This window comes from Streptomyces sparsogenes (assembly GCF_001704635.1).
Taxonomy (GTDB): domain Bacteria; phylum Actinomycetota; class Actinomycetes; order Streptomycetales; family Streptomycetaceae; genus Streptomyces; species Streptomyces sparsogenes.
Window position 1 is genome coordinate 1 of record NZ_MAXF01000087.1, and the last position, 46380, is coordinate 46380.

40 protein-coding genes, 1 tRNA gene and 2 pseudogenes are annotated in these 46380 nt (G+C 71.7%); 17 read left to right on the forward strand and 26 right to left on the reverse strand.

Annotated features, from left to right (window positions below; genetic code table 11):
* The 5 genes from BBH68_RS17310 to BBH68_RS17330 form a co-directional block, all read right to left on the reverse strand.
* Positions 1-211 (reverse strand): helix-turn-helix domain-containing protein (locus tag BBH68_RS17310; protein WP_245738092.1); only part of this gene is annotated, 211 nt, incomplete at its 3' end.
* 160 nt (positions 212-371) lie between these two features.
* Positions 372-2282: a TerD family protein gene (locus BBH68_RS17315; RefSeq protein WP_065963411.1), complete on the reverse strand. Its 1911-nt coding sequence runs from the start codon at positions 2280-2282 to the stop codon at positions 372-374.
* A 524-nt stretch (positions 2283-2806) separates the two neighbouring features.
* Positions 2807-3184, reverse strand: a complete 378-nt coding sequence (locus tag BBH68_RS17320) for a hypothetical protein (protein ID WP_065963473.1) — start codon at positions 3182-3184, stop codon at positions 2807-2809.
* Between the two features lie 106 nt (positions 3185-3290).
* Positions 3291-3363: transfer RNA gene (locus BBH68_RS17325), tRNA-Arg, on the reverse strand.
* 488 nt (positions 3364-3851) lie between these two features.
* Entirely contained in the window at positions 3852-5312 is a 1461-nt protein-coding gene (locus BBH68_RS17330) for an MFS transporter (RefSeq protein WP_079151038.1), read from the reverse strand.
* 78 nt (positions 5313-5390) lie between these two features.
* Here BBH68_RS17330 and BBH68_RS17335 point away from each other — a divergent pair, with 78 nt between their 5' ends.
* The 4 genes from BBH68_RS17335 to BBH68_RS41970 all read left to right on the forward strand — a co-directional run bounded on the left by BBH68_RS17335 (position 5391) and on the right by BBH68_RS41970 (position 8675).
* On the forward strand, positions 5391-6014 hold the full coding sequence (locus tag BBH68_RS17335) for a TetR/AcrR family transcriptional regulator (RefSeq protein ID WP_065963414.1): 624 nt from the start codon (positions 5391-5393) through the stop codon (positions 6012-6014).
* Between the two features lie 113 nt (positions 6015-6127).
* Positions 6128-7144: a cytochrome P450 gene (locus BBH68_RS17340; protein WP_079151045.1), complete on the forward strand. Its 1017-nt coding sequence runs from the start codon at positions 6128-6130 to the stop codon at positions 7142-7144.
* A 159-nt stretch (positions 7145-7303) separates the two neighbouring features.
* Entirely contained in the window at positions 7304-7822 is a 519-nt protein-coding gene (locus BBH68_RS17345; RefSeq protein ID WP_065963416.1) for a SigE family RNA polymerase sigma factor, read from the forward strand.
* Entirely contained in the window at positions 7815-8675 is an 861-nt protein-coding gene (locus tag BBH68_RS41970) for a hypothetical protein (protein ID WP_158080307.1), read from the forward strand. Before BBH68_RS17345 ends, BBH68_RS41970 begins: the two co-directional genes overlap by 8 nt.
* A gap of 17 nt (positions 8676-8692) precedes the next feature.
* Here BBH68_RS41970 and BBH68_RS17355 read toward each other — a convergent pair whose 3' ends face one another.
* The 8 genes and pseudogenes from BBH68_RS17355 to BBH68_RS41975 form a co-directional block, all read right to left on the reverse strand.
* Positions 8693-10477 carry an IucA/IucC family protein gene (locus BBH68_RS17355; protein WP_065963421.1) on the reverse strand — a complete coding sequence of 595 codons (1785 nt, stop codon included), beginning with the start codon at positions 10475-10477 and terminating at the stop codon, positions 8693-8695.
* A 110-nt stretch (positions 10478-10587) separates the two neighbouring features.
* Positions 10588-11169, reverse strand: a pseudogene (locus BBH68_RS17360) (GNAT family N-acetyltransferase); the annotation flags it as partial.
* Positions 11166-12473 carry a lysine N(6)-hydroxylase/L-ornithine N(5)-oxygenase family protein gene (locus BBH68_RS17365; RefSeq protein WP_104531329.1) on the reverse strand — a complete coding sequence of 436 codons (1308 nt, stop codon included), beginning with the start codon at positions 12471-12473 and terminating at the stop codon, positions 11166-11168. The pseudogene BBH68_RS17360 and the gene BBH68_RS17365, both read right to left, overlap by 4 nt.
* Positions 12474-12527: 54 nt before the next feature.
* Complete coding sequence (locus BBH68_RS17370) at positions 12528-14147, reverse strand: pyridoxal phosphate-dependent decarboxylase family protein (protein ID WP_065963425.1); 1620 nt, start codon at positions 14145-14147, stop codon at positions 12528-12530.
* Positions 14148-14449: 302 nt separating this feature from the next.
* Entirely contained in the window at positions 14450-15517 is a 1068-nt protein-coding gene (locus BBH68_RS43175) for a siderophore-interacting protein (RefSeq protein ID WP_079151041.1), read from the reverse strand.
* A 48-nt stretch (positions 15518-15565) separates the two neighbouring features.
* Positions 15566-16600, reverse strand: coding sequence for an ABC transporter substrate-binding protein (locus tag BBH68_RS17385; RefSeq protein WP_065963426.1), 1035 nt, complete (start codon positions 16598-16600; stop codon positions 15566-15568).
* 184 nt (positions 16601-16784) lie between these two features.
* A complete protein-coding gene (locus BBH68_RS17390; protein WP_065963428.1) occupies positions 16785-17060 on the reverse strand; it encodes a DUF4190 domain-containing protein in 276 nt (91 codons plus the stop codon).
* Between the two features lie 3 nt (positions 17061-17063).
* Positions 17064-17219, reverse strand: coding sequence for a hypothetical protein (locus BBH68_RS41975; protein ID WP_170066573.1), 156 nt, complete (start codon positions 17217-17219; stop codon positions 17064-17066).
* Between the two features lie 205 nt (positions 17220-17424).
* On the opposite strand from BBH68_RS41975, the gene BBH68_RS17395 reads away from it, so the two are divergent.
* Positions 17425-18066, forward strand: a complete 642-nt coding sequence (locus tag BBH68_RS17395; RefSeq protein WP_065963430.1) for a TetR family transcriptional regulator — start codon at positions 17425-17427, stop codon at positions 18064-18066.
* Here BBH68_RS17395 and BBH68_RS17400 read toward each other — a convergent pair.
* On the reverse strand, positions 18032-19399 hold the full coding sequence (locus tag BBH68_RS17400) for a M6 family metalloprotease domain-containing protein (RefSeq protein ID WP_065963432.1): 1368 nt from the start codon (positions 19397-19399) through the stop codon (positions 18032-18034). The genes BBH68_RS17395 and BBH68_RS17400 overlap by 35 nt on opposite strands.
* Before the next feature lie 264 nt (positions 19400-19663).
* On the opposite strand from BBH68_RS17400, the gene BBH68_RS17405 reads away from it, so the two are divergent.
* Complete coding sequence (locus BBH68_RS17405; RefSeq protein ID WP_065963434.1) at positions 19664-20332, forward strand: TetR/AcrR family transcriptional regulator; 669 nt, start codon at positions 19664-19666, stop codon at positions 20330-20332.
* Positions 20333-20588: 256 nt separating this feature from the next.
* Positions 20589-22097, forward strand: a complete 1509-nt coding sequence (locus BBH68_RS17410; protein ID WP_065963435.1) for an MFS transporter — start codon at positions 20589-20591, stop codon at positions 22095-22097.
* Positions 22098-22323: 226 nt separating this feature from the next.
* On the opposite strand, the gene BBH68_RS17415 is transcribed toward BBH68_RS17410, so the two are convergent.
* Positions 22324-22833, reverse strand: a complete 510-nt coding sequence (locus tag BBH68_RS17415) for a MarR family winged helix-turn-helix transcriptional regulator (protein ID WP_425428819.1) — start codon at positions 22831-22833, stop codon at positions 22324-22326.
* Positions 22834-22934: 101 nt separating this feature from the next.
* Between BBH68_RS17415 and BBH68_RS17420 the strand changes: the two genes are divergently transcribed.
* Positions 22935-23732 carry a dioxygenase family protein gene (locus BBH68_RS17420; protein WP_065963439.1) on the forward strand — a complete coding sequence of 266 codons (798 nt, stop codon included), beginning with the start codon at positions 22935-22937 and terminating at the stop codon, positions 23730-23732.
* Positions 23733-23770: 38 nt separating this feature from the next.
* On the opposite strand, the gene BBH68_RS17425 is transcribed toward BBH68_RS17420, so the two are convergent.
* Together BBH68_RS17425 and BBH68_RS17430 are read right to left on the reverse strand one after the other, a co-directional pair.
* Entirely contained in the window at positions 23771-24898 is a 1128-nt protein-coding gene (locus tag BBH68_RS17425; protein ID WP_065963442.1) for a questin oxidase family protein, read from the reverse strand.
* 146 nt (positions 24899-25044) lie between these two features.
* On the reverse strand, positions 25045-25485 hold the full coding sequence (locus BBH68_RS17430; RefSeq protein ID WP_065963443.1) for a hypothetical protein: 441 nt from the start codon (positions 25483-25485) through the stop codon (positions 25045-25047).
* A gap of 496 nt (positions 25486-25981) precedes the next feature.
* Between BBH68_RS17430 and BBH68_RS17435 the strand changes: the two genes are divergently transcribed.
* Positions 25982-26983 carry a sigma-70 family RNA polymerase sigma factor gene (locus tag BBH68_RS17435; RefSeq protein ID WP_065963446.1) on the forward strand — a complete coding sequence of 334 codons (1002 nt, stop codon included), beginning with the start codon at positions 25982-25984 and terminating at the stop codon, positions 26981-26983.
* A gap of 202 nt (positions 26984-27185) precedes the next feature.
* Here BBH68_RS17435 and BBH68_RS17440 read toward each other — a convergent pair whose 3' ends face one another.
* The gene (locus BBH68_RS17440) at positions 27186-27923 is read right to left on the reverse strand and encodes an SDR family NAD(P)-dependent oxidoreductase (RefSeq protein ID WP_065963449.1); all 738 of its coding nucleotides are present in this window, start codon (positions 27921-27923) and stop codon (positions 27186-27188) included.
* 303 nt (positions 27924-28226) lie between these two features.
* Here BBH68_RS17440 and BBH68_RS17445 point away from each other — a divergent pair, with 303 nt between their 5' ends.
* From BBH68_RS17445 to BBH68_RS17455, 3 genes and pseudogenes are all read left to right on the forward strand, one after another.
* Positions 28227-28988 carry a DeoR/GlpR family DNA-binding transcription regulator gene (locus tag BBH68_RS17445; protein ID WP_065963450.1) on the forward strand — a complete coding sequence of 254 codons (762 nt, stop codon included), beginning with the start codon at positions 28227-28229 and terminating at the stop codon, positions 28986-28988.
* Positions 28985-29929: a 1-phosphofructokinase gene (pfkB, locus tag BBH68_RS17450; RefSeq protein WP_065963452.1), complete on the forward strand. Its 945-nt coding sequence runs from the start codon at positions 28985-28987 to the stop codon at positions 29927-29929. The genes BBH68_RS17445 and pfkB overlap by 4 nt, the downstream gene beginning before the upstream one ends.
* An 85-nt stretch (positions 29930-30014) precedes the next feature.
* Positions 30015-32214: pseudogene (locus tag BBH68_RS17455) on the forward strand (PTS fructose transporter subunit IIABC).
* A gap of 140 nt (positions 32215-32354) precedes the next feature.
* Here BBH68_RS17455 and BBH68_RS17460 read toward each other — a convergent pair.
* Positions 32355-33434 (reverse strand): FAD-dependent oxidoreductase, encoded by a 1080-nt coding sequence (locus tag BBH68_RS17460; RefSeq protein WP_065963453.1) that lies wholly within the window; start codon positions 33432-33434, stop codon positions 32355-32357.
* A gap of 96 nt (positions 33435-33530) precedes the next feature.
* Complete coding sequence (locus tag BBH68_RS17465) at positions 33531-34667, reverse strand: P1 family peptidase (RefSeq protein ID WP_065963455.1); 1137 nt, start codon at positions 34665-34667, stop codon at positions 33531-33533.
* Between the two features lie 204 nt (positions 34668-34871).
* Here BBH68_RS17465 and BBH68_RS17470 point away from each other — a divergent pair, with 204 nt between their 5' ends.
* On the forward strand, positions 34872-35414 hold the full coding sequence (locus BBH68_RS17470; protein WP_245738093.1) for an AMP-binding protein: 543 nt from the start codon (positions 34872-34874) through the stop codon (positions 35412-35414).
* A 3-nt stretch (positions 35415-35417) separates the two neighbouring features.
* The gene (locus tag BBH68_RS17475; protein WP_065963457.1) at positions 35418-35606 is read left to right on the forward strand and encodes a hypothetical protein; all 189 of its coding nucleotides are present in this window, start codon (positions 35418-35420) and stop codon (positions 35604-35606) included.
* A gap of 79 nt (positions 35607-35685) precedes the next feature.
* Here BBH68_RS17475 and mscL read toward each other — a convergent pair whose 3' ends face one another.
* The 5 genes from mscL to BBH68_RS17500 form a co-directional block, all read right to left on the reverse strand.
* Positions 35686-36162, reverse strand: a complete 477-nt coding sequence (mscL, locus tag BBH68_RS17480) for a large conductance mechanosensitive channel protein MscL (RefSeq protein WP_076970825.1) — start codon at positions 36160-36162, stop codon at positions 35686-35688.
* Between the two features lie 57 nt (positions 36163-36219).
* Positions 36220-36792 (reverse strand): RcpC/CpaB family pilus assembly protein, encoded by a 573-nt coding sequence (locus BBH68_RS17485; RefSeq protein ID WP_170066574.1) that lies wholly within the window; start codon positions 36790-36792, stop codon positions 36220-36222.
* A gap of 363 nt (positions 36793-37155) precedes the next feature.
* A complete protein-coding gene (locus BBH68_RS17490) occupies positions 37156-38004 on the reverse strand; it encodes an S-methyl-5'-thioadenosine phosphorylase (RefSeq protein ID WP_065963461.1) in 849 nt (282 codons plus the stop codon).
* 121 nt (positions 38005-38125) lie between these two features.
* The gene (locus BBH68_RS39445; RefSeq protein WP_076970824.1) at positions 38126-38467 is read right to left on the reverse strand and encodes an FmdB family zinc ribbon protein; all 342 of its coding nucleotides are present in this window, start codon (positions 38465-38467) and stop codon (positions 38126-38128) included.
* A 167-nt stretch (positions 38468-38634) separates the two neighbouring features.
* Positions 38635-40143: a potassium/proton antiporter gene (locus BBH68_RS17500; RefSeq protein ID WP_065963465.1), complete on the reverse strand. Its 1509-nt coding sequence runs from the start codon at positions 40141-40143 to the stop codon at positions 38635-38637.
* 231 nt (positions 40144-40374) lie between these two features.
* Here BBH68_RS17500 and BBH68_RS17505 point away from each other — a divergent pair, with 231 nt between their 5' ends.
* Complete coding sequence (locus tag BBH68_RS17505) at positions 40375-43116, forward strand: penicillin acylase family protein (RefSeq protein WP_065963467.1); 2742 nt, start codon at positions 40375-40377, stop codon at positions 43114-43116.
* A gap of 201 nt (positions 43117-43317) precedes the next feature.
* Here BBH68_RS17505 and BBH68_RS17510 read toward each other — a convergent pair whose 3' ends face one another.
* Entirely contained in the window at positions 43318-43911 is a 594-nt protein-coding gene (locus tag BBH68_RS17510; protein WP_281182484.1) for a 5-formyltetrahydrofolate cyclo-ligase, read from the reverse strand.
* 84 nt (positions 43912-43995) lie between these two features.
* Here BBH68_RS17510 and galU point away from each other — a divergent pair, with 84 nt between their 5' ends.
* Both galU and glp read left to right on the forward strand, forming a co-directional pair.
* Entirely contained in the window at positions 43996-44898 is a 903-nt protein-coding gene (galU, locus tag BBH68_RS17515) for a UTP--glucose-1-phosphate uridylyltransferase GalU (RefSeq protein WP_065963471.1), read from the forward strand.
* 4 nt (positions 44899-44902) lie between these two features.
* On the forward strand, positions 44903-46285 hold the full coding sequence (gene glp / locus BBH68_RS17520) for a molybdotransferase-like divisome protein Glp (protein WP_174589038.1): 1383 nt from the start codon (positions 44903-44905) through the stop codon (positions 46283-46285).
* Positions 46286-46380 lie beyond the last annotated feature (95 nt).

Genomic DNA, 46380 nt, shown 5'->3' on the forward strand with positions numbered 1-46380 from the left:
CCACCGCGTTGATCGGTGGAGCCGCCTTGTTGCTGCCGGACGCGTTGCGTCCGTATCGCCAGCGCTTTCCGGTCCGCCGGTTGATCCCGACGATCCGGCACGCTTCCGTGTTGCTCACGCCCTGCTGCATGAGCCGGAAGTATGCCTCCCGCTCACGCACGAGCTTCCTGGGTCCCTGCGGTTGCCGGTCCTCGCGGATCTCGAAGTCCATGCCACCCCTTGAGCTGGGGTGTTGCAACAACCACTAGAACCCAAGACCGGTCCGGGGCCTTGCGCTTGTCGTCCCCGGCAGAATTCGAACCTGCGACACCCGCACCGCGCCGCCGGGCCTGATCCAGGGACGGAAGGACCTCCGCATTCGGCACCGTCGTTCAGCCGGCGATGTCGACCCCATATCCGCGTGCGAGGGCGTCGAGGCCGTGGTCGTAGCCCTGGCCGACGGCACGTAGACGCCAGAGCGGACCCCTGCGATAGATCTCCACGAGCAGCATCGTGCGTTCGGTGGTGGCGGCGTCCAGGGTGGCCCGGGCGAGAGGTGCCCCGCTGCTGCCGGGGGCCGCACCGATCTGGATCGCGCCGACAGTCCCGAAGGTGGTGGCGCCGTCGATGGCCGCAGCGACGACGATCTTCCGCGTCGCGGGTGGCAGGGATGCCAGGTCGAGGGCGATGGTCTGTTCGGCAGGGCCACCGATCAACAGGCGCGCCGTTCCAGCGGGGCTCTCCGGGGCTCCGTAGAAGATGAAGTCCTCGTCGTGGGCGACCTGTTCGTCCTCGTCGAGGAGGAAGGCGACCACATCGATCTCGCAGTCGGCCTGCGGGGCCCAGCCAGCGGTGACGTACCACTCGGGTGCCGGTCCACCGTTCGGCATGGGCAGGTCGATGACGCCGCCTCTCGGCATCACGTGCGGCTCCTGAGGCCGGAGAACCACCGCGTTCTGGTCCCCCATTGGGGCCGGAGAGGCGAGCCAGTGCAGGTCGTGCACAGGGAGTTGAAGGGCGGTGATGCGCCTCATGCGCCGGTCGCCTTCTGCTCCTGGCAGGAGCACGACGTCAGTGACGCTGGCGGAAAGGTTGATCGCCGCGGACCCGCCCAGCTGGACGACGCGGATACGGGCTGCCGCGGCATCGGCATGGACGCCACCGAGCACCAGTACCCGACGTCCCGCGAGGGGCTTGTCCAAGGTGTCGACCAAGTGCTCCGATTGGCGCGGAGCGGGGACTGGCACGCAGGGGGAGGCCGTGGGGAGGGCAGATGCTTCCGGGGCGGGTACGACAGAAGTCGTAGTGGACACCGGCTCCACGGGCCTGATCTGTTCTGCTTCTGGCTCAGTCACCGGGGCGACCCTGACGGCTGTCGCCTCATGTGCTGTCCCCGGCCGTACGTCGGCCAGCAGCCGCAGGAAGGTCTGCTCGTCGACGACCGGCACGCCTTCAGCAAGTGCGCGTCGGGCCTTTGTCGAGTCGGCCGCCGGTTCGTTGGTGACCAGCACGCTGGTGTGCCGGCTGACGGAAGTCATCATGTTCAGCCCGGCGGCAACCGCCCGCCCGACCAGCTCCGCACGGGCGTAGGCGGTCTCACCGGTGATCGCGACCTTCATCCCTTGCTGGAGCGGCCCGCCGGGAGTCAGACGTCCCGGATTGCGGTAGGCACAGGGAGTCTTCGGTGGCTTCGGCGTGAATTGGGATTCTGCCCGCGGTGGGCAGGCCACCAGCGGCAAGGGCAGATCGAGCCGAGCTGCCTCACGCAGGGACGCACGCAGGACCCCGGCAAGTACCCGGGTGTCGTCCAGTGCATCGTGAGCGCGCTGTTGGGAGACGCCGTAGTGGGCGGCGAGGGTGCCGAGCTTCATGTCGTCGGTGGGCGGATCCACCTGGCGGTTCAAAGCCAGGGTGCACAGCCGCTGCGACACCGGCAGCCACATCCGCGCACGAGCGAACTCGTAGGCGAGGAAGTCGTAGTCGAATTGGGCATTGTGGGCTACCAGGACGCGGTCCTGGAGCATCGCCCCGAGCCGCCCGGCCACTTGGCCGAAGGTGGGTGCACCCTGCAGCCGCTCGACGGTGAGCCCATGCACCTCCACAGGCCCCGGATCACACCCCGGATTGAGCAGCGTCGAGAACTCCCCGGTCTGCTCACCGTCCGGACCGATCGTGATCACTGCAACGGACAGCACCCGGTCCCGCCGGGCTACGAGTCCCGAGGTCTCCACATCGACCAGGGCCCAATCGTAGGCGTAATCGCCCATGGCGGGAACGTCCAAGAAGGGAGAGACGAGACTCATGACGCCAAGGATGATCCGATATGCGACCCTCCTTCAATCTACATGGCGATTTTCGCTCGTTCGAAAGGCCGTGATGAGGCGGTCGTGGTACGCCGACCGCAGAACCGGCGGTTTCGCAAGCGCCGTCGGGGATGCAGCGCCAGTTCCTGGAACGGGTGTACCGGCTGACCCGCGAGTCGCTCCTCCGTCCGCTTGGAACGTCTCCTCGGTCCAGCACTCGCACCACTAAGTCCTGCTGCGTGGGCTTCATGAGCATGTGTGGCCTCCCAATCGGGCGTCCGCGTAAAGCTTCGGCGGTGACCGTGTGGCCTTGGTCGCTGTCGTGGACGATGACTCGGTAAGCGATGACGCTGACCATGCCCAGGCCTCGGCCGCGCTCGGCGTCTTGGTCCTGCTGCTCGACCTTCGGGGCCGTCCCCCGCCCCGCCGTCGTCCGTGACCTTTACCGGGACCACCTGAGCGGAGACCACTACGGCCAGGCGGAAGCTGCCGTACTCCTGGCCGCTGCAACGATGGCCGATGTCTCAGCGATCGACGGCCCAGTGCGCGTCCTCGGGCCAGGATCCCGCGCGGACAATGTGCTCCACGAGTCTGAACGCCTCACCGATGGGCACGGTGTCGTGGTCCAGGTACTCGTCGTGCTGCCCGCTGGACAGAACGAACCCCTTGCTTGATCCCTCGCCTCCTGGGTCCACGGCATGTTCGCCGGGATCGCCCTCTGCGTCGAGCAGCATCACCATCGCTCGCTCGGTGTTCGTGACGAAGGCCACCGATCGACCGGACGTACCGGTCAGCCACGTCTCAGGCAGACCCGTACGGACCCTCGCTCGAAGCGCCCCCAGTACCGCCTCGGACGGCACAGGGTCGGCGCTGCCGTCATCGATCACCCAGCGTTCAGCCATGAGCACGACGATCCCATGGACGAATCCAGGAGACAGTCCCTAGTCGTCTGAGACGGCGAAGGGCCAGCCTGGGAGGAGACCCCTCCTGAGCTGGCCCTTTTCTTTGTGCCCCCGGCAGGATTCGAACCTGCGACACCCGCTTTAGGAGAGCGGTGCTCTATCCCCTGAGCTACGGAGGCGGGGGCTTGTAGAAAACCTTGTCGAAAACCCGAAACCCGATCTTCGGCTTGGCTGAACAAACCCGCTTGGCCAGACGGCCGTGCTCTGATCGCTGGCAGTGCCGAGCGACGGAGCGCGGGGAGATCCCGGCTGACCTCCACACAGGGTAGCGGATGTGCCCACTGCGGTTCGCTCTCGTGGTTACGATTCCCTGGGGCGGCCGCTTGACGTGCAGCTTTGCGAGGCGTGAGACCGTCGAGCCAACGAGCAGGAGCAGGAGCCTCGACTCCGGGGAGGGGTGAATTATCCGTTCCGGGGGTAAGGGCGGCTTTCGTCCAATGGCTGGCGTAGTCGCGAGCGCGCTGACCGCCGAGTGCCTCACGGTCCGGTCGGAAAGATCGTTTGCAGCGGGGCCGACTCAACCGCATCCCCATCCGACGACCGTGTCCTCGGGCGCGCTGGTGGGGCAGAGTCGTGACGAGGTGGTGGTTGCTGTCTGTGGGGATGGTCAGTGCCTTGCCTGGCCTTCCGATGCGGCTGCTGCTGGATCGGCTTTGCGTGGAGCGGGCAGCGCGCAGGCCATGATGGCTACGGCCGTGCACACGACTGCGGTCGCCGTGAACACTGATCGGTACGACGATGTCGGGGTGTCGTGAGCGGTGGCAAGGGTGACGAGTGCGGCGAGTCCGAAGGCTCCGCCTAACTGGCGGGTGGTGTTCATCAGTCCGGAGGCCGCTCCGGCCTCCTGTTCGCTGACGCCCGAGGTGACGGTGGTGGTGATCGGGGTGATGAGCAGGCCCATGGCGGCGGACATGACGATCGCGGGACCGAGCAGGCCGTCCACGTAGCCGCTGTCAACGCTGATGCGGCTCTGCCAGAGGAAGCCGACCGCACCGAGCAGGGCGCTGAACACGATCAGGGAGCGGGCGCCGGTGTGCCGCATGACGGCGGGGGCGAGGCGGGCGGCCGCGATGCCGATGAGGGTGTGCGGGAGGAAGCCGATGCCGGTGGCGAGCGCCCCGTAGTGGAGGACGTCCTGCATGTACAGCGACAGGAAGTACCACATGGGGATGAAGCACGCTCCGGCCAGCAGCATCGTCGCGTTGCCGGCCCAGATCGCCCGCAGCCTCACCAGAGAGGGTGGCATCAGCGGGGCCGCCGCATACCGCGCCTCCGTGACCGCGAACGCGGTCAGCGTCACGATGCCGACGGCCAGGCCCGTCAGAGTGGTCGGTCCGCTCCAGCCGTGTGGCCCGGCCTGGTTGACGCCGTAGACCAGTGCGGTGACGCCCAGCGTCGCCAGCACCGCGCCGGGGGCGTCCAGTCGTCCGGATGCCGTGCGGGGAGGATCGGCGGGGAGCAGCCGTACGGCCGAGAGTACGGCCGCGACGCCGATCGGCACATTGATCAGAAGAATCCACCGCCAGGACAGAGCGTCGGTGAGCACGCCGCCGATCAGGTTGCCCGCCGCGCCGCCGGCCGAACTGACCGCGGTCCAGATCGCGAGCGCCCGGGTGCGGCCGTGCCCTTCGGCGAACGTGATCGTCAGGATCGTCAGCGTGGCCGGGGCCAGGACCGCGGCTCCCAGGCCCTGCACAGCGCGCATGGCGATCAGCAGGCCGGGGCCGGTGGCGAGCCCGCCCACCAGGCTGGAGGAGGAGAACAGCAGCAGTCCCCACAGGAACACCCGCCGACGCCCGTACAGGTCCGCGAGACGGCCGCCGAGGAGCAGGAAGCCCGCGAAGACCAGGGCATAGCTGCCGACGACCCACTGCAGCCCCGCGGCATCGAAGCCGAGCGCGTCCTGGATGGACGGCAGTGCGACATTCACCACCGACACGTCGAGGACCACCATGAACTGAGCCGCGCACGCCAGCCACAGGAGAGCCGACTGACGGCGCGCCGGCGCTGTCGACTGCTCCTCGGGGGCCTCTGAAGTGTCGGCGGCCCTGGCTTCGCGGTGTCCCATGTCTCTTCCCCATCGTCGAGGTCAGCCTTTACCGTACAGCGGTACTATAAAAACTGGTCGAACGGGAAGGGGGCAACCGTGCCGAAACGCGTTGACCATGCCCAACGTCGAGCCCACATCGCTGACGCCCTGGTGCGGGTGGCCGCGCGCGACGGACTGCACGCGGTGACCATGCGTGCCGTCGCCGCCGAGGCAGGCATGTCCCTCAACCTGGTCCAGTACTACTTCGATACCAAGGCCCAGTTGGTGCATTCCGCACTGCTCCACCTCGAACACCAGAGTCATGAGCGGTGGGCAGCGCGGCTGGAGAGCCTGAACGATCCGGAAACCGCGCGAGCCTGCCTTGAGGCGTTCGTCGCCGAAGCAGTGCCGACCGACGAAGCGAGCCGTGCCTTCCGCCTGGTGTGGACTTCCTACGCCGTGCTCGCGATGACCGATCCGGAACTCGCCGAGCAGCCTTTCATCGAGGGCCCGAACCGGCTCGAACGCCAGCTCACCGAAGTCCTGGCCAGGGCTCAGAAGGCAGGAAGGATCGCGGCACATCTGGATGTCTCCATCGAGGCCACGCGCTTGCTGAGCCTCAGCCACGGCGTCGGGACCAGCGTGCTGGTCGGACAGCGATCCGCGACACAGGCCTTGGAGGTGATGCATTACCACCTCGCCCGCTTGTTCAGCGATCCCACTCCGCTCGAAGCCCCATAGCCGTCGGCGACCGGCGCTCACTGATCAGCTTTCGGCCCGCGGGACGCGAGCCGCTGCCTCGCGGGATGAGGCAGCACAGCCAACCGCATCGCATGACGGACAGGAGGAGCTCGGTGACCATCAACGCACAGCAGCCGCGGGACTTTCCCTTCGCGCCTCCCCCTCAGCTCCACCTGGAACCACTCTTCGCGGTCTTACGCGAAAGAGAACCGATCAGCCGTGTCCGCCTCCCGTACGGCGGGGAGGCGTGGTTGGTCACCCGCTATGAGGACATCAAAGAGGTACTCGGTGGCCCCTGCTTCAGCCGGGCTGCCACTCAGCACGCCGAGACGCCCCGGATGCAGCCGGCTCCGGCCGGTGAAGGGGTGCTGATGTCGCTGGACCCACCCGACCATACGCGCTTGCGCAGGACAGTCGCCGGAGTCTTCACCAAGCGCCGGGTGAAGGACCTGCGGCCTTCCGTGGAGCGAATCGCGCAGGGACTGCTGGATGCGATGGAAGTCTCGGGTCCACCGGCCGATCTGGTCGCGTCATACGCGCTGCCCCTGCCCATCACCGTGATCTGCGATCTGCTGGGCGTGCCCGAGGACGGTCGGGACCGGCTACGAGAGTGGTCCGACGCCTTGCTGTCGACTACGGCATGCACTCCTGCCGAGACGGCGGCGGCCGCACAGGCTATGGCCGACTACTTCGCCGCCCTGGTCGAACAGCGTCGGCACAAGCCGACCGACGACTTGCTGGGGGCACTGGTCAAGATCTGCGGCCGGAAGGAGGGGCAGCTCAGCGAGGAGGAGGTGGTCTGCCTCACCCGTGATCTGCTCATCGCTGGTCACGAAACCACGGCGAGCCAGATCGCCAACTGCGTCTACGTTCTGCTCCACCACCCACAGGAGACGGGTCGGTTACGCGCGGACCCTCAGATGATGGCGTGCGCAGTGGAAGAACTGCTGCGGTTCATCCCACTGGGGTCGGGCGGCTTCCGCTCCAGAGTCGCCACCGCGGAGGTGCAGTTGTGCGGGGTGCGGATTCAGCCCGGAGAGACTGTGTTCGCACCGACGGTGGCGGCCAACCGGGACCCGGAACGGAGGCGCGACGCTCTGCACTCGCAGGGCGCACCGGCGTCAGTGTAGCGGTTGGGCCGTCGGGGGTGCAGGGCGCTGGGGGTGGGGGTGGGGGTTGGCCGCCGGTTGGGGGATATCGGGGATGAGGCAACCCGGAACCGGCGGGATGGCGTTCACCATGTGTGAAAGAGGTAGCTCGGACAGGGGCACGATGGCGAGGACACGACAGTGACGGGCGTGGCGCCCGGCTTCGAGGAGTTCGTCGCCGCGCGTGGGCCTCGGCTGTTGCGGGTCGCTTGGCTGCTGACCGGGGATGCTCATCTGGCCGAGGATCTGCTGCAGACGGTGCTGGCGAAGGTGTGGCCGAAGTGGCGGCGGATCGCGGCGGAGAATCCGGAGGCGTATGTCCGCAAGGCGCTGGTCAATACGCATGCGTCGTGGTGGCGGCGGCGCTGGCGGGGGGAGGTGCCGCACGACGAGGTGCCGGATACGCGGGTCGTGCCGGATCCGTTCGAGGGGGTGGATCTGGAGCAGTCCCTGGCGGCGGTGGTGCGTGGGCTGCCGGTGCGGCAGCGGGCGGTGGTGGTGCTGCGGTATTTCGAGGACCTGAGCGTGGAGGACACCGCCGAGGTGCTGGGGTGCAGCACGGGCACGGTGAAGAGCCAGGCGTCCAAGGCGCTGCGCACCTTGCAGGGGCTGCTGCCCGCCGCCGAGATGGTGGCGGACGGTGGTGAGCGTCGTGGGTGAGTCGTCCGGTCAGGGGGACGGGGGCGGCAGTCCGTCCGGGGAGGGGGCGGAGGCATTGCGGGAGGGGGAGGTGCGGGCGCTGCTGGAGCGGGGGGTGCCCCGGCTGGCCGCTCCCGCGCAGCGGATGCGGCGGGTCCGGCAGATGGTGGTACGGCGGCGGAGGAGGCGGGTGGTCGGGGTGGTCGGGGCCGCCGGGGTGGCCGGGGGCGTGGCGGCGGTCGTCACGCTGGCCGTGCTGGGGCATGTGCCGGGCAGGGGGCCGGGGGGTTCCGGGGCGACGGCGACGTATCAGGCGTCCGCCGTGTCGTCGCCCGCCGCTACCGGTCCCACCGCCACTGGTCCCACCGGCACTGGTCCCGCCGCTACCGGTCCCGCCGCCACTGGTCCCGCCGCCACCGGCCCCGCCTTCCGCTATCCCGGGCTGGACGGTCTGACCGTCCGGCTGCCCAGCGGCTGGAGCGGCCGTGACCTCGGGAGTGGGGGCGGAGGCGGTGGGGATGCGGTGGGGCTGGCCGGGAGTCGGCCGGCGGCCGTGGAGAAGGACCGGTGTACGGACATCCGGCGCTACTGCCTGGCGCCGGACGGGCTGGGGCGCGGGGAGGGGCTGCTCGTCCTGCGGCTGGGGCGGACGAACCCCCTGGGGGCGACCGGCCAGCGGGCGCGGCTGATGGACACCCGGCCGGGTGAGTCGTGCCGCCTCGCCGGCGGTACCCGCGAGCTGGTGGGCTGGCGTGCGGCCGGGGATTCCCGGCCGCACGAGCTGATCACCGCCTCCGTCTGTCTCAACCGGCCCTCCGCCGTCACTCTGGAGGAGGTTCGGGGTGTGCTTGGTTCCGCCCGTTTTCAGGGGTGATGCGCCTCCGAAGTCCCTCAGGCCCTGAAAGGCGCTATGGGGTTCTTCAGCGTTCCTACCAGCTGCAGCGCCCCCGCCGGGTCCTGCAGGTCCACCATCTGCTGGTTGTTCCGCAGCTGCAGCCGGTTCAGGCAGGACAGCGCGAATTCGGGCGCGAACATGTCGTACCGCTCGAACTTCTCCGCCAGCTCCGGCGCCGACGCCTGGTAGTCGGAGACGCACTCCGCCACCGTCCGCCAGAACGTCTCCTCCTCCAGGAGCCCGTCGGTGACGAGGATGCCGCTCAGGAAGCGCAGGAAGCAGTCGAAGACATCGGTGAAGATCGACAGCAGCTTCTTGTCCTCGGGGACCTCCACCCGGATCCGCCCGACCGCCGGCGGAAGGACTGCGTCCGGGTCCATGACGGCGATCTCCTCGGCAATGTCCTTGAAGATCGCTCGATGCACCGCGCCGTCCTCGATCACCAGGATCACGTTTTCGCCGTGGGGCATGAAGACCAGGTCGTAGGCGTAGAAGCAGTGCAGCACCGGCTTCAGGTACGCGTCCAGGTAGCGGCGCAGCCATCGGGCAGGCGGGAGGCCGGATTCCTCGATGAGCGCGCTGACGAACGAGCCGCCCTCGGGGTCGGTGTGGAGCAGGGAGGCCATGGTGGCCAGGCGCTGGCCGGGGTCGAGCGTCGGGACCGGGCTCTCGCGCCACAGGGCGGCCAGCATCTTGCGGTACGGGGAGCCCTTGTCGGTGGCGGCCTCGTACTGCCGGTGGTGGTAGCCGACGGCGGCGCGCTCGCGGATGATCGAGAAGCGGGCGGACCGCAGCAGCTCGTCGTCAGCGATCAGGCCGGCCAGCCAGTCGTTGATGGCGGGGGTGGCCTCCATATAGGCGGCGGACAGGCCCCGCATGAAGCCCATGTTGAGGACGGACAGGGCCGTCTTCACATAGTGCTTGGACGGGGCGTCGGTGTTGAAGAAGGTGCGGATCGACTGCTGCGCGAGATACGCGTCGTCGCCGGTGCCCAGGCAGACCAGGCGCCGCTGGGCGACCTCGGCGGCGAAGGTGACCGACAGCTTGTTCCACCACTGCCAGGGGTGGACGGGGATGAGGAGGTAGTCGGCGAGGTCGAGGCCGAGCCCGGCCATGGTGGCGGCGAAGCGGGCCAGGGTGGCCTCGCCCAGCTCCTCGCCGATCAGCCCGTCGTAGTCGAGGTCCGGGGTGGAGGTGAAGGTGGTGTGGTCGCGGTGCGCGGCCAGCCAGATCAGCTGGATCGGGCTCGCGGTCTCGGGGGCGTACGACAGGTATTCGTGCACCCCGAAGCCCAGGCGGCCGTTGTTGGCGACGAAGCACGGGTGGCCCTCGGTCATCCCGGTCTCCACCGTCTGGAAGTCCGACTTGGCCAGCTCGGCGGCGGCGACCGGCTCGCCGCTGAGCTTGTAGGCGGTGCCGGAGAGGGTGGAACTGATCTCTTCCAGATAGACGGGCAGGATCGCGTCGCCCAGCCCCAGCCGTCCGCGCAGGTCCAGGAAGAAGTCCAGGGCGTCGAGGGGGAGTTCGTCGCCGTCCTGGGTGCGGTGGCGGCTGATGCTGTCCGCGTCGACCATCCAGTGGTCCAGGGCCAGCAGGCGGGCCGCGAAGCGGTAGGTGACCGAGCCGTCGTCGCTGGTGACGGCGTAGCGGCCGTCGGGCTGGGGCTCGGGGGTGAGCAGGCGCTCGTGGGTGAACTCGGCGAGCGCCTTGCGTACGAGGAGGCGGCCCGCCCGCTCCCACAGCGCGGGGGTGAGGTGGGCTACGGCGTCGCGGGGGCTCATCCGTGCACTCCTTGCGCTGGCTCGTGCGGCTCGTTCGGCTCGTTGGGTTTGGTGGCTTTGGTCGGCTCGTTCCGCTTGGTCGGCTCGTTCGGCTGCTCTGGGGGCTCCGGCTGTTCCGGGTGCTCGGCTCCCGTCGTTCTCACCGCACTGAACCGATCCCGCCCGCAGAAGCTCAGATACGCCTCCTTCTCCGGTTTTTTCACCCGCCCCGCGATCTCGAAGCCGACCGCCGCGTTGAGCCTGTGCACCGCCGTGTTGCGCACGTCGGGTTCCACCACCACGCGCCGCGTCGCCGGGTCGGCGAAGAGGAACTCCATCACGGTGGTGATCACCGCCAGGGTGAACCCGTGCAGCGGGGTGTCCGCCGGCGCGCACAGGAAGTGCATGCCGACGTCGCCCTCCTGGGCCGGGTAGAGGCCCGCCAGCTCCACGCGGGCCGGGTCGTAGCGCTCCACCAGGAAGGCGGGCCGGTCCTCGTGCAGGCCGATGAAGGCGTCGTGGTGCGGGTGTGCCGCGATCTGCCGGTATTCGGAGGCGACCCGCTCCACGTCGGCGTCCTGCATCAGCCAGAAGGACGCCTTGGGGTGGGTGACCCAGCGGTGGAGCAGCTCCGCGTCGGCCGCCGGGTCGAGGGGGCGCAGGGAGAAGCGGCCGAGCCGGGGGTCCTGGCGCGTGAAGAGAGCGGTGGTCATCGCAGCGCCCCCTCCGGGGCCGCGAACTCCTGGAAGGCGATGGACTTCTCGATCGGGTAGTGCTCGCGGCCCAGCAGCTCGCGGATGATGCACGAGTTGCGGTAGGCGGCCATTCCGAGGTCGGGGGCCACGAAGCCGTGGGTGTGCAGCTCGGCGTTCTGGACGTAGATCTCCCGCCCGGCCGTGTCGACGCTGTAGTCGCGGGCGACCGCGAACCGCCCCGCGTCGTCCCAGGCGATCCGGTCCCGGATGGGCGCCAGGAACTCCGGCACCTGGTAGCGGTAGCCGGTGGCCAGGATCAGCCCCTGGGTGGTGAGGGTGAAGTCCCGGCCCTGCTCCTCCTGGCGCAGCCCGAGCGTGTACGAGCCGGCGGCCGCGTCGTACGAGGCCTCGCGCAGGGCGGTGTTCGTCATCAGCCGGGTCGGGCAGGGGCCCCGGCGGTTCTTGATGTAGAGGAGATCGAAGATGGCGTTGATGAGATCGGAGTTGATCCCCTTGTAGAGGTTCTTCTGCGAGGCATTCAGCCGGTCGCGGGTGTGCGCGGGCAGCCCGTAGAAGTAGTCCACGTACTCCGGGGAGGTCATCTCCAGCGTGAGCTTGGTGTATTCGAGGGGGAAGAAGCGGGGCGAGCGGGTGATCCAGTCGAGCCGGTAGCCGTGCGCGTCGATGTCCTGCAGCAGGTCGTGGTAGATCTCGGCGGCGCTCTGGCCACTGCCCACGACCGTGATGCTCTGCTTCGCCTGGAGCGCCTCCTTGTGCTCCAGGTACCGGGAGTTGTGGATCAGGTCGCCGCCCAGCCCACGGCAGGCCTCGGGGACGTACGGCGGCGTCCCGGTGCCCAGCACCAGCCGCCCGGCGCGCCAGGAGCGCCGCTCGCCGGTGGCCGTCTCGGTGGTGTGGACGACGTAACGGCCCTCCGCCTCGTCGTGCTCGACCGAGGTGACCTCCTGGCCGAAGCGGACGGAGCCGAGGCGGGCGGCCACCCAGCGGCAGTAGTCGTTGAACTCCTCCCGCAGGGGATAGAAGCTCTCGCGGATGTAGAAGGAGTACAGGCGGCCCGTCTCCTTCAGGTAGTTGAGGAAGGAGTACGGGGACGTCGGGTCGGCGAGGGTGACCAGGTCGGACATGAACGGCGTCTGGAGCGTGCTGCCCTCCAGGAACATCCCCGAGTGCCAGTCGAAGTCCGGCTTGCGCTCCAGGAACAGCCCGTTCAGCTCGTCGATCGGATCGGTCAGCGCGGCGAGGCCGAGGTTGAAGGGGCCCAGGCCGATGGCGATGAAGTCGTATGAGTCGGGGGAAGACACGGGGGGCACGGTGGACACGGTGGACACGGGGGTCTCCGGCGGGGTGGAAGGCGGTCAGCTGGCTCGGGCGCGGGGGAACTCCGGAACGGCGGCCTCCGAGGAGGACAGGTACCGCTCGGCGTGGCCCGCGAGGAGGTCCAGGACGTGGGCGATGTCGTGGAGCGAGGTCTCCGGGTTGAGCAGCGTGAACTTCAGGTGGTGCGCCCCGTCCACGACCGTCCCGGCCACCACGGCCTCGCCGGAGGCGGCCAGCGCCTCGCGCGCGTGCAGATTCGCCCGGTCCAGCAGGCCGGGGTCGAGCCGGCCGGGGGCGGGCTGGCCGGGGGCGGGCCGCGCGGCGGACGGGCCGCCGGTGTAGCGGAAGACCAGCGTGCTCAGCTGCGGCCGGGTGACCACCTCGTACCGTGGATCGGCGTCCAGCAGCCGCCAGGCCTCGGCCGCCCGGTCCACCACCTCGTCGAACAGTTCCCCGATGGCGTCCGCGCCCATGACGCGCAGCGTCAGCCACAGCTTGAGCGCGTCGAAGCGCCGGGTGGTCTGCAGGGACTTGTCGACCTGGTTGGGGATGAGCCGCTCCGCGCTGCGGGCCGGGTTGAGGTAGTCGGCGTGGTACGTGGCGTGGCCGAGCGTCGTACGGTCGCGCACCAGCACGGCGCTGGAGCTGACCGGCTGGAAGAAGGACTTGTGGTAGTCGACGGTGACCGAATCGGCGCGCTCGATGCCGTCCAGGAGGTGCCGGCGGCGCGGGGAGACCAGCAGCCCGCAGCCGTACGCCGCGTCGACGTGCAGCCAGACCCCGGCCCGCTCGCACAGGTCGGCGATCTCGGGCAGCGGGTCGATGGAGCCGAAGTCGGTGGTCCCGGCCGTGGCCACGACCGCCATGACGACCAGGCCCTCGCGGCGGCAGCGGTCGAGCTCGCGGGCGAGCGCGACGGTGCGCATCCGCCGGTCCTGGTCGCACGGGACGGCGATGACGGCCTCGTACCCGAGCCCGAGGACGGCGGCCGCCTTGGCGATGGAGAAGTGGCTCGCCTGGGAGGCGAGGATGCGCAGCCGGGGCAGGATCCGGGGCTTGGTGACCGGGGCGCCGGCCGCCGCGGTCTCCTTCTCCACCAGCTTGCAGGCCTCGTCGCGGGCGAGCAGCATCGCGTGCAGATTGGACTGCGTGCCGCCGCTGGTGAAGACGCCGTCCGCCGCGTCGCCGAGCCCGAGGCGCGCCGCCGTCCAGTCGATCAGACGCCGCTCGATCAGCGTGCCGCCGGCGCTCTGGTCCCAGGTGTCCAGCGAGGAGTTGACGGCCGACAGGACCGCCTCGCCGAGCAGCGCCGGAATGACCACCGGGCAGTTGAGATGGGCGAGGTAGCGGGGGTGGTGGAAGTAGACGGCGTCCTTGAGATAGACGCGTTCGAGCTCGTCGAGGGCGGCGGCCGGATCGCCCAGCGGCCGGTCCAGGTCGACTCCGGAGATCTCGGGGGCCAGTTCGGCGGGGGTGACGCCGGTGAACGGGCGGGTGGTGCGGGCGACGGTGGAGGCCACCAGACCGACGCCGTCGGCCAGCGAGCGGCGATAGCGCTCGGCCGTACGGTCGTTGAAGAGGTGGGCCCTGCCATCCGCCGCCCCGGGTATCGGCCCTGACGACGACGGGTCCTCAGCGGGGTGCGCGAGGAAACTCACGGTCTGTCCCTTCTGGGGGTGCGGGCATGGGGAAGCTGCCCTGGACGCGGGCACACGGATGCCCTGGACGCGGCATGGGGGTGCGTGCGTGCCCTTGGACGGGGGTGTGGGGTGTGGGCGTGCGGTTGTGCGGGCGTGCGGGGTGTGGGCGTGCGGGGTGTGGGCGTGCGGGGTGTGGGCGTGCGAGGTGTGGGCGTGGGGCTGTAAGGGGTGCGGGGTGCGGGGGCGTGCGGCGTGAGCCGGGTGTGCGCCGGCCGGGCTGGTGCCGGCCGGGCCGGGGGCGTATCGGCGTGCGGCGCCGGTCAGTCGTCCTCGGGCGCGGGGCCCGTGCCGGTCACGGCCTCCTCGACGAGCTGCTCGTCGGTGGCCCCCAGCCGCCAATAGCCGGTGAACGTAACCGCCTTGCGGTCGAAGGCGCGCTCGCGGACGAGGTGGCGGCGCAGCGCGCGGACCGTCCCGGCCTCGCCCGCGATCCAGGCGTACGGCGTGCCCTCGGGCAGTGTCGCGGTGCGTACGGCGTCCAGGAGGAGGGCCGAGCGCGGCTGGCCGGGGTCGGCGCCGTCGCGGAGCAGCCAGACGATCTCGGCGTCCGCGTCGGTGGGCAGCTGCTGCAGGTCCTCCGCGTGCTGCACCTCGATCCAGACCTTGGCCCGGGTGCCGGCCGGCAGCCAGGCGAGGATGCCGGCGACGGCGGGCAGCGCGGTCTCGTCGGCGGCGATGAGCATCCAGTCGGTGCCGGGCGGCGGGCGGAAGTCGACGCCGCCGTTGTCGGGGGCGGTGGGGCCGAGGACGAGGGCGCGGTCGCCGGGCCGGGCGCTCGCGGCCCACCGGGAGGCCGGGCCACCCGCCGTGGCGCAGCCGGAGGCGGAGACGGCGGAGCCCGAGGTGGTGGAGCCCGAGACGGCGGAGCCCGAGGTGGCGGAGCCCGAGGTGGTGGAGCCGGAGATGGTGGAGTCCGAGGCGGCGGAGCCAGAGGTAGCGGAGGCGTCGGCGCCGTGCAGGGCGAAGTCGACGTCGAACTCCTCGGGTTCGCGCCGCTGCTCGCGCACGGTGTACGAGCGCATGACGGCGCGCCTGGCGGGGTCCATGGCCCGCCACACCGGGAACCACTCCTGGCCGGCCTCGACCGGCACGAGCGGGGCCTCCTGGTGGGGGTGCGGCAGGAACAGCTTGAAGCGCTGGTCACGGCCGCCGGAGACGAAGTCCTTCAGGCCGTCGCCGCCGAAGGTGATGCGCACCATGGACGGCCCGAGGGCCCGGGTGCGGACAACCCGTACGTCGAAGAAGCGGAAGGGGACGGAGGCGGGGGCCGGGAGTTCGGCCGGGGCCGGGTCGAGGGAGGTGTGGGGGGCGGTGGCTGCGGTGGTCATGGAGAGGGGTCTCTTCCCTTCGCTTGCCGGGGGCCGGCGATACGGGGGTCAGCTGACCTTCTTCGCGTCCTGGATGGCCTTGGTGAGGGACTCGACGAGCGGCGCGGCGCCCGCGTACGAGAAGCGAGGCTCGCTGCTCCAAGGGGCGATCTGGCCGGCCTTGACCGCGGGGAGCTTGGACCAGGTCGGCTTGGCGGTCAGGTCCTTGGGCTGGAGGGTGGCGGTGCGGTTGTCGAGGAAGAGCAGGTCGGCGTCGTACTTGTCGGCGTTCTCCCAGCTCAGGCTCTCGAAGTAGCCGCCCTTGTCGGTCTTCTGCGGGACGACGAAGTCGACGCCGAGGTCGCGGAAGTAGATCAGGTCGGCGTTGACGGCCGGGTTGGAGACGTAGAAGAGGTCGGCGCTGGCGGAGCAGGCCATGACCTTGATCTTCTTCGACTTGACGGTCTTGCGCAGCGTCTCGACGGCGGCCTCGAAGCGGGCCTTGGCGTCGGTGACCTTCTTGGCCTTGAGGTCGGCGCCGAGGGCGGCGGCGAGTTCGGCGTAGCGCTTGATGGGCTCCAGCATGGAGACCCGGCCGGTGGTGAGGGCGGCGCTGGGGGCCAGGGCGAGGATCTTCTCCTTGGCCTCGTCGGGGATGTAGAAGAGGGCGCCGGGGTCGTACATGTTCGTTATCAGCAACTGGGGGTCGAGCGAGGCGTACTTCTCGACGTTGAACTGGCCCCAGGTGTTGCCGAGCGAGGTGACCTTGTCGACGTCGAGGTCGCCGGCCTGCACGTCCGGCTTGCCGTTCTTCAGCTTGGTGGGGCCGAAGACGCCGACGATCTGGTCGTCGACGCCGAAGTCGTACAGCGCGGCCGCCGAGCCGATGTACGCGACGACGCGCTGGGGGCGGCCGCCGAGGCTGATCTTCTTCTTGCGGTCGTCGGTGAAGGACCAGGAGCCGCCGCCGCTTCCGCCCGTGCCGCCGGAGGAGTCAGAGCCGTCTTTGCTCCCGCAGGCGGTGACCAGGGCGCCGAGTCCGGCGAGGCCACCGGCGGCGAGCAGCCCGCGGCGGGAGAGGGGGAGGGCTCTGGGGTGGGGCATGGGACGCCTTCTCTCGATGCGTACGGGGGCGGCCACGGGCATCGCCCGAGGACGTAGTTAGGTTAGCCTAACCAACTTCGATGTCCAGGGGGCGGGCCGCCATCCCTTCCGCTCCGCGTACGGCAGCGGCCCCTCCACCGGGTCGGGTGGAGGGGCCGCTGGGGGACGCGGTGCTGAGGAAGGGTCAGCCGAACTGCCAGAAGACCGTGTTGTCCAGCGTCACCAGGACGACCAGCAGGATCACGTCGATGAATCCGAGGGTGAGGCCGAGCAGGGCCCGGCCGCGGCGCTCGGTCTGCCGGGCGATCGCCAGGGTGCCCAGGACGATCGCGCACGGTCCGAACACGGCGTTGAACAGCAGCAGTCCGATCAGACCGAGGACGAACGAGGCCACGGCCATCCCGTCGGCGTCCCGGCGCCGTGCGGCCGGCGTGGTGCGGGTGGGGGCGGTCAGTGCCATGGGTCAGCTCTCCTTGTGCCCGGTGCGTTCGCGGATGAAGAAGATCAGCAGCCAGGTGCCGATGGCGGCCGAGGCGGCGAGGAAGACCGGGAGCGGGGTGTGAGCCGCCGCGCCCAGAAGGATCCCCGCCAGGGCGAGAGCCGCGACGATGAAGAGCATGTGTGCCTCTCTCGGATAGCTGGACCTGGGTTGCGGATGGCTTGCGGGTGCAGCTTCGTGAACAGCCGGTCGAACCGGGGTGAACGCCGTCGGGTGCGCGTGGGCACCGTTGGGTGAACACTTGGAATGACAGTTGTTCACTGACTTCAAGAGTACCCCCGCACGCCCCTGGTAAAAGTCGGCGAACGGTTGTTTACTGAATGACGTGAGTCACACCCTCGGGGTCCGGCAGGCCCAGAAGCTCAAGACCCGGCGCGCGCTGCTGGACGCGGCGCTGCGGCTGCTGGAGGACCAGAGCCTGAGCAGCCTGGGGCTGCGCGAGGTGACGCGCCTGGTGGGCGTGGCTCCAGCCGCCTTCTACCGGCACTTCCGCGACATGAGCGACCTCGGCGTGGCGCTCGTGGAGGAGTCCCTGGGCAGTCTGCACGCGATGGTCCGGGTGATCCTGGCCGAGCGGGACGGGGACGAGGAGCGGATCGAGGCCACCGTCGAGGCGGTCGCCGAGCATGTGAGCCGCTATCCGGCGCACATCCGCTTCATCGCGCGCGAGCGCCACGGCGGCGTACGGGCCGTACGCGAGGCGATAGCCGCCGAGCTGGGCCGCTTCGCCGACGAGGTGGCCGAGGCTTTCGCGCCCCCGCTGACGGCGGACGGCTGGTCCGCCGGGGACGTGCGGATGCTCGCCCAGCTGTATGTGGACCACATGGTGATGACGGCGACCGCGTTCCTGGAGGCCCGGCCCGGCGACGGGTCCGCGGACCCGGAGGCGGTCCGGGAGGTGGCGGCCACCGCCCGCAGGCAGCTGCTGCTGATCAGCCTCGGCCGCCGCCACTGGCGTACCGGGTGATCTCGACGCGGTAGTCGCCGCGCGAGTCGCGCTCGGTGACCCGGACCCGGACTCCGGTGCCCAGCGCGCCGCCGGTGAAGGTCTTGCCGGGGGTGAAGGTCGCGTCGCTCAGCCCGGGGTGCACATTGCGCTCGTCGGTGCAGCCGTTGCCGCCCGGGGTGCTGTCCACGACGGTGATCGGTCCCCGGCCGGAGTCGACCCGGGTGTCCACCCAGGAGACCAGGACGCCCGGCTGGCACACGGCGTCGTCGTTGCCCTCGTTGGTCCGCGCCTCCACGGCGTAGCCGGCGTACGGCGAGACCGGTATGAAGATCAGCTTCATGCCGCCCCGGCGGCCGAGCGGGCTCAGGGCCCGCCGGGTGATGCCGGGGCGCGCGACGCACTCGACCTGCCGGGCGCCGAGCCAGCCGAGCTTCCACTTGTGCCAGGCCAGCAGGTCGTTCCCGGCGCCCCAGTCCTCGGACATCACGTCCCAGTGGCCCGCGCTGTCCCCGCCGCGCGGGGTGTAGAGGTCGGGGAGCCCGAAGACATGCCCGTTCTCGTGCGGGAGCACGCGGTAGCCGGTCTCCCGGAGGGTGCCGGAGCCGTCGTCCTGGCGGCTGTAGACGAAGGAGACGTTGGCCAGGGGCACGCCGTCGGCGATCGGGGCGTGCTGGTTGTCGGCGTAGGTGACGGACAGCACGGCGCGCGCGGCGGGCGGGCCGGCGTTCGGGGTGACCAGGATGTTTACCAGGTCGTAGCGGCTGAAGTCGACACGTGGATCGGCGGCCTTGACGATGTCCGCGACCAGCCTGCGGTAGCCGGGCTCGAAGGAACTGCCGCGCTTGAGGCCGTAGCTGCGGAAGGGGTGGGGCATCCGCAGCCAGCGTTTGATCGGGGCCACGGGTCTGTAGTTCAGCCGCCCGTACGAGCCGCGCTTGAACCACCGCGAGGTCTGCGGGAAGAACTCCGCGTAGCGCTTGCGGGCGGTGCCCCGGCCCTTGGCGTCCGGGAAGTCGATCATGAGGGTGAGGGCCCTGACCTTCCCGGTGCTCCGGACGTAGCCGTGTCCCGTCGGCAGCCCCTCGGACATCTGGAGGTCCTGGCCCGGGGTCAGGGCGCAGGGCGCCAGGGCGCCGTACGCGGGGTTGGCCGCCAGGGCGGGGGCGCGCGCCGGATGGTCGGGCGCGGGGGGCGGGCCGGGGGCCGCCGCCGGGGCGGCCGCCATGGCCACCGTGAGCACGGCGGCCGCGGCGAACGCGCTGCCTCGGCGGGGCCTGCGTATTCGGGGGCGCGCGCGGTGTCGCGTCCCGTGTCGCGGGCGGTGGCGAGTGGTCTCGCTGGAGTGCTTCATGGCGAGTCCACCGTCTGGCGGCGCCCGTCCGGGCGCCCGTGGGGTGCGGCCGGACGGGGGAAGGAGCTGCTCCGTCCGGGCTGTGCGGCGGCCGAACAGGTGTGAGACAGGTCACGGCTGCTCGTGAAATTTCCGGGGACCGCCTCCCCGTTTAACCGTACGTACGAAACGGGGACCGACTCCCCGGAAACGTTGAAGACCGAATCATCGCCGGCGGAAACGCCGCAACGCCGCAGTAGCCGCAGTGCCGAAAGGAGCGCCGCCGTGGGAACGACCACCGCCCAGCAGCAGTCCGCTGCCCAGCAGCCCGCGCGCCCCAGGCTGCGCGCCGATGCCCTGCGCAACAGGGAGCGGATCGTCGCGGCCGCCCGCGAGGTGCTCGTCGAGCACGGCGCGGAGGTCTCGCTCGATGAAATCGCTCGACGCGCGGGGGTCGGCAATGCCACCCTTTACCGGCACTTCGCGGACCGCCGGGAGTTGGTGCACCACGTCACCGTCTCGGTGATGGAGCGCATCGCCGACCAGGCCGAGGCCGCCCTGGCGGAAGAGCCCGACGCCTTCTCGGCGCTGCGGCGCTTCGTCCACGCGGCGGCCGACGAGCGGGTCGGCGCGCTGTGCCCACTGCTTTCCGACGGTTGGATCGACAAGGAGCACTCTGACCACATCGCCGCGCGCACCCGCCTGGAGGACGCCATAGGCGCCCTGATGGCAGCGGGGCGCGACTCGGGCCAGCTGCGCGCCGACATAGACGTCGGCGATCTGATGGTCGCCCTGACCCAGCTCACCAGGCCGCTGCCCGGCGGCGCCTGCGTGAACTTCCACCTCTTCGTGCACCGGCACCTGCAGTTGTTCCTCGACGGACTGGCTGCCCCGGCGCGCTCCGCCCTGCCCGGCTCCGCGGCCACTTTGGAGGATCTGAAGCGTCGTCCGTGACGCACATCTCACGGCGTCCGGTCACCTGGATCGATTACTTCTCGCTCGCTCGCCAGTCTTCTCGTCGTCAGCAACGGCTCGTGGCGTGGTCGCCCACGTCACATACCGTGCGCGTCACATTCCGGTGCGCCGCTCCGTCGTTTGTTGTGACGCAGGTTTCAAACGTCCCGTATTTCACCGTCCCGTTAGCTCATTTCACCGTCCCGTAGCCCACCGTTCCGTTTTTCACTCTCCGCACCAGTAGGTAGGCCCCTCCATGCCTGAAACGGCACAGAACGTCGATCCCCGGCGCTGGAAAGCGCTGATATTCATCGCCCTCGCCCAGCTGATGGTCGTGCTCGACGCGACCATCGTGAACATCGCGCTGCCCTCCGCCCAGAAGGCGCTGGACATCTCCGACGGCAACAAGCAGTGGGTCATCACGGCCTACGCGCTGGCCTTCGGTGGGCTGCTGCTCTTCGGCGGACGCCTCGCCGACCTGTGGGGCCGCAAGCAGACCTTCGTGGTCGGCCTGGTCGGCTTCGCGGCCGCCTCGGCGCTCGGCGGCGCCGCGCTGAACTCGCCCATGCTGATGGGCGCCCGCGCGCTGCAGGGCATCTTCGGCGCGCTGCTCGCCCCGTCGGCGCTCTCGCTGCTGGCCGTGACGTTCACCGACGCCAAGGAGCGCGCCAAGGCGTTCGGCATCTTCGGTGCCATCGCCGGTGGTGGTGGCGCCGTCGGTCTGATCCTCGGCGGTGTGCTGACCGAGTACATGAACTGGCGCTGGACGTTCTTCGTCAACATCCCCTTCGCCATCGTCGCCGCGGTCGGCGCGATCGCCGTGATCCGCGAGCCCGCCGAGAGCCGCAACCCGTCCAAGCTCGACATCCCCGGCGTCCTGCTGGCCACGCTGGGCCTGGTCTCGCTGGTCTACGGCTTCACCCGCGCCGAGAGCGACGGGTGGACCGCGGGTCTGACCGTCGGCCTGTTCGTCGCGGCCGTCGTGCTGCTGGCCGCCTTCGCGGCCGTCGAGTCCCGGGTCAAGGCGCCGCTGCTGCCGCTGCGCGTGGTCACCAACCGCAACCGCGGCGGGGTCTACCTGGCGCTGGGTCTGGCCGTCATCGGCATGTTCGGTCTGTTCCTGTTCCTCACCTACTACATGCAGATGGTGAAGGGCTACAGCCCGGTCAAGACCGGCCTGGCCTTCCTGCCGATGATCGTCGGCATGATCACCGGCTCGACGCAGATCGGCACCCGGCTGATGACCCGGATCCCGGCCCGGATGCTGATGGGCCCGGGCTTCCTGGTCGCCGCGGTCGGCATGCTGCTGCTGACCCAGATCGACCTGGACACCTCGTACCCGCTCCTGATCCTGCCGGCGTTCCTGCTGCTGGGCCTCGGCATGGGTACGGCGTTCATGCCGGCGATGAGCCTGGCCACGTACGGCGTGCAGCCGCGTGACGCGGGTGTCGCCTCCGCGATGGTCAACACCTCGCAGCAGGTCGGCGGCGCGATCGGCACCGCGCTGCTGAACACCATCGCCACCAGCGCCGGGCAGGAGTACGGCAAGACCCACGCGGCCACGGCGAAGTCGCCCGAGCTGCTGCTGGTGCAGTCGCAGGTGCACGGCTACACCGCCGCCATCTGGTGGGCGGTCGGCATCCTGGTGGTCGCCGCGGCCCTCGCCATGGCCTTCGTCAACGCCGGACGGCAGGACGGCGGCCCGGCGGCCACGGGCTCCGGCGAGGGCGCGGCCGAGGACGCGATCCCGGTCATGGCGCACTGAGACGGGCCGCCGCGGGGGTTCGCCGGCGGTAACGGACGGAAGGCCCCGCTCCGGGCTTGGGTTCTCGTGGTTGTTGCAACACCCCAGCTCAAGGGGTGGCATGGATTTCGAGATCCGCGAGGAGCGGGGCCTTCCGTCGTTGTGCGCGAGTGGCCCTGCTGTGTCCGCCGTGGACCTTCGGCGCCGCGGTCGCCGGTGTTCGCCGGTGGCCTCGCCGTTGTGCGGTTCAGCGGAGCCAGGGTAGGTCGGCGCCCTCCGGCTGCAGACCGTCCGCGATGATGCGGCAGATGTCCCCGAACTGGCCGACCTGCTCCGGGGTCAGGCGGTCGAATATCGCCGAGCGCACCGCCTCGACATGGCCGGGCGCGGCCTTCTTCAGCACCTCGAACCCCTCGTCCGTCAGAACGGCGTTCTGGCCGCGCTTGTCGGAGGGGCAGTCCTCGCGGCGCACCCAGCCGTTCTTCTCCAGACGGGTGATGGCGTGCGAGAGGCGGGAGCGGGTGATCTTCGCGGCCTCGGCCAGCTCGGTCATCCGCAGCCGGTGGCGGGGCGCCCAGGAGAGCTTCACCAGCAGGCCGTAGTACACGTGCGGCATGCCCGCGTCGCGCTGCAGCTGACGGTCGAGGTGGTCTTCGAGCAGCATGCTCGCCTGGATGTAGGCCTGCCAGGCGTGCTGCTCGTCATCGGTCAGCCAACGGGGTTCTTCGACGTCTGCGGGTGTCTTCATCGCTTCCACAAGTCCATTGTAGGAGCCATTTCTTGAACTTTAAACTAGTAAGCCGCTAGAGTGGTCACGTCCATATTATTGAGACTTCAAGCTCTGTTCCGGGAGCCGCCATGTCCGCCGCCACCTCGCCCGCGTCCGGTGGGCGCATGCCCGCCCTCTACCTCAGCCACGGCGCCCCGCCGCTCGCCGACGACCCCGTCTGGCCCGGTCAGCTCGCCGCCTGGTCGGCCGGGCTGCCCCGGCCGACCGCGATCCTGATGGTCTCCGCCCACTGGGAGGAGGCGCCGCTGGCCCTCGGGGCCACCCGGACCGCGCCGCTGGTGTACGACTTCTGGGGCTTCCCCGAGCACTACTACCGGGTGCGGTACGACGCCCCCGGCGCGCCCGGGCTCGCCGAACGGGTCCGCAAGACGCTGCGCACGGCGGGCACGCCCGTCCAGGACATACCGGACCGCGGCCTGGACCACGGCGCGTACGTCCCGCTCGTCGAGATGTACCCGGACGCCGACATCCCCGTCCTCCAGGTGTCCATGCCGACCCTCGATCCCAGCGAGCTGATGGCCATCGGCCGCAAGCTCGCCCCGCTGCGGGACGAGGGCGTGCTGATCGTCGGCAGCGGCTTCTTCACCCACAACCTGGCCGCGCTGCGGAACGCGGGGCCGACCCCGCCCGGCTGGTCGACCGAGTTCGACGACTGGGGGCGGCGGGCGCTGGACGCGCGGGACGTCGACGCGCTGCTGGACTTCGAGCACAAGTCCCCGGCGGGCCGCCTGGCCCACCCCCGCACCGAGCACTTCGCGCCGCTGTTCGTCACCCTGGGCGCGGCCGAGTCCGACCTCGGCAGCCAGCGGAGCGTCATCGACGGCTTCTGGATGGGGCTGGCCAAGCGGTCCGTGCAGTTCGGCTGACGGGTGCGCGGGGCGCGCGGGGGTGCGCCGGGCCCCGGTCAGGCAATCGGCTCGATGAGCGCGCACCCCTGAAGGGCCGCGGCCAGGGCGAGGTCGTCGCCCGCTTCCCGCATCGCCGCGACGTCGAGCACGGTGTCGGTCAGCTTGATCGCGTGCTCGTCGCCGTGCGCGGCCGCGCGGGCGAAGACCTCCTCGGCCCGCTCGGCCGGCGTCGCCCCGGCCGGCACGGAAGGCAGCCGGTCGGGCGGGAGGGGCGCGGGCGGGGCGTACGCGGCCAGCACCGCCGCGCTCGCCGCCCACGCCGCGTCCAGGCTCGGCGCCCACAGCTCGCGGGGCAGTGCGGGCAGGGTGCGCAGCACGGCGTTGGGCGCGGTCACGGCGTGGACCAGCATGACCGGCTCGCCGTGGCCGTGGGTGGCGTAGCGGTGGGCGGCCGCCCGTACCAGCTCGGCCAGCAGCGCGCGCGCCTCGTCCGCGCCGAGCGCCCCGGGCGCGGGGGCGGGCCAGACGGGGAAGGCGGCGAGCTGGGCCAGGCGGTCGCGGATGCCGCCGCTCTGGTCCGCGACGCGCGGCACGGCGGCCAACGCGTCGGCGGCGGTGTGCGGGGCGGGCCCCGGCAGCCGGTCGAGCGGGGGCAGCGGGGCGTGGCGGGCGGCCCAGTAGCCGAGGGCATGTGCCAGCTCGTGGGTGCGGGGCCCGGGCGCGGGTTCGGCGGCGCCGGGCGGCCCGGCCGGGGCGTCCCCGGCGCCGGTCGCGGGGCGGGTGCCGTCGAGGAGGGTGCGTACCGCGTGGCCGACGCGGATCACCGGATGCGTGGCCCCGCCGGCGATCCCCGGCAGCAGCCGCGGCCACCACTGGGCGAGGACCTCGCGCCAGGGGTGGTCGGCGAGCTCGCGGGTGAAGTACGCGGTCCAGTCGGCGATCCGGCGCGGGTCTCCGAGGGCCTCGGGCCAGTTCCGGTCGGTGACGGTGGCGTAGGGGCTCGGCATGTCCTCGAGCTTGTCGGCGTAGAGGTCGAGCCAGCGGTGCACCGAGGGGCCCCGCCCGTGCCGGACCAGGGCCTCGACGGCCATCGGCGCGTGATTGCTCAGCCAGCCGCCGCGCTCGGGGCCCGCGGCGTGCAGCCGTTCCAGTGCTTCGTCGAGAGTGCCGCTCGTGTCGTCCATGCGAGCCACGCTAGGGACGGTCGCCGCCTGCCGGAACGGTCCGGCGATGTACCGGCGCGGGGCCCGGGGACCTACGCCGCGCGGCCCGGGCCCGTGGACCCGGGAGCCGCTCGCGAGCGGCTCCCGGCCGTGGGAACGCGCCGTCCTCAGTCGTCGGTGTGCGTGTGGAAGACGTAGAAGGACGCGGCGTACATGCCCAGTCCTCCGGCCAGGCCCATGATCGAGGAGCGGAACACGGCGTGCTCGCTCAGGCTGTACAGGAAGCCGAAGGCGCAGCCGAAGAGCGCCCCGTACGCGGCCGCCCGCAGCTCCGGCATCAGCGCGGGTCCGAACTTGCCGATGAGGTAGCAGAGCGTCCCGGTCACCAGGGCGACCACCGCGCCGAGCAGCCCGGCCCAGCCCACGGGGGTCCCCTCGTTGTGGGTGATGAACATCGCCCACCCGCCGTGGAGGACGCCCAGGGTGGCCGGGACCACCCAGGACGCGGAGGGGTGCGGCCGGGCCCGGACGTGGGGGTGGGGGAGGCGTAGGTGCGGGTGGTGGCGGTGACGCGCCGGAGCGGCGGTGGGGGCGGTGGGGGCGTTCATGGCGGAGTCTCCTTCCTGGGCGCCCTGACCTCTCCCTGTCCAGCGCACACCTGGGCGACGGCCCCGGCAACTCGGTCAGCCCCCCGGCGCCTGCCCGGACCGGGCCCGGCGCGCGCCCGCGCAACCAGAATCCGGCCAGGGACGTCTTCGGGGGTGAGAGCAACCGCGGGCGCCACCGTCCGACGGGGGACGGTCCGGATCGGGGGTGATGGCCGTGGCTCGGACCGCGGGGCCCCAAGCGGGGTTCGGAGCGGGGACCGAATGGGTCGTCGGCAAGGGCCGGTGGGCCGCCCTCGACACCCGTCCTGACCTGCGCTTCTGGGTGTTATGAGGGCAAATCGACACCGCGTGCCGGGACAGGGTACTGCATGATCGCGAAAACGTGTGCGAGGCATGGGAATTCTGTCCGGATTCCAGTCGTTGTTTCCATCGGACGGGGCACCCGGCAGGAAGACCGTCCATAGTCCGCGCCCGATCCATCTGTAAGGGAGCACGCATGGCAACCCGTGCCGTCGCCCGCAATCAGGCCACCGGCAGTGGCGCTGATGGGGCCAACAGTGTTCGCGCCACAGGCGGGGAGATCGCCGATCGCGACCTGGTCGGCATGTATCTCGACGAGATCGCTCGCACCCCGCTGCTCGACGCGGCCAAGGAGGTCGAGCTGTCTCAGGCAATCGAAGCGGGTGTCTATGCCCAGCAGATCCTGGACGGTGAGATCGAGGACGCCCCGGCGGCCGGCGCGAGCCGTGCGGAGCTGGAGGCGATAGCCGCTGAGGGCGCCCGCGCCAAGGACGTCTTCATCCGCTCCAACCTGCGCCTGGTCGTGGCCGTCGCGCGCCGGTACCCGCGCAGCGGGCTGCCCCTCCTCGACCTGATCCAGGAGGGAAACGCAGGCCTGGTCCGCGCGGTGGAGAAGTTCGACTACACGAAGGGCTTCAAGTTCTCGACGTACGCCACGTGGTGGATCCGCCAGGCCATCACGCGCTCGATCGCCGACCAGTCCCGGACCATCCGGCTGCCCGTCCACCTGGTCGAGGAGCTGGGCCGGATCCGTCGGGTGCAGCGCGAGTTCAACCGTGAGCACGGCCGTGAGCCGGAGCACTCGGAGATCGCCGAGGAGCTCGGCTCGACGACCGAGCGGGTCTCGGATGTGCTCGACTGGGCCCGCGACCCGGTCAGCCTGAACATGTCGGTGGACGACGAGGGCGAGACCCAGTTCGGCGATCTGCTGGAGGACACCTCGGCCGTCTCGCCCGAGCAGTCGGTGATGACGCTGCTGCGCAGCGAGGAGCTGGAGGGCCTGATCGGCCGGCTCGACGACCGCACCGCCTCCATCATCAAGGCCCGGTACGGCATCGAGGACGGGCGGGAGCGCACGCTCACCGAGGTCGGCAAGCAGCACGGCCTCACGCGCGAGCGGATCCGCCAGATCGAGAAGCACGCGCTGCTTGAGCTGAAGAAGATGGCGCGCCAGACCGGCTTCGACGAGGCCGCCTGACCTGACGTCCCCCTACTCACCTGTCCCTTGTTCTCACACACAGCTGATTCTGAGCGGCAGTTGATTTCATGGCCGCGTCACAGACCGAGCCCCGGCGCTCTTCCCCCCCCAGCGCCGGGGCTCGCCCTTGCGGTTGCTCGTCGGCCGGCTCAGCCGGCCGGGGGGCTCGGCCGGCTGAGGGCGCCGAGGCGACCGGTCGGGCTCAGACGGCGAAGCCGCCGTCCACCGCGATCGACGCCCCGGTGATGTACCGGCCCCGGTCCCCGGCGAGGTGGGACACCGTCGCCGCGATCTCCGCCGGCTGCCCGTAGCGGCCGAGCGCGGTGAGCCCGCTCTGCATGGGGGCGCTCTCCCCGTCGGCGGGGTTCATGTCGGTGTCGACGGGGCCGGGGTGGACGAGGTTGACGGTGATGCCGCGCGGGCCGAGTTCGCGGGCCAGCGCCTTGGTCAGACCGGTCAGGGCGGACTTGCTCATCGAGTACAGCGAGCCGCCGGGGAAGGCGACGCGCTCGGCCATGCAGCTGCCGATGTTGATGATGCGCCCGCCCTCGCCCAGATGGTGGGCGGCGGCCTGGGCGGCGAGGAAGGGCGCGCGGACGTTGACGGCGAGGACGCGGTCCACGTCCTCCAGCGTCAGGTCGCCGACCGGGCCGAGGACGCCCGTGCCCGCGTTGTTGACCAGGATGTCGAGCCGCCCGAACTCGGCGGCGGCCCCGGCGACGGCCTCGCGCACCGCCTCCGGGTCCGCGCTGTCGGCCTGGACGGCCCACGCCCGGCGGCCCAGGGCCTTGATCCGATCGACGACGGACGCCGCCCGCTCCTTGTTGCTGTGGTAGGTCAGGGCGACATCGGCGCCCTCCTCGGCGAGTCCGAGCGCCACCGCCTCACCGATGCCCCGGCTGCCGCCGGTGACCAGTGCCGCCTTGCCGTCGAGTGTCATGGGTGTCCCTTGCTGTGTGATCGGGTGTGTCGTGCGTGTCCTCTGTGCGATCCGCGACGTTTCGTGTCGTCCTCGAGGACATGCCTCGATCCTCGTGGGACGGGAGCGCGGATTCCGGCGGCAATCGGACATCGCGCTGAGCCCTCGGGGCAGGGCCGCCGGTGATGCCCGATCGGGTCCGACTGTGACCCGGGTGCGTCCGTACGGGATTGTTTCTTGCCCGAGTCTGTTTACTTCCTGGCATCGGGGACGTAATCTGGCCGCGAAATCACAGGTTCGGGCATAGAAGGGGCGTAAACCCACATGTACGCACCGGAGCGGCAGCAGGAGATTCTCCGGCTCGCCCGCGAGAGCGGGCGAGTGGACGTGCTGTCCCTCGCCGAGGAGTTCCAGGTCACCGCCGAGACGGTGCGGCGCGACCTGCGGGCGCTCGACCGGGCGGGCCTGGTCCGCCGCGTGCACGGGGGTGCCATCCCGGCCGGCCGACTCGACTTCGAACCCGACCTCGCCGAGCGCGAGAGCACCGCGGCCGACGAGAAGGACCGCATCGCCCGCGCCGCCGTCGCCGAGCTGCCCGCCGACGGCAGCGTGATCATCGACGCGGGCTCGACCGCGGCCCGGCTCGCCGCCGCGGTCCCGCTGGAGGCCGACCTCACCGTCGTCACCCACGCGCTGCCGATCGCCGCCCGGCTCGCCGACCACCCCGGCATCGCCCTCCACCTCGTCGGCGGCCGGGTCCGCCACCGCACCCGCGCCGCCGTGGACGCGTGGGCGCTGCGCGGCTACAGCGAGATCAAGGCCGATGTCGTCTTCCTCGCCACCAACGGCTTCTCGCTCGACGGCGGCCTGACCACCCCCGACCTCGCGGAGGCCGCCGTCAAGCGCGCCATCATCGCCGCCGCCCGCCGGGTCGTCCTCCTCGCCGACTCCTCCAAGTTCGGCCAGGAGCACTTCGCCCGGTTCGGCGACCTCGGCCACGTCGATCTCCTCATCACCGACACCGGGCTCAGCCCACAGGACGCCCTCGCCATCGAGCGGCAGGGCACGGAAGTAGCACGCGCATGATCCTCACCGTCACCCCCAACCCCAGCCTGGACCGTACGTACGAGATCCCGGCCCTGGAGCGCGGCGCCGTGCTGCGCGCCGCGGCCGACCGGGTCGACCCCGGGGGCAAGGGCGTCAATGTCTCGCGGGCCGTGGCCGCCGCCGGGCACCGCACGGTCGCCGTGCTGCCGCTGGGCGGACCCGAGGGCGCGCTGCTGGCGCGGCTGCTCGGCGACCTGGGGATCGAGGCCGCGGGCGTCCCCGTCCAGGGCTCGACCCGGATCAACATCTCCGTGGCCGAACCCGACGGCACCCTCACCAAGATCAACGCGGCCGGTCCCGAGCTGACCGCCGCCGAGGCGGAGGCGCTGCTGGAGGCCGTACGGACACAGTCGGCCGACGCCGACTGGATCGCCTGCTGCGGCAGCCTGCCGCGCGGGCTCGCCCCCGAGTGGTACGCCGAGCTGGTGGCCCGGGCCCACCGCGCCGGCGCCCGGATCGCCCTGGACACCTCCGGCCCCTCCCTCACGGCGGCCCTGCGCGAGCGCCCCGACGTCGTCAAGCCGAACGCCGAGGAGTTGGCCCAGGCCGTGGGCCGCCCGCTGGCCACGGTCGGCGACGCGGTCAAGGCGGCCGAGGAGCTGCGGGCGCTGGGCGCCCGCGCCGTCCTGGCCAGCCTCGGCGCGGACGGCCAGCTGCTGGTCGACGAGACGGGCGCCTACTTCGGCGCCGCCCCGGTCGCCGCCGTGCGCAGTAATGTCGGTGCGGGCGACGCTTCCCTCGCCGGATTCCTCGCGGCGGGCGGCCTCGGGCCGGCCGCGCTCGCCTCGGCCGTGGCGCATGGCGCGGCCGCCGTACAACTGCCGGGGAGCGTCATGCCCACCCCGGCCGACCTGGACCCGTCCGCCGTCACCACGACCGCGGACGTGCCGCTGGACCGCGCCCTCACGGAGCCCGCGTGACCAGCCCGACCCCCTCCCACCCCCCTGTCCCCACTCCGCCCGCCCGCCTTCCCCAGGGCGGCACCGCACGCAAGGGAGCCGCGAGATGAGTGAGCTGATCACCGCGGACCTGGTCGACCTGGACCTGTCCGCCGACACCAAGGAAGCGGCCGCCAGGTCGCTCGCCGAACGCATGGTCGCGGCCGGCCGCGTCACGGACCTCGACGGCTTCCTCGCCGACGTGGCGGCCCGTGAGGCGCAGATGCCGACCGGGCTCGACGGCGGCATCGGCATACCCCACTGCCGCAGCGAGCACGTCACCGAGCCGACGCTGGCCTTCGGGCGCAGCGCCGCGCGCATCGACTTCGGCGCCCCGGACGGGCCGGCCGACCTGATCTTCCTGATCGCCGCCCCGGCCGGCGCGGACAGCGATCACCTGACCATCCTGTCCGGCCTGGCGCGCCGGCTGATGAGCACCGAGTTCACCGGCGCGCTGCGGTCGGCCGACGACCCGGGCCGGGTGGCCGCCCTGATCCGCGGCGATCAGCCGGAGCCGTCGGCGGCCGCCGCCGGGACCGAGGCGGGCGCCGAGCCGACGGCGGGAGAGCGGGCCGAGCCCGCCGCCCGGCCTCTCGCCACGGAGCCTCTCGCCCCGAAGCCGGCCGCCGCCCAGACCGCCGGAGCCAAGGCCGCCGAGGCCAAGGTCGCCGAGGCCCGCCGAGGCCGCCGAGGCCGTCTCCGGCGAGGCAGCCGGCGCCGGGTCCCAGGCCGCCGCGTCCGCGCCCTTCCGGATCGTGGCCGTCACCTCCTGCCCCACCGGCATCGCCCACACCTATATGGCAGCCGAGTCGCTGGAGAACGCCGCTCGGGAGGCCGGGGTCGAGCTGGTGGTCGAGACCCAGGGCTCCGCCGGGTTCGACAAGCTGCCACCCGCCACCATCGCCGCCGCCGACGCGGTGATCTTCGCCCATGACGTGGAGGTGCGGGAGAAGGCGCGGTTCGCCGGGAAGCCCACCGTCGACGTCGGCGTGAAAGCGGGCATCAACCGCCCGGCCGAGCTGATCGCGGAGGTGCGACAGAAGGCCGCGCGCGGCGAGATCAGCGCCCCGGCCGCCGCCGCGGACGCCGACCGCTCGGCGCCCATGGACCGGGCCGGTGAGCCTGGCGACCGCTTCGGCACCCGGCTGCGCAAGTGGCTGATGACCGGTGTCAGCTACATGGTCCCGTTCGTGGCCGCGGGCGGTCTGCTGATCGCGCTGGCCTTCGCGCTCGGCGGCTACGAGATCGCGACCGCCAAGTCCGTCGCCGACCACTTCATATGGACGGAGCAGGACAGCTGGGCCGCGCTGCTCTTCCAGATCGGCGGGGCGGCGTTCACCTTCCTGGTGCCGGTCCTGGCCGGCTTCATCGCCTACGGCATGGCCGACCGCCCCGGCCTGGTGCCCGGCTTCGTCGGCGGCTTCATCGCGACCACCATCAAGGCCGGCTTCCTGGGCGGTCTGGTCGCCGGCCTGATCGCGGGCGCGATCGTGATGGGCATCCAGCGGTTCAAGGTGCCGGCGTCGCTGCGCGGCATCATGCCGGTCGTGGTGATCCCGCTGATCTCCTCGGCGATCGTCGGCTTCCTGATGTTCGTGGTGATCGGCAAGCCCATCGCCTCCGCCCAGGAGGCCATGACCGACTGGCTCAACGGCCTCTCCGGGACGAACGCCATCATGCTCGGCGTCCTCCTCGGCCTGATGATGTGCTTCGACCTGGGCGGCCCGGTCAACAAGGTCGCGTACGCCTTCGCGACCGGCGGCATCACGGTGGCGAACCCCAGCGACGGCAGCCTCAAGATCATGGCGGCGGTGATGGCGGCCGGCATGGTCCCGCCGCTGGCGATGGCGCTGGCCACCACCGTCCGCGGGCGGCTGTTCACCAAGACCGAGCGGGAGAACGGCAAGGCGGCCTGGGTGCTGGGCGCCTCCTTCATCAGCGAGGGCGCGATTCCCTTCGCGGCGGCGGACCCGCTGCGCGTGATCCCGTCCTCCATGGTGGGCGGCGCGATCACCGGCGCGCTGTCGATGACCTTCGACTGCACGCTGCGCGCCCCCCACGGCGGCATCTTCGTGGTCCCGCTGATCGGCCAGCCGTTCCTCTACCTGCTGGCCATCGTGGCGGGCACGGTGGTCTCGGCCGGTCTGGTGATCGTCCTCAAGGGGATGCGCAAGGCGGCCCGGCCCGAGACGGCCGCCCCGGCCGCCGGCGGCGAGACCGCCCCGGGCGGTGCCGGCGGCGAGGCCAAGGTGCCCGCCACCGTCTGACCGCCCCCGCATCCACCACCGGAACCAACAGGAGCACCACCACAACCAGCACCACCACCGCGGCGCTCCGCGGTGCCCCCCGCTCGGCGGTGAGACGGACCGACCCCGTCTCACCGCCGAGTCATGCGCCGGGCGGTACCTCATCCGTCGTCACCTCCGGCTCCGATCCGCGTCGGCAGTCCGCGCGACGCGTAATAGGCGCCGAGCGCGGCCTCGCTCCCGGACCCCATGGCGGTCGCGATCCGCTGGAAGCGGGCGGAGCGCAGATCGCCCGCCGTGAAGACCCTCGGGTGCTGGCGGGAGGGCGGGCAGTAACCCGAGGCGTCGGCGAAGAGGCCCCCGCCGGGCGCCACCGGGCCGCTGCCGAGGTTGCGGAACACGCGGTCGCCGGTCAGGGTCCGCCGGTCGCCCTCCACGGTCAGCACCTCGGCCGTGACCGGAGCCCTGGCCGTGACCGGAGCCCTGGCCGTGACCGGAGCCTGGGCTGCGATCGGAGCCTGGGCTGCGACCGGAGTTCCGGGTGAGGTGGTGGCCCCGGACGAGGGCGGGACGAGGGTCAGGCGACGCACCGGCACCAGCTCGACCCGCGGATCGTCGGCGATCTCCTCGGCCTTGTACGCGTCCCCCGGCGGACAGGCGACGACGAATCGGCTCTCCAGGCCGGGATGGGCCCGCAGATAGGTGCCGAGCGGCCGGTCGGCGCCGAGGACCAGCACGGTGCGGCCGGCGAGCGCGGCCGGGTCCGCCTCCCACAGCGGGGGCGCCTCCAGGCCCCGGCCACCCTCGATCCATCCGACGTCCTGGGGCCGCAGCGGTCCGACTCCGGTGGCGACCACGGCATACGGAGCGGTCAGCGGCGCGGGCCCGGGCGGCAGCGGGCCGGAACCGGTGCTCTTCGCGGGCTCGGTGGTGACCTCGACCCGGTCCTCATGGGCATCGATCCGCACGACCCGCAGGCCGAGCTCCACCCGGCACAGGTCGCGGTCGGCGACATCGGCCCTGATCGCCGCCGCCAGAGCGGGGCCGGCCGAGAAACCGAGCACATTGCCCACCACCGGGATGCGCTCAAGCACCCGGCACAGCGCATCCTCCGACTCGACGAGCACGGACCGCATCCCGACGCCCGCCGCCATCACCGCGGCGGCGCACCCGGCCGGGCCGCCACCGATGACGATCAGGTCGGCGTCCATCGTGGCGCCAGTTGTGGCGGTGTCTGTCATCGCTGCCTCACATCCCTCGTGCCTCCCCCTTTGTCTCGCTTGTCTCGCTCCCGGGAGTGTTGTTCTGCTGTTCCGCTGCTCGGAGGTCCCGGCTTCTCACCCCTCGGTCCGGTCCGGGCCGTACAGGTCGCGGTACGCGGGGAAGACACCTCCCGGCCCGTCCACGCCCTCGGCGGCCAGCACCCCCTTGACCACCGCCCGGGTCAGGACATCCGCTCCGGCGGCCAGGACCTCGTTCAGCGCCCCGGCCTCCAGATGGACCCCGAACGCCGCATCCTGACCGCCGTCGGCTCCCTCGGGCAGGAGCGGGCGGTCGCCGGTCGACAAGGCGAACACCGTGTCGCCGTCGGACAGCAGATGCACCGGCCGGACCGCGCGCGCCAAGCCGTCATGCGCCGTGCCCGCGAGCTTATGGGCCTGGGCGCGGCTGAGCGCTGCGTCCGTGGCGACCACCGCCAGGGTGGTGTTCAGCGGAGGCCGCACCGACGCCGCCGAACGCCGCTCGGACTCGGCCCGCGCGGCGGCCAGCCGGTCCAGCGCCCTGGCGTGCTCCGCCTCCCCGGGGCGGCGGCCCCGGTCCCACTCCCCGTACAGCTCGCCCGTCAGCGGATCGACCACCGAACCCGCCGCGTTGACCGCCGCCAGGGCGGCCACGGTGACCCCCGACGGCAGGACCACGCTCGCCGATCCGATGCCGCCCTTGAGGCCCCCCGCCACCGCGCCCGTCCCGGCCCCCACATTGCCCTGGGCGACCGGCGCGCCCACATCCGTGCCGGCCGCGGCCTCGACGGCCGCGCGGCCCAGCGCGGCGTCCGGCCGGGCCCGCCAGTCACCGCCGCGCCCGAGGTCGAACAGCGCGGCGGCCGGCACCACGGGCACCACCTGCGCCGGGTCGGGGCCGACCCGGAAGCCCCGGCTCCGCTCCTCCAGCCAGGCGACCACCCCCGAGGCGGCGTCCAGGCCGAACGCGCTGCCGCCGGTCAGCACCACCGCGTCGACGCGCTGGACGAGATTGCGCGGGTCGAGGGCGTCGGTCTCGCGGGTGCCGGGCCCGCCGCCCCGGACGTCCACCGCGGCGATCGCCCCTCCTTCCGGGGCCAGCACCACGGTCGTGCCGGTGAGCCGGCCTCCGCCGGTCCGCCGCGCATGGCCGACGCGCAGCCCGGGTACATCAGTCAGGGCGTCGACCCGGCCGGGGCGGGCGGGTCGGGGTGTCGTCCGGTCGGTATCCATGGACGCCATGCGTAGCACGGAAGCCCCGGCGGAGGGACCGCCGTGGCGGGAGCCGCCGAGCGGGAGCGCGGCCGCCGGAAGGCTCGGGCGGCGGGGGCTCGGCCGGCAGGCGGATCCCTTATCAACAGGACGTTCATCAGACGTTGATGGGCCGACGGCAGGCTGTGCGCCATGCCGTTCGCCCGCGTCCGAAGGAAGACCAACGTGCCCCGTATCTCTGCGACGGAGGAGTTCCCGACCCTGGCCGCCGCCACGCGGCAGGGTCCCCGGGTGGCTCTCCGCTGGATCAGTGAGCCGGACCGCGAGCAGAAACTGACGCATGCCGAGCTGCTGGAGCAGGCGGACCGGGCGGCGGCGGCCCTGACCCGGCTCGGCGTGCGCGCGGGGGACCGGGTGGCGGTCCATCTGCCGCTGATACCCGAGTCCGTCATCGCCACGCTCGCCTGCGGCCGGCTCGACGCCGTGCGCTCCACCCTTCCCGTCGGGCTGCGCGCCCCCGAGCTGCGCGACCGGCTGGCGGGGATGGACGTCAAGGTGCTGATCACCGCCGACGGCGACTGGCGGCGCGGGGAGCCGCAGGCGCTCAAGCCGCTGATCGACCGGGCCCTGGCGGGCCGCGCACGGCAACCGAAGGTCCTGGTCGTCCACCGCCTGGCCCGCCCGGTGTCCTGGACCCCGGGCCGGGACCTGTGGTGGCACGAGCAGCTGGGCGCGGCGGGGGACCCGGCCGGTCGGCCGTACTCTTGACGCATGAGCACCGCCCCCGACCCCGGACCGCGCGACCCGCCCGCCGCGCTGATCTTCGACGATCCGCTGGCGCAGCGGTCCTCGGACGACACGGACCGCGGCTGGGGCGAGCGCCCGGCCGGCGGGGACACCGCCGACAGCGCCGCGGATCTGGCCCGCTTCCTCGACGAGAAGCCGCCCCACCACCTCTGACCGCCGACCTCGACCTTGACCTCGACCTCGGCGTCGAGGGCGATGTCGCTGCGGACGCCGGCGCCGGCGCGCCGGGAGCTCAGGTGATCGAGCCGCTGCCGCTGCCGCGCAGCGCGACCAGTTCGTCCCGTATCTCGCGCAGCAGCACGATCTCGGCGCTCTCCGCCTCGGCCTGCTTCTCCTCTTCCCTGCGCTCCTTGGCTGCCTTCCGCGCCAGATAGCGGGACATCGGCAGGACCATCAGGAAGTACACCACCGCCGCCGTGATCAGGAAGGTGAGCACGGCGCTCAGCACGGTCCCCCAGAGGATCGGGATGCCCTTCGTGACCTCGCCCGCCGCGTTGGTCTCGCAGGGGGCCTCCAGGCAGGAGCGGTACTTCTCCAGGTCCTTGGTGCCGAAGGCACCGACGACCGGATTGATCAAGCCCTTCACTATGGAGTTCACCACGCCGGTGAACGCGGCTCCGACCACGACCGCGACAGCCAGATCGATGACGTTGCCACGCATCAGGAAGGCCTTGAAGCCCTCCACGACGCTCTTCTTCTCCTCGCTCAACCCTTTGCCTCTCTCTCGCCGCGCCGGTTCTGGAGCGGTCGGCTCCGCAACCTACGGTCAAGATCGGCACAACGCCACCGCCAACCTGGAGGTGGCCGCCGCGCCGGCCAGGGCCGCCGCGGTCGGACGGGGCACCGCGAGCACCACCAGCGTGCCGTCCAGCCCGCCGTCCACCGCCGCCATCCGCCGGGGCGGCGGCACGGCGGTCACCCGCGCGCCGCGGGCGACCGTGCGCGCGGTGGCCGGGCCGCCGGACCGACCGGCCGCCGGGGCGGCCAGCACATCCACCCGGTCGCCGGGGCGCAGCAGCCGCACGGCCGCCGCGTCGGCGATCCGGACCGGCGCGGACACCACGGCCGGGGGCCGCTCGCGCCGCCCGCCGTCCGGCGGCGGGGACGCCGCCGGACGCCCGCCTGAGGCGCCGGAGGGCGCGGCGGCCGCCAGCGCGGCCGCGGTCATCGCCAGCCCCGCCGCCATCGAGCGCCGGCGCCGCCGTAACGCGCGCCGCAGCCGGTGTCCGCCGCGGCCCACCCGCACCGGCCCGAACCGGGGAACCGCGCCCGTCGGAGGGGTGCGGCGGGACCGCTCGGACCAGGACGGCGCCGAGCGGGCCCGGCCCGCGGGCCACATGGGCGAGGAGCCGGCTGAGGCAGCGGGCGAGCAGCCGGCCGATGGAGCGGGCGGGAAAGCGGGCGAGGAACCGGCTGAGAAGAGGGACGGGCGCGGAGGGGTGGGCGGAGCGGGACGGAACGGGTCGGACATGGCAATCACCGCCTGTCGTGAGAGGCCGGGAGCTTCTGGCCCCTTCACGATGCCCGCCCTCCCAGGATCCCGCTCGGACCTGTGCACAACCCTCAGGCTGTGGACAACTCCGCCACCCGCGCGAGTGAGCCCACCGGCCCCGTGCGGTCGAGCCCACCGGCCCCGCGCGGTCGAGGCCACCGCTCCGCGCGCTTGAGCCCGCCGCCACCCGCCTCAGTGGGCCCCCGGCCGCTACGGCAGCTCGATCCCCAGGTCCCAGCCCTCGTGCCCGTGCCCGCACAGGCAGTCCCGGGCGTCGGTGGCCGGCAGGGCGCCCACCGCGTCGAAGAGCACGTCGCGCAGGCGTGCCAGGTTCTCCCCGAATACCCGCAGCACCTCGGCGTGCGAGACGCCCTCGCCCGTCTCCGCGCCCGCGTCCAGGTCCGTGACCAGCGTCAGCGACGTGTAGCAGAGCTCCAGCTCACGGGCCAGCACCGCTTCCGGGTGCCCGGTCATGCCGACCACCGACCAGCCCTGCGCCGCGTGCCACCGCGACTCGGCCCGGGTGGAGAAGCGCGGCCCCTCGATCACGCACAGCGTGCCGCCGTCCACCGGCTCCCAGCCCCGTCCGCGCGCCGCCGCCACCGCGACCCGCCGCCCCGTCGGGCAGTACGGGTCGGCGAAGGTGGTGTGCACCACGCTGGGTACCCGGCCGTCCGGCAGCGGTTCGCCGTCGAAATAGGTCTGCACGCGCCCCTTGGTGCGGTCCACCAGCTGGTCGGGCACCAGCAGCGTCCCCGGTCCGTACTCCGGCCGCAGCCCGCCCACCGCGCAGGGGCCGAGCACCTGCCGTACGCCGACCGAGCGCAGGGCCCACAGATTGGCGCGGTAGTTGATCCGGTGCGGGGGCAGGTGGTGCTTACGGCCGTGGCGCGGCAGGAACGCGACCCGCCGGCCCGCGACCTCGCCGAGGAACAGCGAGTCGCTCGGCGCGCCGTAGGGCGTCTCGACAGTGATCTCCGTCACGTCATCGAGGAAGGAGTAGAACCCCGACCCGCCGATGATCCCTATCTCCGCATGCGTGCTGCTGGTGTCCGCCATGTGGTCACCCTAGCCAGCGGCGTCCCCGCATACGAGATCCCGCCGCCTCTCCGGGGAGGGACGGCGGGATGCCGGTGCGATCGAGGCGGCCGAAGGCGGCCGTGCCGAGGGTGGCCGCGGGTCAGGCGGCCGACGAGGTGCTGGTCGACGCGGCCGAGGACGAAGAACCCGAGGACGACGACGAGGACGACGAGGACGCGTCCGACGACGAGGACGAGGAGGAGGACCCCTCGCTCTTCGAGGCCGTCGACTTCGACGAGCCGCCGCCCGTGCTGCTGGACGAGGAGCCGCGGCTGTCGTTCCGGTAGAAGCCCGAGCCCTTGAAGACGATGCCGACCGCCGAGAACACCTTCTTCAGGCGTCCCTTGCAGTTGGGGCACTCGGTGAGCGCGTCATCGGTGAACTTCTGCACCGCCTCGAGGCCCTCGCCGCACTCGGTGCACTGGTACTGATAGGTCGGCACTTGCTCCTCCTGGCACTCTCACTCGATGAGTGCTAACGACGCTCCATAGTGCAGTATTCCCGCCCGCCAGTCCACTGCGAGGGGCGATACGGTGACCCATTCCACGCGTCCGTACGGCGGCCCGTTCCACCCGGCCGTACGGTGACCCGTTCCACGCGCCCGTCCCGTCACCGCCCGCTCGTGCCCAGCCAGCCGGCCAGCTTGCCGCCCCGGCCCACCGCGCGCAGCCGCTCCTCGGCCGTGTCCCGCACTGGGTCCGTGGCCACGACCAGCAGCTCGTCACCGCGGCGCAGCACGGTTGACGGCTGCGGCACAAAGCTCTTCCCGTCCCGGACGACCAAGGTGACCGCGGCCCCGGTCGGCAGCCGCAGCTCGCCGACCTCCACGCCGTGCATCTTGGAGTCCTTGGGGATCGAAACCGACAGCAGATGCCCGCGCAGCCGCTCCAGCGGCGCCGACTCGATGCCGAGGTCGGCCGCGGCCTCCTCCTCGCCCAGGCGCAGCCGGCGCGCCAGCCAGGGCAGCGTCGGGCCCTGCACCAGGGTGTAGACGATCACCAGCACGAAGACGATGTTGAAGATGCGGCGGCTCTCCGGCACGTTCGAGACCACCGGGATGGTGGCGAGCACGATCGGCACCGCGCCGCGCAGCCCCGCCCACGACAGCAGCGCCTTCTCCCGCCAGGAGACCGGGAAGGGCACCGTGCTGATCAGCACCGACACCGGCCGGGCCACCATGGTCAGCGCCATCCCGACGCCGATGGCCGGCCAGATGTCGTCGCCCAGCTCGTGGGGGGTCACCAGCAGGCCGAGCAGCACGAACATCCCGATCTGCGCTATCCAGCCGAGCCCCTCCGCGAAGCCGCGCGTGGCCGGCCAGTGCGGCAGCTTCGCGTTCCCCAGGATCAGCGAGGCCAGGTAGACGGCGAGGAAGCCGGAGCCGTGGGCCAGCGCCCCGCCCGCGTAGGCGATCACGGCGATCGCCATCACCGCGATCGGGTAGAGGCCCGAGGCGGGCAGCGCGACGTGCCGCAGGCCGTACGCCCCCAGCCAGCCGATCGCCAGCCCCACCACCGCGCCGATGACCAGCTCAAGGGCGATCTCGCCGAGCAGCATGTACCACGCCTCTATCGCGCGCGGGGAGGAGAAGGCGACCACAAGGATCACCACCGGGGCGTCGTTGAAGCCGGACTCAGCCTCCAGGGTGCCCGTGAGACTCCTCGGCAGCGGCACCTTGCGCAGCACCGAGAAGACCGCCGCCGCGTCCGTGGAGGACACCACCGCACCGATGATCAGCGCCTGCCGCCAGTCGAGTCCGACCAGGAAGTGGGCGGCGGTCGCCGTGATCCCGACGCTTACCGCCACCCCTACCGTGGACAGCACGGCGGCGAGCGGCAGGGAGGGTTTGATCTCCCGCCACTTCGTGCCGAGGCCGCCCTCGGCCAGGATGACCACAAGCGCGGCATAGCCGAGGACCTGTGTGAGCTCGGCGTCCCCGAAGACGATGCCGATGCCGTCCTGCCCGATCGCGACGCCGAGGCCGAGGTAGATGAGGAGGGTTGGCAGCCCGCTGCGCGTCGAGACCCTGACGGCCGCCACCGCCACGAGCAGGACGAGTGAGCAGATCAGCAGGAGTTCGTTGAGGTGGTGAACAGTCAGGGGCCGAACCTTTCTCACGGGAGCGGCCGGAAGGCTCCCCGACCGACCGGAACTTCATTGCCTTACCTAACATTTTACGGGTTCTTGACGCGGGTGGCTCACATGGATTTTCCGAGGGTGACGGCGGGGTGAGGGCGAGGTGATGGCCGGTGGGCGGCTCCAGTCATGACTCCGCGTAGGGGAGGCGTCAGCGCTGCGCCTATGGTTGCTCCAGCACTCCAGGACCACCCTGCCCCTCGAAGGACAGCGATGCCCGCCAACAAAAACGGCCCTTCTGGCAAGAAGAAGGGCCGACGTGCCCGCCTGATCGTGATCGCAGTCGTGCTGCTGCTCGTGGGGGGCGTCGGGTACGGCACGTACTGGAGCATCAGTACGGTCCGCGCCTCTTTCCCGGAGACCACCGGATCGCTGCAGCTCAAGGGACTGTCCGGACCAGTCCAGGTCAAGCGCGACGGCTACGGCATACCGCAGGTCTACGCGGACACCCCCGAGGACCTCTTCCGCGCCCAGGGGTTCGTCCAGGCCCAGGACCGCTTCTGGGAGATGGACGTACGCCGCCACATGACGGCCGGTAGGCTCTCCGAGATGTTCGGCTCCGGACAGGTGGAGACCGACGCGTTCCTGCGCACCCTGGGCTGGCACCGGGTCGCGCAGCGGGAGTACGACACCAAGCTGTCGCCCACCACCAAGAAGTACCTGCGCGCCTACTCCGACGGGGTCAACGCCTACCTCGCGGACCACCAGGGCAAGTCGCTGTCCGTCGAGTACGCGGCCCTGGAGTTCGAGCACGACTACACGCCCGAGAAGTGGACCCCGGTCGACTCGGTGGCCTGGCTCAAGGCGATGGCGTGGGACCTGCGCGGCAACATGCAGGACGAGGTCGACCGCGCGCTCGCCCGCAGCCGCCTGAGCGCCAAGGAGGTCGAAGAGCTGTACCCGGCCTACCCGTACGGCCGCAACAAGCCGATCGTGGGCAGCGGAGCGGTGGACGAGACCGCGGCCAAGTTCGACCCCAAGGCGACGGCGACCGACCCCGCGAACGCCGCCCAGAACGGCGTGGGGGGCGCCACGCAGGGCTTCCAGACGCAGCTCTCCTCGCTCTCCAAGACGCTCGACGAGATCCCGGCGCTGCTCGGCCCGAACGGCACCGGCATCGGCTCCAACTCCTGGGTGGTCCGAGGCCAGTACACGACCACCGGCAAGCCGCTGCTCGCCAACGACCCGCACCTGGCCCCCCAGCTGCCCTCCGTCTGGTACCAGATGGGCCTGCACTGCAACCGGGTCAGCAGCGCGTGCCCGTACGACGTGGCGGGCTTCACCTTCGCCGGCCTGCCGGGGGTCGTCATAGGCCACAACCAGGACATCGCCTGGGGCATGACCAACCTGGGCGCCGATGTGACCGACCTCTACCTGGAGAAGGTCACCGACCAGGGCTACCTCTACGACGGCAAGCAGGTCCCCTTCAAGACCCGCGAGGAGACCATCAAGGTCGCCGGCGGCAAGTCCCGGACCATCACCGTCCGCTCCACCAGGCACGGCCCGATCGTCTCCGACCGCGACGACGAACTCGGGGACGTCGGCAAGAGCGCACCGGTCGGCACCGACGTCGGCGACGTGGCCCCCGACCGGGGCGACGGCTACGCGGTCTCGCTGCGCTGGACCGCGCTGGACCCGTCCAACACCATGGACGCGGTCTTCGAGCTCGACACGGCCAAGAACTTCACCGACTTCCGCAAGGCGGCCCGCGACTTCGCGGTGCCCTCCCAGAACCTGATCTACGCCGACACCAAGAACAACATCGGCTACCAGGCCCCCGGCAAGATCCCCACGCGCGCCAAGGGCGACGGCCGCTACCCGGCGCCCGGCTGGGACTCGCGCTACGAGTGGAACGGCTACATCCCGCAGGCCGAGCTGCCCTGGGCGTACAACCCCAAGCAGGGCTACATCGTCACCGCCAACCAGGCCGTCATAGGCAAGGACTACAAGTACACGCTGACCGACGACTGGGGATACGGCGCACGTAGCCAGCGCATAACCGACCTGATCGAGTCGAAGATCAAGGACGGCGGGAAGATCTCCACCGAGGACATGCAGTCCATGCAGATGGACAACAGCAGCGAGATCGCCGAGCTGCTGACCCCGTACCTGCTGAAGGTGGACATCAAGGACAGCTTCGTCAGGGAGGCCCAGAAGCTCCTGGAGGGCTGGGACTACACCCAGGACTCCGACTCGGCGGCCGCCGCGTACTTCAACGCCGTCTATCGCAACGTCCTTATGCTGGCGTTCGGAAATAAACTTCCGAAGGAGCTGCGGGTGGAGGGCCAGTGTCTGCGGGTCCGGCCCGCCGACGACTCGGGGCCCGCCGAGGACCTGGACGGCAGCGCCCGGCTGGTGCGCGAGTGCGGCCAGCGCGACCCCGCGTCGGCCCAGCCGGACGGCGGGGACCGCTGGTACGAGGTCCTTCGGAAGATCATCAAGGACCCGAAGAACAAGTGGTGGAAGACCACCGGCACCCGTCTCCAGCCCGCCTCGACCAACCGGGACGAGCTCCTGGCGCACGCCATGAAGGACGCGCGTTCCGAGCTCACCGCCAAGCTCGGCAAGAACATCAACAGCTGGAGCTGGGGTCGGCTGCACCGGCTGGACCTGAAGAACCAGACCCTGGGCATCAAGGGTCCGGGCGTGGTGCAGTGGCTCCTCAACCGCGGCCCGTGGAACCTGTCCGGCGGCGAGGCCGCGGTCAACGCCACGGGGTGGAACGCGGCGGGCGGCTACGGCGTCACCTGGGTGCCGTCCATGAGGATGGTCGTCAACCTCGACAACCTGGACAAGTCCCGGTGGATCAACCTCACCGGCGCCTCCGGGCACGCCTACAACGCGCACTACACGGACCAGACCGAGAAGTGGGTGAAGGGCGAGCTGCTGCCCTGGTCCTTCAGCGAGAGCGCGGTGAAGAAGTCGACGGAGGACGAGCTGGCGCTCACGCCCTGAGGCGCACGGTCTGAGGCACACGGCCTGAGGCACACGGCGTGGCGCGTACGGCCGGGCCTGCGCCCTGACGCGTACGGGCTGGCGCGTACGGCCGGGCCCGCGCCCCGCGCGCCCGGCCCGCCCGCTCCCGACCGCCCCGCGCCGCACGCCCCCCGCGAGACCCCGCCCGCCCCGGGCAGGGCCTCGCGGGGGGCGTCGCCGTTAGGGGGCGCGGAAGCGGTGCACCGCCGAGGGGGTGACCGCGGCGTGCACCGGCCGGTCGTGGGCCTCGCCCGGGACCTCGTCCAGCACCTCGCCGTCGTACAGCAGCACCACCAGCGCCGGGCGGACCCCCGCCCGCTCCAGCCGGGCCAGCACCCGGTCGTACGAGCCGCCGCCGCGGCCCAGGCGCACCCCGCGCCGGTCCACGGCGAGCCCGGGCAGCAGCACCACGTCCGCCCCGGTGACCGCCTCGGGGCCGAGCCGCGGCCCCTCCGGCTCCAGCAGCCCCCGCCCGGCCCGCGCCAGCCGCTCGGGGCCCTCGTCCCGCCCCCAGTCGAGGTCGTTGTCCTCCAGGAGGACCGGGAGCAGTACGCGTACGCCCCGGGCGCGCAGCGCCTCCCGCAGGTCGTGGGTGCCGGGCTCGCGGCCCACCGAGACATACGCGGCCACCGTCCCCGCCCCCGCGAGCTCCGGCAGCTCCAGCGCGCGACACGCCAGGGACGCCCGCGCGTCCGCGATGTCATCCGCCGTCAACCTGGCCCTCACCGCCATGAGATGTCGCCGCAACTCGGCCTTACTAGCTTCGGCATTGATCACTGAGTGCACAAACTTCCTGTCTCATGTCATATTCACCGAAACCTCATGATCCTCCCAAAGGCACCCGATAGGGTTCGGTACATGACTCAAGCGCGTACTCGGATCAGCAAGGCTGTCATCCCCGCCGCGGGGCTCGGAACCCGCTTCCTGCCGGCCACGAAGGCCACACCCAAGGAGATGCTGCCGGTCGTCGACAAGCCGGCGATCCAGTACGTCGTCGAGGAAGCCGTCACCGCCGGGCTGTCCGACGTACTCATGGTCACGGGCCGCAACAAGCGGCCCCTCGAGGATCACTTCGACCGCAACTACGAGCTGGAAGAGGCCCTGAGCCGCAAGGGCGACGAAACCCGGCTCGCCCGCGTCCAGGAGTCCAGCGACCTCGCGACCATGCACTACGTCCGCCAGGGCGACCCCAGGGGCCTCGGCCACGCCGTCCTCTGCGCCGCCCCGCACGTCGGTGACCAGCCCTTTGCCGTCCTCCTCGGCGACGACCTCATCGATGCCCGCGACCCGCTCCTGTCCCACATGGTCGAGGTGCAGGAGCAGCACGGCGGCAGCGTCGTCGCCCTGATGGAGGTGGACCCCTCCCAGATCCACCTCTACGGCTGCGCCGCCGTCAAGCCGACCCTGGAGGAGGACGTCGTCAAGGTCACCGGGCTGGTCGAGAAGCCGGACCCGGCCGACGCCCCCAGCAACTACGCCGTCATCGGCCGCTACGTCCTCGACCCGGCCGTCTTCGACGTGCTGCGCGCCACCGAGCCCGGGCGCGGCGGCGAGATCCAGCTCACCGACGCACTGCAGGCGCTCGCCGCGAACCCGGACCTCGGCGGGCCGGTCCACGGGGTCGTCTTCAAGGGGCGCCGGTACGACACAGGGGACCGTGGGGACTATCTGCGTGCCATTGTCAGACTCGCGTGCGAACGTGAAGACCTGGGCCCGGACTTCCGGGACTGGCTTCGCCGTTACGTCACCGAGGAGATGTAGCACTGTGAGCAGCACCGCAGCACGGGCCGCCGACCAGGGCCCGGACCAAGACCCCGGCCAGGGCCCGCGGCCCGGTGCGGCCGGCGCGCCCGGCGGGGGTCGGGGCGAGGACCGCTTCTGGACGGTGGCCGAGCACCTGGACGACATCCTCGGCCAGCTCCACCCCCTCGACCCCATCGAGCTGCAGCTGCTCGACGCCCAGGGCTGTGTCCTCGTCGAGGACGTCACCGTCCCCGGCGCCCTCCCCCCGTTCGACAACAGCTCCATGGACGGCTATGCGGTCCGGATCGCCGACATCGCGGCGGCGACGGAGGAGTATCCCGCGGTGCTCACCGTCGTCGGGGACATCGCGGCGGGCAGCGAGACCGCGCCCGCCGTCGGCCCCGGCGAGGCCGCCCGCATCATGACCGGCGCCCCGCTGCCGCCCGGCGCCCAGGCCGTGGTGCCCGTCGAGTGGACCGACGGCGGCCTGGGCCAGGGCCCGGTCACCGCCATGCCCGCCCACAGCGAGGCCCCCGAAGGCGCGAGCGGCAGGGTGCGGGTGTACCGCCCCGCCAAGGCCGGGCAGCATGTGCGCGCCCGCGGCTGCGACGCCGGGGCGGGCGAGCTGGCGCTGCGCGCCGGCACGGTCCTCGGCGCGCCGCAGATCGGCCTGCTGGCCGCCCTCGGGCGCGCCGCGGTCAAGGTGCGGCCGCGGCCGCGCGTGGTGGTGCTGTCGACCGGCAGCGAGCTGGTCCAGCCCGGGCAGGAGGCGGGCCCCGGCCGGATCCACGACTCCAACAGCTTCCAGCTCACCGCCGCCGCGCGGGACGCCGGCGCGATCGCCTACCGGGTGGGCGCGATCGCCGACGACGCCGGGGCGCTGCGCGCCGCCGTCGAGGACCAGCTGAGCAGGGCCGACATCGTGGTCACCAGCGGCGGCGTCAGCGTCGGCGCGTACGACGTGGTCAAGGAGGCCATGCGGGAGGTCGAGTTCCGCAAGCTGGCCATGCAGCCGGGCAAGCCCCAGGGCTTCGGCCGCGTCGGCCCGGACCGCGTCCCCTTCATCGCCCTCCCGGGGAACCCGGTCAGCTCGTACGTGTCCTTCGAGCTGTTCGTGCGGCCCGCGATCCGCACGCTGATGGGCACCGGCCCCGTCCACCGCCCCCTCGTCCGGGCACGCTGCCCCGAGGGCGTCGCGTCCTCCCCGCGGGGGCGGCGCCAGTTCCTGCGCGGCTGGTACGAGCCCCCGGGGGTGGACGCGGAGCTGGGCGTCGTCACCCCTGTGGGTGGCACCGGATCCCACCTGATCAAGGCCCTCGCCCACGCCAACGCGCTGATCGTGGTGGACGAGGACACCACGGAGGTCGCCGCCGGCGCCGACGTGGACGTCGTCCTGCTCACCTGATCCCCTAGGGGGTGTGCCCCCGATCTCTGTGGGCCCGCGACGCCTGGCACGCACGCTCGCTGCGTTGTCGGGCCCGCCCGAGTAGGCCCGCCCCC

Excerpts from the sequence above, each read along its gene's own strand:
- BBH68_RS17320 (WP_065963473.1), bottom strand. The coding sequence starts at position 3,184 with ATGGCTGAACGCTGGGTGATCGATGACGGCAGCGCCGACCCTGTGCCG.
- BBH68_RS17490 (WP_065963461.1), bottom strand. The coding sequence starts at position 38,004 with ATGGCGGACACCAGCAGCACGCATGCGGAGATAGGGATCATCGGCGGG.
- BBH68_RS17420 (WP_065963439.1), top strand. The coding sequence starts at position 22,935 with ATGTCCGCCGCCACCTCGCCCGCGTCCGGTGGGCGCATGCCCGCCCTC.
- BBH68_RS17465 (WP_065963455.1), bottom strand. The coding sequence starts at position 34,667 with ATGGATACCGACCGGACGACACCCCGACCCGCCCGCCCCGGCCGGGTC.
- BBH68_RS17505 (WP_065963467.1), top strand. The coding sequence starts at position 40,375 with ATGCCCGCCAACAAAAACGGCCCTTCTGGCAAGAAGAAGGGCCGACGT.
- BBH68_RS17445 (WP_065963450.1), top strand. The coding sequence starts at position 28,227 with ATGTACGCACCGGAGCGGCAGCAGGAGATTCTCCGGCTCGCCCGCGAG.
- BBH68_RS41975 (WP_170066573.1), bottom strand. The coding sequence starts at position 17,219 with ATGCTCTTCATCGTCGCGGCTCTCGCCCTGGCGGGGATCCTTCTGGGC.
- BBH68_RS17355 (WP_065963421.1), bottom strand. The coding sequence starts at position 10,477 with ATGAGCCCCCGCGACGCCGTAGCCCACCTCACCCCCGCGCTGTGGGAG.
- galU (WP_065963471.1), top strand. The coding sequence starts at position 43,996 with ATGACTCAAGCGCGTACTCGGATCAGCAAGGCTGTCATCCCCGCCGCG.
- BBH68_RS17400 (WP_065963432.1), bottom strand. The coding sequence starts at position 19,399 with ATGAAGCACTCCAGCGAGACCACTCGCCACCGCCCGCGACACGGGACG.
- BBH68_RS17425 (WP_065963442.1), bottom strand. The coding sequence starts at position 24,898 with ATGGACGACACGAGCGGCACTCTCGACGAAGCACTGGAACGGCTGCAC.
- BBH68_RS17475 (WP_065963457.1), top strand. The coding sequence starts at position 35,418 with ATGAGCACCGCCCCCGACCCCGGACCGCGCGACCCGCCCGCCGCGCTG.
- BBH68_RS17330 (WP_079151038.1), bottom strand. The coding sequence starts at position 5,312 with ATGGGACACCGCGAAGCCAGGGCCGCCGACACTTCAGAGGCCCCCGAG.
- BBH68_RS17430 (WP_065963443.1), bottom strand. The coding sequence starts at position 25,485 with ATGAACGCCCCCACCGCCCCCACCGCCGCTCCGGCGCGTCACCGCCAC.
- BBH68_RS17315 (WP_065963411.1), bottom strand. The coding sequence starts at position 2,282 with ATGAGTCTCGTCTCTCCCTTCTTGGACGTTCCCGCCATGGGCGATTAC.
- BBH68_RS17435 (WP_065963446.1), top strand. The coding sequence starts at position 25,982 with ATGGCAACCCGTGCCGTCGCCCGCAATCAGGCCACCGGCAGTGGCGCT.
- BBH68_RS17385 (WP_065963426.1), bottom strand. The coding sequence starts at position 16,600 with ATGCCCCACCCCAGAGCCCTCCCCCTCTCCCGCCGCGGGCTGCTCGCC.
- BBH68_RS17485 (WP_170066574.1), bottom strand. The coding sequence starts at position 36,792 with ATGTGGCCCGCGGGCCGGGCCCGCTCGGCGCCGTCCTGGTCCGAGCGG.
- BBH68_RS43175 (WP_079151041.1), bottom strand. The coding sequence starts at position 15,517 with ATGACCACCGCAGCCACCGCCCCCCACACCTCCCTCGACCCGGCCCCG.
- BBH68_RS17460 (WP_065963453.1), bottom strand. The coding sequence starts at position 33,434 with ATGACAGACACCGCCACAACTGGCGCCACGATGGACGCCGACCTGATC.
- BBH68_RS17440 (WP_065963449.1), bottom strand. The coding sequence starts at position 27,923 with ATGACACTCGACGGCAAGGCGGCACTGGTCACCGGCGGCAGCCGGGGC.
- pfkB (WP_065963452.1), top strand. The coding sequence starts at position 28,985 with ATGATCCTCACCGTCACCCCCAACCCCAGCCTGGACCGTACGTACGAG.
- BBH68_RS17410 (WP_065963435.1), top strand. The coding sequence starts at position 20,589 with ATGCCTGAAACGGCACAGAACGTCGATCCCCGGCGCTGGAAAGCGCTG.
- BBH68_RS17390 (WP_065963428.1), bottom strand. The coding sequence starts at position 17,060 with ATGGCACTGACCGCCCCCACCCGCACCACGCCGGCCGCACGGCGCCGG.